The following is a 57,671-nucleotide window of genomic DNA, read 5'->3' as shown; positions in this document are numbered from 1 at the left end:
GATCGCGGAAGAGATGCCAGCCAATTCTCGCTAGCTTAATATCCACATTAGGATCACCCTGTATGGGCTGAACTAGGGAGATATCACCTAACATCTTCGCGTTTCTTGCGGTTGTTGTTTGGCTCAAAATGAGTGTTACAACAGCTAGTGCGATTGCGCTGAATTGCCTCATCAACTACATACCTTAAACTTGTCATTGATATGAATTTAGTTGCACTTTGGCGTTTTTTCCACCGACAGGAAGTTGAAAAAACGAGTTAAGTATTGCTTTGTTTAAGGCTTTGGTTGAAGAGGGAGTAATAAGGCGAATAGGAAGAAATCGATCGCCTTATGAGGAGCTAACGTATTGAAATCTGAGTTTAGTGTAGAAAAGCCAAAAACCGTTGAAACCAAGTCACCTCTCCATACGAGATCAGATCGAAAATAGTAAAGAATACGGCACAGATAACTGCCAACTTAATCAAACGCTGAACAATAAACATAAACGTCACAATTACCAATAATTTGCTTTAGTTTACTATCTCACACAGCGTTTATATATAAAAAAGTAGTCTCCTAATTAGCCTCGGCAACTTATTCATTAGGACCTATACTCAAGCATCTCTAAGTTATTTGGATATACTTGAATTAGGATTTCAAAAAGTCCCTGTGACCACACAAGGAGGACTGCATGAAACGACTATGGATATGGTTCTTACCTTTACTCTTGATGGCCAGTCAAGCACTGGCGAATACCGTTTGGATTGTTCCTGTCAAAGGCGCTATAGGGCCTGCTACTAGCGACTATTTATCTCGTGAAATAGAAGAAGCTCAACTAAACGGTGTCAGTTTAGTGATCTTAGAGATGGACACACCAGGCGGCTTAGATAGCGCAATGCGAGATATTATTCACGCGATTACCACCTCCTCGACTCCCATTGCGACTTGGGTCGGCCCATCTGGTTCTAGAGCCGCCAGTGCCGGAACATACATCTTGCTCGCTAGTCACGTAGCCGCCATGGCTGAAGCGACAAACCTCGGAGCTGCAACGCCCGTCGCGTTAGGTGGTGCGCCTCAACCTCCTTCATCGGATGATGGCAAAGATCAAAACGCGGAAGAAACGCCAGAAGGAACCAACGAAAGCTCAGAGAAAGTTCCCGCTAAAACCGCAATGGAGAAAAAGGTAATTAACGACGCCAAAGCCTACATTAAAGGCTTAGCAAAACTTCATGGACGAAATGCAGAATGGGCAGAGAAAGCAGTAAGCGAGGCGGCGAGCTTGGATGCAACAGAAGCATTAGAGTTAAACGTAATCGATTACATCGCCAATTCGCCAGAGGACTTAGTCAAAGCCATAGATGGGCAAACTGTTAAAGTAAACAATCGCACTGTGACATTGTCACTTGAAAATCCAACATGGGTTGAAAGAACGCCAGATTGGCGAGCAGAAATGTTAGCCGTTATCACCAATCCAAACGTTGCCTACATTCTAATGCTCATCGGCATCTACGGTTTACTTCTTGAATTTTACAACCCAGGAATTGGCTTACCCGGTGTGCTAGGTGGGATTTGTCTGCTTCTTGCCATGTACGCATTACAAATGATGCCCGTCAACTACGCAGGTCTTGGTCTGCTGTTACTCGGTATTGCACTAATGATAGCGGAAGCATTCAGCCCGAGCTTTGGTATTTTGGGCTTAGGCGGTGTTGTCGCCTTTGTACTCGGTTCGATATTTCTCATGGACAGTGAGTTACCAGGATTCCAGATCGCCCTTCCTTTGATTTTTGGTATTGCCATATTTTCCGTGGCTCTAATCGTGCTGACCGTCGGCCTGCTGCTCAAAATTCGTCGCCGGCGTGTAACGACGGGTTTAGAGACTTACCCTGGGAAGGTCGCCGTGGTAAGCGATGACTTTATCGATGGCGAAGGACGCGTTCAACTCAACGGTGCGTTATGGCGAGCTAAAGCCAAAGACCATCAACAATTCAAACAAGGTGATCACGTCACCATTGTTAATGTTAAAGGGCTGACCTTAACTGTGATGCCTGATGACCGCCAAAATAAATAGGAGGCGCTTTATGATGCTCTATACCGTTGCGGTGATCGTGGTGCTGCTGTTCGCACTAGCGACCCAAATGTTCAAGGTTTTGAGAGAATACGAACGTGGGGTTGTGTTCTTTCTTGGTCGATTTCAAGAAGTCAAAGGACCTGGTTTGATCATCCTTATCCCATTTATTCAGCAAATGGTGAGGGTTGATTTACGTACTGTCGTTTTGGATGTGCCGACACAAGATTTAATTACCAAAGATAACGTTTCTGTGCGCGTCAACGCGGTCGTTTATTTTCGCGTAGTCGATCCTCAAATGGCGATTAACAATATTGAAAGCTACAGCGATGCCACCAGTCAGTTAGCACAAACCACGCTACGCTCGGTATTGGGTCAGCATGAACTCGATGAATTGCTATCAGAGCGAGAACGCCTCAATAAGGATTTACAATCCATTCTCGATCAACAGACTGATGACTGGGGAATCAAGATTGCTACGGTTGAAGTCAAACATGTTGATTTAAATGACAGCATGGTCAGAGCCCTAGCCCGTCAGGCAGAAGCAGAACGTAACCGTAGGGCGAAGATCATTCACGCTACTGGTGAGTTAGAGGCTTCAAATAAATTAAAAGAAGCAGCGCAAATGCTCAACGAAGCACCGAATGCACTGCAATTACGTTACATGCAGACACTCACTGAAATCACTACAGACAAAACATCCACTATTATTTTTCCAATGCCGATCAATCTTGTCGAAGCTGTCAGTGATATCGCCGAAGCGGTGAAAAAGAATAAAGAGACACAAGATAAGTAAGATTTTGCCCCTAGGAAGTAACGACCACTCACGTTACTTCCTTATTTGGTACTCGCTTTAAGGATGTGCCCATCTTCTTTATCACATTCTTGTTTCATTACTTCTAAGCCCGTTTTAAAGCATGTTCGCCAAGCGGTTTCAACATCGGCATCGTACCCAGAATCACACTGTCGAACCGTTTCTAACAAACTCTCAAGCCAAACATCAAAATCCTGCGGCTCTATACCAATTTCGGCACTTGCATGCTTTTTCCCATACTTTTCCACCATTTTGTGCGCTTCGGTCGAGGTATCTGCCATCATAAAAAACACGATAGACCCTCTAAGCATTCTCACTTGTTGGTGCATGTCTATACCGTCAAACTTCTGTCTAAAGTTGGCGCTTTTCGACCATAAATTTTTGTAGAACAAGTCGAAAAACTCCTGATCTGAAGTACAACGTTCATAGCTATCATTAAAAACTTCAATCACGTTCATGTTGCTTTCCCCTACGCCTCAATATGAGTTTAATTTAATATCAAATAAAAGCTTCCAAATAAGGACTTTTAAGTTTCAAATCGATCAACTCACATCGATTTTCAACAAAAAGTAAAAAGTGATTTAAATAAACACCCTCTTATCAATGAAAAAATATCCATTATCATGAACCCATATTCGAGGTACGCATGGTTGTCGATGCTAGTGCATCCTCATCTGTCATCACATAAAGAGGATATAAACGTGTCCCATCAAATCATTACCGATCTAAATAACCGTTACACTGCAAAAAAATATGATGAAACCAAGCGCGTTTCTCAAGAAGACATGGCGATAATCAAAGAAGCACTGCGTTTGTCGGCGTCTTCTATCAACTCACAACCATGGAAATTCATCGTTATTGAAAGTGATGAAGCGAAGCAACGTTTCCACAATACGTTTGCAAATATGCACCAGTTTAACCAACCACACGCGAAAGCCGCATCACATACGATTCTGTTTGCTTACGATCCTAAATTTACTAAAGAGAAATTTGCGAAACGTGTGGATGCAGAAGTAACATCTGGCCACTTGCCAGCGGAGATGTACAACAACTTTATGGGTGCTTACGCTTTTGCCGATGCAAATACGGACGAAAATGGCTTCAACGGAAACTGGACAAAAGCACAAGTCTATTTGGCACTAGGCAACCTACTACACACATTGGCACGACTAGGCATTGACTCAACACCGATGGAAGGTGTCGATCCTGCTCTGATTGGAGAAGAGTTTAAAGAAGAGCTCGAGGGCCATATCTGTGAAGTTGCGCTAGCGATTGGCTACCATAAAGATGGGGAAGATTATAATCATGGTCTTCCAAAAGCGCGCCTTGCAATGGATGACGTAATTACGACTCTATAGTCGACCATTGTCTTAGCTTAGCGACTTAAATCATTGTTTAAACTAAAAAGAGCCGCACATTAATGCGGCTCTTTTTTACTTGGTTCTGCGTCAACTTTACGCAACTTGCTCTGACTTAAAATTACCAAGCAATGCATCGTAAAGCTCATTGTCGCTCAACACACCAACCAGTTTATTATCTTCAACCATAAGCAGAGGTTGATTGCTACGCTGTTTAAGTTCAATCGCTTCTCGCATACTGATTTCTGGGCTAACCTGAACCAGAGAGTTTTTATTAACTTCGTCAAGGTTCGAAGAGTCGCTCTTCCATTGAATCAACGATTTACCTTTATCCGCTAAACTTAACCCCTTGCTCTCTTGTATCACCCAAATATCTTTATCAGGGCAAATCAGAACACGCGTATCTTCGCGAACCAAATCGTCACGCATTAAGGAACGTCCCTTCAGTACATTTAATGGATTAGTGTGAGCAACAAAGTCCGCCACATAATCGTTTTCTGGAGCAAGAATGATCTGTTCTGGCTTGCCATGTTGAATCAGCTTTCCTGATTCCATAATGGCGATGTTGTTGCCGATTTTAAGCGCCTCATCCAAGTCGTGACTTACAAAAAGAATGGTTTTGTTTAGCTTTTCTTGAAGCAGAATCAATTCATCTTGAAGCTGAGCACGAATCAATGGATCAAGTGCTGAAAACGGTTCATCCATTAACAAGATATCAGTGTCCATCGCAAACGCTCGCGCTAGGCCAACACGCTGCTGCATACCACCAGAAAGCTCGTGCGGGAATTTGGTTTCCCACTCAGACAAACCGACCATTTCGAGCTGTTCACGCGCCTTTTTACGACGCTCTGCTTTACCAATGCCTTGCATCTCTAGACCAAACGCTACATTGTCTAACACCGTTAACCATGGCATCAATGCAAACTTCTGAAACACCATGGACACGCGGTGCGTACGAAGGTGGCGCAGTTTCTGTTCGTCACAGTTAGAGAGCTCAACCATATCGTCGCCATCTTTGATTTTCAGAGAGCCACGAGAAATATCGTTCAATCCGTTAACCGTTCGCAGCAAACTTGATTTACCCGAGCCTGAAAGCCCCATCAAGACACAGATCTCACCCTGTTTCACGTTCAGCGAAACATTATCAACCCCAACCACTTGGCCAGTTTCATCAATGATTTCTTGTCGAGATTTCCCTTGATCTAGTAGTGCTAGCGCCTGTGCTTGTTGCTGACCAAAAACGACATCAAGATTTTTAATAGTAATAGCGTCCATGATTATGCCTCCTTCTGGTTTGGTGCTTTACACAAGCGGTCAAGAATGATGGCAACGAGTACAATCGCTAAACCAGCTTCAAAACCTTGTGAAATGTTTACCGTATTCAGTGCACGTACGACTGGCTTACCAAGCCCATCAGCACCAACAAGCGCCGCAATGACAACCATAGAAAGAGACAACATAATGCACTGCGTAACGCCAGCCATAATACTTGGCAATGCCGCAGGCAACTCCACCTTAAACAGTAGCTTCATGCGGCTGGCACCAAATGCTTTACCCGCTTCAAGTAGCTCCTCCGGCACTTTAATAATGCCGAGGTACGTCAATCGAATTGGCGCAGCGATAGCGAAAATGATGGTCGAGATTAGACCTGGGACAATACCCAATCCAAACAGAACCAAGGTTGGAATTAGGTAAACGAATGTCGGGACGGTCTGCATTAAATCGAGTATTGGCCGCAACAAGGTGTATAACCAAGGACGGTGCGCCGCCATAATGCCCAACGGCACGCCAATTAATACGGAAATCGTTGTCGCTGCAAACACAAGGACAAAGGTTTCCAGCATTTCTTGCCAGTAACCAAGGTTGAGAATTGCGAGTAAGGCCAACACGATAAATACGACAAGAGGAATGCTGCGATGTAAGAACCAAGCAATTGCCGCCGTCATAATGATTGGCGCTGCAGGTGGCATCCATTTAAAAATGTCCACCACGAAAAGAATGATCGTTTCAAGTGTAATAGAGATTGCATCGAAAAAACCCGATGCATTGATGGTTAACCAATCGACGCCAGTTTCCATCCATTGGCCCAACGGTAGTTTGTTGTCCGTAATAAAATTCAAAATAAAACCTTTGTGTTAATGAAGCGGGCAAAACTGCCCACTTTCTTTTAAAAAAACGAGCTCAAATACTGCTTATTAAGCGTTTGTTTTTAAGTAGTTTGTAATAGCTGTTAGCGCATCTTGGCCATCCACCGTTTTCACGCCCTCTAGCCACGCTTCAATTTGCTCTTGGTTTGCATTCAACCATGCTTGCGCTGCTTTTGATGGCTTCTGTTTCTGGTTAAGAATCGCTTCCATCAGTTCATTTTCCATTTCTAGGTTAAACTCTAGATTTTTCACTAGCTGACCTACATTTGGACACTCAGCGAGGTAATTTTTACGTACGTTTGTGTAGACGTTCGCGCCGCCGTAGTTAGGACCGAAGAAGTCATCACCACCCGCTAGATATTCCATTTCAACGTTACTATTCATTGGGTGCGGCGCCCAACCTAGGTACACAATCCATTGATTGCGGCGTGCGGCACGTGATACTTGAGACACCATGCCAGCTTCACTGGACTCAACTAGGCTGAAATCTTTTAGGCCGAATGCGTTGCTATCAATCATTGACTGAATTAAGCGGTTGCCATCGTTTCCAGGTTCAATGCCGTAAATGCGGTCTTTAAATTTGTCGGCATGTTTTACTAGGTCAGCGAAGTTGGTCACGCCTGCGTCATAAACGTATTTTGGAACCGCTAGCGTGTATTTTGCGCCAACGAGGTTCGCGCGTACGGTTTCAACGGTACCTGCATCACGGTATTTCGCGATATCACCTTCCATCGTTGGCATCCAGTTACCTAAGAAAATGTCGATATCGCCATTAGCCATAGAGGAGTAAGTTACAGGCACAGACAGAAGATCAGTCTTCGTTTTGTACCCCAACCCTTTAAGTAACTCTGATGTAACGGCAGTGGTCGCTGTGATGTCAGTCCAACCTACATCTGCGAAACGAACCGTTTCACATTGGTTGGCGTAAGCGCTTGTTGCTAAAGTACTTAGTGCAATTGTTGAGAAGATTTTTGTCATCTTAGACATGTTGAATTCCTTGTAATGATTACTGACTTTTTCATTTTATGAGATCGAATCGAGATCTCTTTTTGGCGGATGCATTCGTTGCATCTCTTGCCAGTCCGGTGCAATCCAAACTGGTACGTTGTTCGACGTTTCTAGGGCGTTATCCAAAATCATATCCGCGGCGCGTTCTGCCACCATAATCGTTGGCGCATTTAAATTACCGTTCGGAATGGTTGGGAAAATAGAAGAGTCCACCACACGCAAGCCTTGAATACCGCGTACTTGGCATCGCTCATTTAAGACGGCTAATGGGTCATTATCTGCGCCCATTTTGCAGGTACAAGATGGATGGTAAGCACTCTCGACGTTTTGCTTCACCCATTCATCAATCTGTTCATCCGTTGTGATGTTCAGACCGGGTTGGATCTCGTCCCCACGAAACTCATCCATGGCTGGCTGATTGAGGATCTCGCGAGTAAGGCGAATACAATCACGCCAATCCTGCTTATCTTGTTCAGTGGAAATGTAGTTAAACTCAATCTTCGGCTTATCATTCGGATTCGCAGAGACAACTTCAACCGACCCGCGACTTTCTGGCTTGTTAGGTCCAACGTGCACTTGGAAACCATGACCATCAAAAGCAGCTTGCCCGTCATAGCGCATTGCCGCTGGCAAGAAGTGATATTGAATATTTGGCCACTTTAGTCCTTCACGAGAGCGGATAAACGCACACGATTCAAAGTGGTTAGTAGCCCCTAGGCCTTTGCGAGTTAATATCCACTCAGTGCCAATCAAGCCCTTGCTCACCAAGCCTAATTTGCTGTTGAGCGTGATAGGTTGCTTACAATGATATTGGAAGTACACTTCTAAGTGATCTTGCAGGTTTTTACCTACCCCTTCCAACGAGTGTTTCACCTCAATGCCCGCTTTTTCTAATACTGCCTTAGGGCCAATGCCTGAAAGCTGCAACAGCTGAACGGAGCCAACCGAACCCGCACTCGAAATCACTTCATTATTCGCAAAACATTGCTGAATTGAACCTGACTTTTCAAATTCAACGCCTACCGCTTTCTTACCTTCTGCACCAGTTTCTTCTAATAAAACTCGATGAACCGTCACCCTCTTCATTAGGGTGAAGTTTTTGCGTTTTTTAGCGCGGCTTAAGTATGCATTAGAGGTCGAAGCGCGTACGCCTTTGTCGACGGTCATATGCATTGGGCCAAAGCCCTCTTGCTGATAACCGTTGTAATCTTTTGTTTCTGGGTAGCCAGCTTCTTTGCCTGCATCAATAAAAGCTTGGTACAGTGGATTGAGCTTCATATCGTTGCCGTTACATGTGCCGACTGGACCGTGATCGCCCCGATATTCATCAGCACCACCAATCCAAGACTCTGCTTTACGGAAATAAGGCAAACACGACTGATAATTCCAGCCTTTCGCGCCTTCCTCTTCCCACTGGTCAAAGTCACAAGCGTGTCCGCGAACGTAAACCATGCCGTTGATAGATGAGCTACCGCCCAGAACTTTTCCGCGAGGACAATGAAGTTGGCGACCATCCAACCCTTGCTCTTCAACCGTCTCAAACTGCCACGCGTATTTTTCAGTGTTCATCGGGTAAGAAAGCGCTGTTGGCATTTGGATAAAAATACTTTTATCCGACCCACCCGCTTCGAGTAATAGGACCGAATTTTGACCACTTTCACTTAAGCGATCCGCTAACACACAGCCGGCCGAACCCGCACCGACGATGATGTAATCGTAGTGTTGTTGCATTTTTATTCTCCTAGGAGTTAATACTAATCACCCTAGATAAGTGAACGAAATTAGCGTAGGAAAAATGCTTGAGAACAAGGCGGAAATTTTGATAAGTAGTTAACCTACAATCAAAATTGACAACGTAGTTATCGAGCATTTTAACAAGCTAAAGTGGTCAGTTATCTACTATGAGTAGTATCATTTGTAAGGGCTTTCGAAGTCGCTTAGCTGAACCAGAACACTCTTCGTTTGTGTGTAATGTTTAAGGGTTTCGACTCCGTTTTCACGGCCAACACCTGATTGCTTGTAGCCGCCAACTGGCATTTCCGCAGGTGAGTCACCCCATGTGTTCACCCAACAAATACCCGCTTGAATTTGATGGATCACACGGTGCGCACGAGATAGGTTTTGAGTAAATACACCTGCCGCTAAGCCATAATCGGTGCCATTTGCACGCGCAATCACTTCCGACTCATCGCGGAATTTCAGAACTGACATTACCGGGCCAAAGATTTCTTGTTGAACGTGGCTCATGTCATCATCGCAATCGACAAATACGGTTGGAGCAACAAAGTTACCATTGGCTAGGCCATTGTCTGTTACTTTGTAGCCGCCAGTCAGTAACGTCGCGCCACTCGCTTTCGCGACTTCAATCGCTCCTAGAACTTTCGATTCATGATCTTTAGAGATTAGCGCGCCAATTTGCGTGTTCTCATCAAGCGGATCGCCGACGACTAACAGCTCGGTTCGGGCTTTAAGCTGTGCGATAAAGTCGTCATAAATACCTTCATGGACAAATACACGTGTACCGTGCGTACAAACCTCACCTTGGGTGTAGAAGTTCGCCACCATGGCCGCAGAAACGGCATCGTTTAACTTCGCATCATCAAAAATAATCAGTGGAGACTTACCACCAAGCTCCATCGTTACTTGTTTTAGTGTCTTAGCGCTGTCACTCATGACGACTTTACCGGTGCCTGACTCACCCGTGAATGACACTTTTGCGATATCAGGATGCGCCGTTAGCATCTGTCCTACTCGGTAATCCCCTTGCACGACATTAAATACGCCATCTGGCATGCCCGCTTCTGAATAAATTTCGGCGAGCTTAAGCGCCGTTAATGGTGTTTCTTCTGATGGCTTGAAGATCATTGCGTTGCCCGCAGCCAGTGCTGGCGCCGATTTCCACATCGCAATTTGAATTGGATAATTCCAAGCGCCAATACCCGCGCAAATGCCCAATGGCTCACGACGTGTATAGAAAAACTGATCGTCGCTGAGTGGCTGCTGTTCACCTTGTAGGCTTGGAGCAAGGCCAGCGTAGTACTCAAGAACATCGGCACCTGTTGTGACATCAACCGCGATAGCTTCTTGAATGGGCTTACCAGTATCTGCCACTTCCAATGCAGCCAACTCGTCATTACGCTCACGTAAAATGGCAACGGCTTTGTGTAAAATACGGCTGCGCTCAATCGCAGTCATCGCCGACCATGCAGCAAAACCTTTTTTTGCCGATTCAATCGCTGCTTGAAGATCGTCTTGGTTCGCTTGTTTAATGTTGGCCAATGGCTCACCATTCGCCGGATTGTAAGTGGTGAAGTGTTCATCTGAACACCCGTCGTACATCGCACCATTGATATAGTGTGCTTTCATTTCCATTTTGAAGACCTGTAACTTTTATATTTTTTCAGAATAAAACGTAAGTTGTTTTTCGAGATAATCGTTGATGATGATTCTCGCTTTTTCTGCATCAATGCCTTGCGGGTTGAGCGTTCCGCGCAGCCAAATTCCATCAATAAGTGATGCAATACCATGAGCAACCAATTCAGCCTGCTCTGCATTTAATAATGCTTTGAGTTCTTTTCTTAGGTGGGACAATAGACGTCGTTCGTTGACACGCTGCAAACGCTTGAGCTGCTCGTCATGCATTGAGTACGACCAAAACGCCAGCCAAGTCTTAGCAACTTGGTTTTCTGCCTGATAGCCGACAAAGTTACCATCAATGATGGCGTTAATTCTTTGGTGATGAGCATCACTTGGCAGCTCACGTAACTTCTGTGTGATAGTGGACGAAAGCTGACGCAAGATTTCTCGCATCGTTTCCTCCAGCAATCCGTGCTTACCACCGAAATAGTGGTTGATAATCCCCGTTGATACACCGGCTTCTTTGCTGATTAACGAAATACTCGCCGCGTGTAAACCGACTCTATCAATCACTGACATTGTCGCTTTCACAAGCTGCGGTTTTCTGATTTCAGGCATCCCCACCTTTGGCATTTTGCGTCCCTGTTATTTTTAATTGAACGGTTAGTTAAATATAAAATGCCTGAAAATTAATTCGAACTCAAATTATTTTTAAAGAAAATTCTTAGTAAAAAAGGATGAAAAGTTGAGGGTGTACGAAAAATTGCTCAGCAAGAACTTGTCGGGATAACTAGATTTTAGTTTAAGAAAAAACAAATAAGATAAAAAAAAATCAAATAGTTAACTATTAATCTATTTTTAAAACGATGATGAACGAGTTGATTTTTGAACAACAAAAATCTGTGCCACAAAAAATTTATATCGACCACTAATCATTTCACCTGTACATGGTTTGTTTGTGCAAAGAATAGACACACTAGTTTGTTATAGTTTTGTAGACACAAGTGGCATTCGCACTTTGAAGGTGAAGGAGGCAAAAAGAGAGGTTATATTGAACGCCATGAATATGCGATTCGATATCCTTAAGCCATTTTTAAGTAATATCGCCAAGTGACTTTAAGATTTTAGATTCAGCGTTTTATATTCGAAGCAAGGATCTCAAAGTCACTTGGCTATCAAAGTAAATGGGAGGGATAAGTTCAGATTCATCGTGCGATGAGCCTGAACTCTTGATTTCTGTTACGCTAGCGAGCGACCTTTCACGCAGTTGCGTCCGTTCGCTTTCGCTTGATAAAGCAATTTATCGGCCTGATCGCAAAGTGATTTAAAACTCATCTCATTATCTTCAGTGGTAACGACTCCAAAACTACAGGTCACTCTCACTTCTCCTTTCTGTTCCGTAACAAAGCCATGTAGGGATAAAGCGCTACGTAAACGTTCTGCAGTAATAAGGGCGTTTTCATGGTCTGTATTGGGCATAATAACAACAAACTCTTCACCACCAAAACGAGCAACAATGTCGTTCTCACGTACAGTTTCCTCCAACACTTTGGCAACGCCCGTTAGTACGGTATCTCCAAACACATGCCCATAGGTATCATTTACCTGCTTGAAATAATCCACATCGATTAACGCTAAAGTTACTGGCCCCGATTGTGGTTTATTTGGCACCATTTTCTGTTTATCGAGTTTGCTATCTACCCATTTATTTAAAGCTAGATAACCGTACTTAACTTGCTCGACTTGCTCAAAAACAAAGTGTTGTATCTTTTCTTGCTTAGATTGAGGTACCGGTTTCTCTTTTCGCTCACGCCTCACTTCTACTAGCTTAGTGAACCAGTCCTCTAAAAAACGGCGATTGAACAACCCTGTCAATGTGTCTGTCTTTGCGAGGCGACGCATTCTCAAACGCGAGCGATTGACGACGAGAAATACTACCGCCATCAAAAATAGAACACCGATGAGCGCAAGTAGCGCTTCACCCAATAAGTAAAAAGTACGACGGTTATTTTCTAGCTCCATACGCTGCAACACATTGTTCCAATTGAGATCTTCGTTTTCATATTCAAGTCGTTCCAACTCAAATAACGTCTGCTGGCGCTCAAGATTTTCAACTTCTCTTTGATTGCTAAATTGGATAAATTTATCGTGATAGTTACCGTAAGTTTCGAATGCTAGTTTAAAGTCATTGCTTCCCGCATAGGCCATAGCGGCGACTTTTAGTAGCTCCATTTGCTGTTGCTTGACGTATCGACTATCTATAATCTCCGGCAGCATTGGTGCGATCATCGCTAAAAGTATTTCAAATTGCTGCTGCTCTAACATATATTCGGCTTGTAACAACTTAAATGTTGCCAAATACGCGCTAGACGTTTCTCTGTACTGTAAATTCTCCGCCAGCTTCAAGTGGTTAACCATCTTCTTTTCTTGATTCGTCTCGCGATATAAAGCTGCAAGTTCAAGGTTAACTCGAAATCTAAAGCGTCCATCACCGATAATTTGAGCCAGCTTTAACGCTCGCTGATATGACGCTATCGCCTCTTCGTATTGGAACTGTGCTTTATGAAGTTTCGCTATCGTCAAAACGCTCAACAACTCATTGAACGACATACGCCTATCCCTAAAATAGCGATATGCTTGTTCCAAAAGCGCCTCAGATCGGTCGTAACCCTGAATTTTGACAAGTACGTCACCTAGCTCTAGTGCTGCACGTTCGACCAGCCCGTGAACACCTGAAGATTCAGCCGCATCCATGGACGACATAAGTGCAGCATAGGATTTTTTAAACTCACCTTGCTCATCGTAATAGCGTCCTTTTAGCAACAGGATTTCTGATTCAAGTTGCTTATCACCATTCTCACGCGATGTTTCCAACAAGCTATCCAACGCAGAAAGCGCGGTATCGATATCGCTCTTTCCAACCATAGTTCGCATCTGAATCAACTTAAACAGGAGATACTCATGGCTCTGTGGACGCACAAGCTCCAATCCTTTTCGAACGACACTCTGACTCTCTTCTAAGCGCCCTAGCAGCTCTAAAACCGTGGCCTTGGCAAGCCAGTAACGCACCAACAGCGCTGTTGGTTGGTTTTGTAGTAAAGACTCTTCTTCTAACGCTTCAATCAAAGCTAAAGAACTCTGAGGTAATGCGTAAATTTGATTTTCGATGCCTTCTAACGACTGTAAAAACTTACCTTCCTGTTCCACCTTTTCTGTGGATGCCTGAACAGAAAAACACAGACACCCCAATAATAGCGGCATCGTCCTAAGCGAATGAAATAGTGACATTATTGCTCTTCCCTAATGGGTAGTTACTTCAGTGTAATTGAGAATTCTGATTATTTATTATTAAGACAACTGAAGGTTATTCAGTCAGCCTCATATTCCCATGTATTTTGCGCTGAATAATAAATCACCATCTTTAGATGCCGAAATAGTTTTCGGTCACAATATAACCAATGAGAGTATTTTTTACACACCAAGAATAATGATCTCGTTAGTGAGACAAAAGATCGTCTTAGTTGTGAGTTGATACATTTACATGACAAGCAATATAGAACTAACCATTCACATTAGAAATAGAATAAATTTCTATACCGTTCGATGAGATAACAGTCGACCATGCATCCAATACATTTTTCAGATAGAAGCAATAAAAGAAAGGAGAAAGTGGAAGGAAGCGGACAATCAAACTCGCTCCCCTTTTTTATGTTGCAGAGGGGGTTACATTCGCATTCCGCCATCGACTTCGAACACTCTTCCGGTCACGAATTCGTTGGTTAACACGTATTTTATGGTCGATGAAATTTCATCCGCCAAACCTAAACGTCCAACCGGAATCATTCCGATTAAACGTTCCATCGCTTCAGGTTTTATTTGGTCTGTCATGGCAGTTTTGATGACACCCGGAGCAATCGCCACTGAGCGAATTCCGAAACGCCCTAACTCTTTCGCCCACACCGTTGCCATGGTGGCTACCGCCGCTTTAGATGCTGAATAGTTGGTTTGACCAATATTCCCGGCACGCGCAACGCTGGATATGTTGATCAGAACCCCTTTGCTATCGGTGTTCAGCATTACCTTGCTCGCTTCACGGCCACACAGGAAAGTGCCTGTTACATTCACATCTAGAACAGACTGAAATTGTTCCAGCGACATCGTGTTAACCTGACCATCTTTGACTTTAATGAACATACCATCACGCATAATACCTGCGTTATTGATAACGCCATTGAGCTGCTTGAAATCTGCCTCAATTTGCTCAAAAGCAGTGCACACCTGATGTTCGTCAGTCACGTTCGTCACATAAAAACGAGCGGTAACGCCGAGAGATTCACATTCCGCTTTCGTTTCAGCCAGTTGATCTGAATTGAGGTCGATAAGCGCAAGATGAACGCCATTTTCCGCCAGTGACAGTGCCATTTGTTTACCCAGCCCCTGCCCTGCCCCCGTGATCGCAATGACCTTATTTGCTAACTCCATAAGCGCTCCTTAGGCCTGATTTTGCTTTTGGTAGAACTCAAACAAGCTTGAAAAATCTTTTTGCCCGTTGCCCTGACCGTTGTGAAAATTAAACAGATTACGAGCCAAGCTGCCCATTGGCGTTGATGTTTGACTGGCAACCGCCGCTTCCATCGCAAGACCCAGATCTTTAGCCATTAACTGGCTCATAAAGCCGCCTTGATAACCATTGCTTGCAGGCGTATTTTCCATCACACTTGGACAAGGGTTATAAAGCTCTAGCGCCCAGTTACGTCCTGAACTTTGCAACATGATGTCGGAAAGCACTTTGGGATCGAGTCCGTTTTCCATCCCTAAATTGAGTGCTTCACAGGTGCCGCTCATCAAAATGCCCAACATCATGTTATTGCAGATCTTCGCCACCTGACCAGCTCCAGCATCGCCTGCATGGAAGATGTTTTTACCCATGTGGCTAAGCACCGCTCTGGCTTGAACAAAGTTCTCTTGTGAGCCGCCAACAATGAAAGTTAACGTACCTGCTGCTGCGCCCGCAACGCCACCAGATACTGGTGCATCAACAAAACTGATACCAAGTTGCGATGCTTTTTCGCCAACCAAACGAGCAGTCGCCGGATCGATGGTGGAAGAATCAATCAGCAAGGTACCTGATTCGACGCTATCTAAGATGCCATCTTGACCAAGATAAACGCTTTGAACGTGTTGGCTCGCTGGCAGCATAGTGACAACCACGTCAACACCTTGTACTGCCTGCTGAACGGAATCGGCACTTGAAGCGCCCAATGCGGTCAACTCCTCAACTGCGTTTGGGTTCAAATCAAATACTTCGACGTTCAAGCCCGCTTTGAGTAGATTCTTAGCCATAGGCGCACCCATGTTACCAAGGCCAATAAATGCAATTTTGTCCATATCGTATTTCTTCCTTGTACTAAAGTGCCGCTATAGCTACCGACGATGCGGTCAGTGGGTATTCTGCTGAGTCAATTGGCGAGAAGAAGCGCTCCAAAACTTGTGGCGTTACGTCAGAAACCGTGCGATGTTGCCAAGTCGGTTGATTGGTTTTATCAATAATCAGCGCACGAACCCCTTCTCTAAAATCACCTTCTAAGCCACAACGTAGTGTTAGGTTAAATTCCATATCAAAACACGCTTTCAAAGAGAGGTTTTGATACTGCGTTAACTGCTGATAAGTGATACTGAGCGACAACGGACTGCCATAGTTCAGTGCTTTTTGCGCATTGACGAACCACTTGCTATCAACGTTAGCACGGCTGATTGCATCAACAATTGACGCTAAGTCACCCGAACATAACTGCTCAATCAATTCCGCATAGGGCATCAACATCCCTTCGGTTGGCTCGTCCACGTGTACCGAACGCAGCGTAGTGGCGATTTTTTCGTTGATGTTCGCTTCACCTTTCCAACTTACCGATGCAAGCAGATCCAGCAGCACTTGCTTGTTTTCTGGCTGTGCAATCCATTGGCTTAACCCCAACGCTTTCATATCTGTTGCGTTAATTTGGCAAGCTGTCAAACTCAGGAAAAGTGCCAAATGTTTTGGCAACTGGTTTAGGAAGTACGTCGCGCCTACATCTGGGTAAAGGCCAATTTTAATCTCTGGCATTGCAAAGCGTGTGGTGGTTTCTGCTACGCGATGGCTGGCACCCATAAACAGGCCAACTCCCCCGCCCATCAAATAACCATGTCCCCACGCGATGATCGGTTTTGGATAAGTATGAATAAGATGATCACAGCGATATTCGAGGTCAAAGAAGGTTTCCATCGCTGAAAACGCAGAATCAAAATCTTGCTCTTTGTTTTCAAGTGCACGATAGATCGCTTGAATATCTCCGCCAGCACAAAACGCTTTTTCACCTTGAGCATGCAAGAATACCGCGACGACGCTGTCGTCCGTTTGCCATTCACTAAGCTGTTTGTACAACTTCTCAATCATCACGTAACTCAACGCGTTGAGAGCAGCTGGATTATCAAGCTCTAGCACACCAATAATAGAGCCATCAGCGCACTTAAGTTTTGAAACATTTACTGTACCTGTCATTTGGCCTCCGCTAGCTGTTTGTCCATTGTGGCTTGCGCTTTTGCAAGAACGCATTCACACCCTCAGTCTGATCGTGTGTATTGAACAGCTGTAAAAACAGTTCACGCTCTAAAACCAATCCAGCTGCGTGAGTTTGGCTGCGTCGACCTTGAATGAGCGTTTTGCACGCAGAAATGGATTTCGGTGATTGGCCCGCAACACGCTGCGCTAGTTCCATAGCCGCTTCGAGTGCTTGACCTTTCGCCACCACCTCTTCGACTAAACCAATTTTTTCCGCTCGCTCGGCCGTCACTCGTTCGCCACATAGAATCATACGCTTCGCCCAGCCTTCACCTACCAACGCGGTCAGGTTTTGTGTCCCACCCGCACACGGCAACAAACCTACCGATGCTTCAGGAAGTGCCATTTGTACTTGTTCTTCTGCGATACGAATGTCACACGCCATCGCCACTTCCAGACCGCCGCCCATCGCATAGCCATTAATCGCTGCGATAGAAACCCCATCGAATGCAGAAAGCGCTTCAAACGCTTCACCAAATGCGAACGCCATGTCTGCTGCTTGTGATTTATCACCCGATGCAAAGTTATTAAGATCTGCTCCAGCAGAGAAGAACTTCTCGCCTTCGCCTGTTAAAACCAACGCATAAATAGAGCGATCATTGCTAAGTTCAATCGCCAACTCTTTTAGCTGATTCAAAGACTCAAGTGTCCAAGTGTTCGCTGGCGGATTACTAATCGTGAGCTTGGCAATATGCGCTTCGCGCTCTAATTTGATTTGTGCCGTCATAATCTTTCAGTCCTTTTTAATTTCTTTAGGTAAGGCTGTGTCTCGCTGACTAAAGCAGCTCAACGCCTTCCGTTAGTAATCGTCTTGCGACGATCAGACGCATGATTTCGTTGGTACCTTCAAGAATTTGGTGAACACGAACGTCTCGGAAATGGCGCTCGACTGGATATTCTTTTATGTAGCCATAGCCACCGTGAATTTGCAGCGCCTGATCGCAGACTTTAAAGCCCACATCAGTAGCAAAGCGTTTTGCCATGGCACAGTACGCACTTTTTTCTGCGTGCTGGGCATCGAGTTTAGCGGCAGCGAGTCGCACCATTTGACGCGCAGCGACCAGCTCAGTCGCCATATCAGCAAGCTTGAACTGCAACGCTTGAAATTGCGCCAGTGAACGGCCGAACTGTTTGCGTTCGGTCATGTATTGTTTGGCTTCGTTCAGTGCTTGTTGCGCAGTACCGACGGAACAAGTGGCGATATTGATTCGGCCGCCATCCAGACCAAGCATGGCGAACTTAAAGCCTTCTCCCTCTTCACCCAACAGATAGTCAGCCGGAATGCGGACATTTTCGAAGGTAATCATGCGAGTTGGCTGGCAGTTCCAACCCATTTTGGCTTCTTTTTTACCGTAGCTAATGCCTTCGCAATCAGCAGGAACAACGAATGCAGAAACGCCACCCGCTCCTTCACCACACGAACGCGCCATCACGACCAATACATCTGTATCACCCGCGCCAGAGATAAACACTTTTGCGCCATTGAGGACAAACTCATCGCCATCACGCACTGCGCTAGTCGTTAGAGAAGCGGCGTCAGAGCCGGCATTAGGTTCGGTTAAACAGTAGGAAGCGAGCTTTTCACCCGAAATTAGATCCGCGCTAAATTGCTGCGCCACTTCGGCTTTGGCAAAGCTGGTGATCATCCACGTCGCCATGTTGTGAATGGTCATAAACGCAGTAGTCGCGGTACAACCCATAGCCAACTGCTCGAAAATGATCGCCGCATCCAAACGAGATAACCCCAAGCCACCATGCTCTGGCGGCGTATAGATGCTCAGAAAACCAAGTTCACCCGCCTGACGCAGTACATCTTTAGGGAAGTGATGGTTTTCATCCCACTCGGCCGAGTGCGGCGCTAACATTTGGTCTGCAAACTGCTTTGCTACTTCGGCAAACGCGAGTTGATCTTCGTTTAATTCAAAATCCATCTTGAAGTCCTAAGGTCTAATTCGTTGCATTTGTATCCGAGCCAAGCCCACTTAAACGATGGCGCTTGGCTAGAGGTGTCGCTAATCCAGTAATTAGCTAAGTTGAATGGTCATGTTTGGACCGCTTGGAATGTCATCTTCAAACCAACGCGCGGTGACAGTTTTCGTCTCGGTGTAGAAGCGAACCGCTTGTTTACCGTAAGCATGCAGGTCGCCGTAGAAGCTGCCTTTCCACCCAGTAAATGAGAAAAATGGCAATGGCACCGGAATCGGAACGTTGATGCCTACGTTACCTACTTCGATATTGTGTTGATACTTTCTCGCGGCAGCGCCGTTCGCCGTGAAAATAGACGTACCATTACCAAAGCGGTTTGCATTGATCAGTTCAATCGCTTCATCTAGGTCATCCACTTCCATAGTTAACAGCACAGGCCCGAAAATTTCTTCCTGATAAATCGACATGTCTGTGGTCACGTTGGTAAACAGTGTTGGCCCCACCCAGTTACCGTTCGGAAAACCAGGCACTTGGCAGTCTGTCCCGTCCAGAACACAATTCGCGCCTGACGCTTTGCCTTCATTAATCAGATTCACCACTCGCTGCTTCGCTTGAGGGCTAATCAGCGGACCATAACCAGCGGTTTCATCATCCCACGCGCCAGGCTGAACCTGAGCTAACGCCTCTTTAAGCTCTGGAATCCATTCTTTGGTTTCGCCGACAAATACGGCAACCGAAATCGCCATACAGCGTTGGCCTGCAGCACCAACTGACGCGCCAACTAGGTTATTGATGACTTGCTGTTTGTTTGCATCCGGCATGATGACCATGTGGTTCTTAGCACCTGCAAATGACTGCACGCGTTTCAGGTTGTCTGTACCTGTTTTGTAGATGTACTCACCAACGGGCACAGAGCCAACAAAAGAGATCGCACGAACGACTGGATCAGTCAGAATGCGGTCGACTTGCTCTTTGGTCCCGTGAACAACTTGCAATACGCCTTTTGGTGCACCAGCTTGTTCAAATAGCTCCGCCAATTTCATTGCAGTCAGCGGAACTTGTTCCGAAGGTTTTAGAATAAAGGTGTTGCCACAAGCGATCGCCATCGGGAACATCCACAATGGGATCATCGCAGGGAAGTTAAAGGGTGTGATGCCAGCACAAACACCGAGCGGTTGAATGTAAGAGTAACCATCAATATTGGTCGCGACGTTTTCCACCGTTTCGCCCATCATTGAGCTACAAATGTTTGCAGCTTGCTCTACCACTTCAATTCCGCGCCAAATGTCACCCTTTGCATCCGCGAGGGTTTTGCCTGTCTCACTTGAAAGCAGTATCGCCAACTCATCGTGTTGCTCTTTTAACAGATGTTGGTAGCGCAACATCAATCTAGCACGCTCCGGCGCTGCAACTTCTTTCCAGCGTTTGAACGTTTCTGTTGCGCTGGCAATCGCCGCATTCATTTCCGATTCCGTGGCACAAGGTACTTGTGCAATCACTTCGTTGGTTGCCGGGTTGGTTACATCTAGCCATTGTTTTGAATCGGAGATGGCAAATTCACCACCGATATACTGCTTTACTTGTTCTGTCATGATGACATCCTTGTATTTTTCAGCTTGTTACTGACTACTGTTATGTAAGTGAAACTTTGTTGAGAGTGATTTAGCAGATTTCAATCGCGATAGCGGTTGCCTCGCCACCACCAATACAAAGTGATGCGACACCGCGTTTGCCGCCTGCCTGTTTAAGAGCGTGAATCAAAGTGACGAGGATTCGGTTACCACTTGCACCAATTGGATGGCCTAACGCACATGCGCCGCCACGTGGATTCACTTTGCTTGCATCCAACTCAAGCGCTTTCACTGCGTACTGCGTTACAACTGCAAACGCTTCATTGATTTCCCAAAGGTCCACGTCTGATTTGTCCCAGCCCGTTTTTTCCAGCAGCGATTCAATCGCGAAGACTGGTGCGATGGTGAACTCATCAGGCTGTCTTGCATGCGTGCTGTACGCGACAATTTTGGCTAGAGGCTGAAGGTTTTCCTGACGACCAAACTCACTATCGACTAAGATCATTGCCGACGCACCATCCGAAATGGAACTAGAGTTTGCTGCGGTTACGCCGCCATCTTTGGCAAACGCAGGGCGTAAGGTAGGAATTTTAGTGACGTCGAGTTTGCTCGGTTGCTCATCATCTACAACCAGGGTTTCGCCGCGTCGACTTTTTACGTTAACAGGCACGATCTCTTCTTTGAACAAACCTTGTTCGATTGCTTGCTGCGCACGAGTCACCGACTGTTGCGCCCAGGTATCCATACTTTCACGGCTGAACTGATACTTTTGCGCCGTCTGTTCTGCAAAGACACCCATCAGCTCGCCTTGGTAGGCATCCTGCAACCCGTCATAAAACATGTGATCAAGCACTTGCTCGTGACCTAAACGGAAACCATCACGCGCTTTCTTTAATAGATAAGGAGAAGACGACATGTTTTCCATGCCACCAGCGATGACAGCATGCGCATTACCAGATTGAATAAGGTCATATGCCAGCATCACGGTTTTCATACCCGATCCACAAACTTTGTTCAGTGTCGTACAACCAATCGATTGTGGCATTTCAGCTTTAAGGCTTGCTTGTCTTGCAGGCGCTTGCCCCACACCGGCGGGTAAAACGCACCCCATCAGCACTTCGTCTATTTTGTGCACATCGAGTTGGCTTTCGGCTAGCGCCCCTTGAATGGCTTTCGCACCGAGTTCCGTGACATCTGTTGAAGCTAATGCACCTTGAAAAGAGCCGATAGGCGTTCGCTTAGCGGCAACAATCCATGTTTCATTTTTCATTCCATTAACCTTTTGTTGACGTTTACGTCATAACTATACTAACATTTACGTTAACGTCAAGTTTGAGGTTATTGTTTGTTCGAGTGATTCTTTGATTTCGAGTAAATGCGAGTGATATCAAGGCTCAAGAGTGGATGTTGTTTGTTTACTTTAACGTTAACGAATTGTATATTCATGTAAATGTTATACGAAAGTCGTAAGGTTAAGGAATGAACACATTTAAGATCAGCGAGCTCGCGAAAGAGTTCGACATTACTACTCGAAGCATTCGCTTCTACGAAGATTTAGGTCTCCTAACTCCAGAACGTAAAGGCAACACTCGAATCTACAATGGTCGCGATCGAATTCGACTAAAGCTGATTTTGCGAGGTAAGCGATTGGGCTTTTCTCTTGCAGATATCAAAGAGTTATTTGAACTCTACGATACCGATCAAAGTACTGAGCAGTTGAACTATATGATTCGGTTGATCGAAGAGAAGAAGGCAGCATTGCAACAGCAAGCAAACGACATTCAAGCGGTAATGATGGAGTTAAATGCTGCGCAGTTGCGATGCCAAAACACACTGAGATCCATGAAAGGCGAAAAAGTCACCTAACACCTCAACTCTGGGATGTAGGTGACGTAAAGGCAAGGACACGCAATGAAATCTACCTACTCTTCCCTGAACTTTGTTTATGACGAAAATACCGATTTGCTTCGCGAGCAAATCAATAGTTTTGCTGCAAGAGAAATTGCGCCGCTAGCGCAATCTATCGACCAAACTAACGACTTTCCAAACCATCTTTGGTCCAAATTAGGTGACATGGGTCTTTTAGGTGTGACCACCAGCGAAGAGTTTGGTGGTGCAGGCATGGGCTATCTCGCCCACGTTATCGCTATGGAAGAAATCAGCCGAGCATCCGCTTCGGTTGCGTTAAGTTACGGCGCTCACTCCAACCTTTGCGTCAACCAAATCCACCGTAACGGCACACAAGCGCAAAAAGAGAAACACCTACCTAAGCTCATCTCCGGTGAACATATCGGCGCCCTTGCTATGAGTGAACCCGGCGCCGGCTCTGATGTGGTCTCTATGCAGCTTAAAGCGGAACGTAAAGGCGATATTTTCCTGCTAAACGGCAACAAAATGTGGATCACAAACGGCCCTGATGCACACACCTATGTTGTCTACGCAAAAACCGACCCAAGCCAGCACTCCAAAGGCATCACGGCGTTTATTGTGGAACGCGGATTCCCTGGATTTACTCAAGCACAAAAACTCGACAAGTTGGGTATGCGCGGCTCGAATACGTGTGAGCTGGTCTTCCAAAACTGCGAAGTCCCTGCGGAAAATATTCTCGGCGAAGAAAACCAAGGCGTGAAAGTATTGATGAGCGGCCTCGACTACGAACGTGTGGTGCTTGCAGGCGGCCCACTTGGCATCATGCAGGCGTGTATGGATATCGTTGTGCCTTACATTCACGACCGTAAACAGTTCGGTAAATCCATCGGTGAATTCCAGCTAGTTCAAGCAAAAATCGCGGATATGTACACACAAATGAATGCCGCTAAAGCGTATGTTTACGCCGTCGCTGCCGCTTGTGATCGCGGTGAAACCACACGTAAAGATTCTGCTGGCGCGATCCTCTACAGCGCAGAGCTGGCAACCAAGATGGCACTGGATGCGATTCAACTACTTGGCGGTAACGGCTACATCAACGAGTTTGATACGGGCCGTTTGTTGCGAGATGCCAAGCTGTATGAAATCGGTGCGGGCACTTCAGAAATTCGCCGCATGCTTATTGGTCGCGAATTGTTTAACGAAAGCGCTTAATAGTCATACCTAGGCGTTCTAACTCGAAACAACTTCCTTATTCAATCTAAATCTTATTCAACCTAAATAAAAACGGGTGGTGACACCCGTCTACCGAATGGAGATCGGCTATTTATGGCTTGTTTGACGACCAATATTAACACCCATTCAGAGCAGTATCAGGAAAACTACCGCTCTATGGCATCGCTCGTGGATCAACTCTATACCGTGACTGCGCAAATCGAAGATGGTGGCGGCGAGAAAGCACGTGAGCATCAGCAGAAGAAAGGCAAACTTCCGGTACGTGAGCGCATTCTTGCCCTCCTCGATCCCGGTTCATCCTTCTTAGAAATTGGCCAGTTCGCGGGTTGGGATGTGTATCCAGATTACGTTCCATGTGCTGGAGTGGTTGCAGGTGTGGGTGTGATTGACGGCACTGAGTGCATGATCGTCGCGAACGACGTGACGGTAAAAGGCGGCAGTTACTACCCACTCACCGTGAAAAAGCACTTAAGAGCACAAGAAATTGCAGAAAAATGCCAACTGCCGTGTGTTTACTTAGTCGACTCTGGCGGCGCTAACCTACCCCGCCAAGATGAGGTATTCCCAGATAAAGACCATTTTGGCCGTATTTTCTACAACCAAGCCCGTATGTCGGCCAAAGGCATTCCACAAATTGCGGTGGTCATGGGGCTATGTACCGCTGGCGGCGCTTATGTTCCTGCCATGTGTGACGTATCCATCATAGTCAAAGAACAAGGCACGATTTTTTTGGCAGGTCCACCTCTTGTAAAAGCAGCGACAGGTGAAGAAGTCAGCGCGGAAGATCTTGGTGGCGCAGACGTTCACTGCCGTACCTCTGGTGTGGCGGACTATTACGCAGAAAATGATCACCACGCGTTAGAGTTGGCAAGACAAGCGGTTTCACAAATCAACCACTTGAAACCCGTTCAACTCAAGCAAAAAGCACCACAGGAACCACGCTTTCCTGCGCAAGAGCTGTACGGCATCGTCGGTACCGATCTTAAAAAGCCGTTTGATGTTAAAGAGGCCATTGCCCGAATTGTTGATGACTCACAATTTGATGAATTTAAAGCGTTATTCGGTGAAACCTTGGTCTGTGGCTTTGCCCATATTCACGGTATGCCGATTGGCATTGTCGCTAACAACGGCATTCTATTTTCGGAATCAGCACAAAAAGGCGCTCATTTTATTGAGCTGTGCGCACAACGCAAAATTCCTCTGCTTTTCTTGCAGAACATAACGGGCTTTATGGTCGGTCAGAAGTACGAAGCCGAAGGCATCGCCAAACATGGTGCGAAAATGGTAACTGCTGTTGCGTGTGCAGACGTGCCGAAGTTTACCGTAGTGATTGGTGGATCGTATGGCGCAGGAAACTACGGCATGTGTGGCCGCGCTTATGATCCAACCATGATGTGGATGTGGCCAAACGCGCGCATCTCCGTCATGGGTGGAGAGCAAGCGGCTGGCGTGATGGCGCAAGTGACCCGCGATATCAAAACTCGCAAAGGTGAAAGCTGGAACGCGGAGGAAGAAGAAGCGTTCAAACGTCCAATTGCGGAGCAATATCAGACTCAAAGCCATGCATACTACGCCAGTGCACGCCTGTGGGACGACGGCATTATTGACCCTGCGAAAACCCGTGATGTTGTCGGCATTGCTCTGTCTGCTGCGCTTAATGCGCCCATACCAGACAGTAAATTTGGCATCTTCCGTATGTAGTCGGATGCAAGGCAAACCTTAACTCCTCGCGAATACCGATGTTTAACAAGTAATGGTTAGCGAGCATTGAAATACAGACTGAAATGTCAGACAAAGGAAGTCACATGACCGGACTACTGCTTGAAAAAGACAGCAATGGCGTTGCCTGGTTGAGCCTGAATCGGCCAGAAAAACACAACGCGTTTAATGACGCATTGATTGCCTCACTAATTGAAACACTAGAACAGCTCGAAAAGGACGATTCTCTCCGTGCACTGGTGTTAACTGCACAGGGAAAACACTTTTCTGCGGGAGCAGATCTGGGCTGGATGCAGTCAATGGCCACCAAAACCGAGAGTGAAAACCTGCAAGATGCACAGCAACTAGCAAAACTTTTGCATACGCTGGATACCTTTAGCAAACCAACCATTGCTATGGTGCACGGCGCTGCATTTGGCGGCGCACTTGGGCTTATCTGCTGCTGCGATATCGCTATTGGTACACCTGAAAGCCGCTTCTGTTTGAGTGAAGTGAAGCTCGGTTTGTTACCCGCCACCATCGGACCTTACGTAATCCGAGCGATTGGACAAAGACAGAGCCGACGCTACTTTTTAACCGCGGAACTGATTGATGCCGAAACCGCGCTATCGATGAGTATTCTTCATCAGATAGACGCTCAACCACGTGAAGCCGTCAATCGCACCATTGATCACCTGCTCAACAACGGTCCACAAGCCATGCAGGCTGCAAAAGCACTTTGTTTACGCTGTGATAACCAACCTATCGATCATTCATTAATTGAATACACCAGCCAAGCTATTGCAACCGCTCGCGTGTCCAGTGAAGGACAAGAAGGACTAGCTGCATTTTTTGAAAAGCGCGCCGCCAATTGGAGGAATCATGTTTAAAAGAATACTGATCGCAAACCGCGGTGAAATTGCCTGCCGAATCATTAAAACCGCAAAAAGCATGGCTATAGAGACGGTTGCCGTCTATTCCGAAGCGGATCGCAGCAGCTTACATGTTAAACAAGCGGATTTCGCTGAATTCATTGGCCCCGCTCCTGCGAGTGAATCGTATCTCGATATCGATGCAATTATCGGCGCTGCGAAAAAATGGCAAGCCGATGCTATCCACCCTGGGTATGGTTTTCTTTCCGAGAACCCGAAACTGGCGAAAGCGTGCAGCGAAAATGGCATTGTTTTTATTGGCCCTTCCACCAGCGCAATTGAAGCAATGGGTTCGAAGTCGCAAGCCAAAGCCATCATGTCTGAGGCGAACGTGCCCTTGGTTCCCGGCTATCACGGCACAGACAACAGCGTAGAGCACTTATTAGCGGAAGCTGAAAAAATCGGTTACCCAGTGATGCTTAAAGCAACACAAGGTGGCGGCGGCAAAGGCATGCGAGTGGTCAACAGCGCAGCCGAAATGCCGCTGGCTATCGACGGAGCGCAGCGTGAAGCACTTTCAAGCTTTGGCGATAAGCAGCTTCTAATCGAAAAATGCATATTGCAGCCTCGCCACGTTGAAGTTCAGGTATTTGCTGACCAACATGGCAACTGTGTCTATCTTTCTGATCGCGATTGCTCCATTCAACGCCGTCACCAAAAAGTAGTCGAAGAAGCACCAGCTCCCGGTCTTAGTGATGAACTGCGTAAACAAATGGGTGAAGCTGCGGTTCAGGCCGCTCAAGCGATCGACTATGTTGGCGCTGGCACGGTGGAGTTCTTGCTCGATAGCCGCGGTGAGTTTTACTTCATGGAAATGAATACTCGTCTGCAAGTTGAACACCCTGTTACTGAATTGATCACCGGTGTTGATTTGGTGGAGTGGCAATTAAAAGTCGCAGCTGGCGAGCATTTACCTATTTCGCAATCTGAAATCACCCACAACGGTCATTCAATTGAGCTGCGAATTTACGCAGAAGATACAGACAATGACTTTATGCCGTCGACTGGCCGCATTGATTACTTAAAAGAACCCGTATCAGACAGTAGTGTGCGCCTAGCGTGCGTACGCGTTGATAGTGGTGTTACCCAAGGCGATAGCATCAGCGAATATTACGATCCAATGATCAGCAAACTGATCGTCTGGGGGCAAACTCGTGATATCGCTCTAAAGCAGATTAAGCAGGCGTTAACTCAATATCACGTACGTGGCGTAACGACAAACATTGGTTATCTGCACAGTATTATTTCGCAGCCAGCCTTTGCCGAGATTGAGCTCGATACAGGTTTCCTCGTAAGACATCAACAAGGCATAAATGAGCAGCAAGACGTCTCGGATTCAATCTGGCTTACATTGGCGGCGGTTGCTCGTTGGAATGATCTCATTTCAAAATCAGACAGCTCAACGTTACCCGCGCCAACCAAACGAGGTTTTAGACTGTCAGTTGACAACGTTTACCGATTTAACTTCACGGATGCCAATGCCAACCATCAGGCACGTTTGCAACAATCATCGCAAGATACAGGATCTCACTTCACTGTCCGATGCGGCGAGGATCTGCATCAGGTCATCCTGCTTGAAAGTGACAACCAGTTTATCGTCGATATTGATAATGTGCGTTACACCTTTAATGCACTTAGCGATGAACAAAGAACAACACTATTTTATCTTTGTCAGCAGCGCACGTTCGCTCATCAACCTAACTTTGACTCTGCAAAAGATGTAGATGATGAACTAAGTCCAACCGCACCACTCAACGGCATAATTTCAGCAGTTATGGTGGCTAAAGGTGACGAAGTGGCGGCGGGCGATCCGCTTTTGGTACTCGAAGCAATGAAAATGGAATACACCATTACCGCTCCGGTAGCAGCAACCGTTGATGAAGTGTTTTATCAACATGGAGACCAAGTACAGCATGGTTCCATCCTACTGCATTTAATTTCTGCACCCGATAATGTCTGTGAAGATAAGGAGCACGAATATGCTACCAGCGAAGGTTAATATCGTCGAAGTTGGCGCGCGTGATGGCTTGCAGAATGAAACGGCAGTGACGCTGGTTGATAAAATCCGTTTGATCAATCAGCTAAGCACCAGTGGCTTAAAACACATTGAAGCAGGCTCTTTTGTCTCGCCGAAATGGGTGCCTCAAATGGCCGATTCCGATCAAGTATTTTCAGGTATCACGCAAAAGCCTGACGTGGTTTATAGCGCACTCACACCAAATCTCGCAGGGTTAGAACGTGCACTGGAAAGCGGCGTAAAGCAAATCGCGGTATTTGGCTCCGCTTCAGAAGCGTTCAGCCAGAAGAACATCAACTGCAGCATTGCGGAAAGCCTCTCTCGTTTTGAGCCCGTGATCGAACTAGCAAAGCAGCACAACATACCTGTGCGCGGGTATTTGTCTTGCACCATGGTTTGCCCATACGAGGAAGAAATCAAGCCAGAGCAAACCACTGCGGTCGCCAATACGTTGTTTGATATGGGATGTTATGAAATTTCTCTGGGCGATACTGTCGGTAAGGCAACCCCAAATCGCGTCATCGCCATGCTGGATTCGCTGTTAACGCAACTGCCGAAAGACGCATTAGCAGTGCACTTCCACGACACATACGGGCAAGCACTAGCCAATATTTACCAAGCCTTATTAATGGGCATCAACACCATTGACAGCGCTGTAGCTGGTTTGGGCGGCTGCCCTTATGCAAAGGGGGCCAGTGGCAATGTTGCAACGGAAGATGTGCTTTATCTGTGTGAGCAGATCGGGATTGAAACGGGGGTTGATCTCAACATCATCAATCAAGCAGGTTGGCAAATTTGCCGTGCGTTAGGAAAGTCTCCTGCTTCTAGGGTCGCATTAGCTCTGGGCGATCCGTATAGCTTGTAAATCATCAACAACCAATCAGGTAATGTATTTCAACGGGCATGCAGACGTACGTGCCCGTTTTTTGTTGTTACTCATTAAAAACCTTAACGCTCAACGGTCTTCATCACATTAATTAGTATCTGATTTCAGCTACAATTTAGTTTCAAACCGAACATATAAAACAGGATCAGGTAAATGCTCATAACATTTCGTTGTCGAAGCCACTCAAACGTCACAATGTTTGGTGATATTGCATTAGATATGCTCAAAATGATGGGTCACAGCGGCACGGTGCCGGGATCAATTTCCGCTCAAGATGTTCCTGACGCGCTATCAAGATTAACTTCTGCTCTATCTGCGAAAAATGCAGCTGAAGAAAACCTCCCTACTGATGTAGACGAAGAGGAAGAACAAGCAGAGCCCGCGGTAAGCCTAGGACGCAGAGCGTTTCCACTGATTGAGTTGCTAAAATCAGCAATCAAAGAAGAATGCGAAGTCATGTGGGACAACCAATAACGCCTTCAAACTGGTTTCTAGCGAGGTGAATCCGTGTTGTGACCGCCTCGCTATGGTTACTCGACACCAAGATAAGAACACCAATACCGCTTATCGCCCTATCCGTTTCTCTCCCTAGACAACTTGATTTGCCCATCAATGTGCACATCTCGTTGTGGAAACGCGATTTCAATGCCGTGCTTTTCGAAAGCTTCGTAGATTTCAAAACGCATGGCACTTGCGACCGAGCGAATACCGCCCTCAACCGTTGAGTTAATCCAAAAATAAGATTCGAAGATCAAAGCATTGTCACCAAAGTCTTGAAAAAACACATCTGGCGCTGGCGAACTCAGAACTTGCGCTTGCTGCGAAGTCACTTCCGCCATTAAGGCAGCAACCTGTTTGACATCGCTCCCATACGCGACACCGACGACGACAGAGCCACGGACTAATCTGTCGCATAACGTCCAGTTGATCACCACGTTCTCAATCAACTGACTGTTGGGTATGAGCATATGAACACCATCGGTTCGTCTGATTCTCGTTGAGCGTGTATTTATTTGCTCGACAGTGCCTTTGGCGCCCTCAACCTCTAAAAAGTCCCCAATTCGGATTGGCTTTTCACCAATCAAAATCCAGCCACTTATGAAGTTGTTAATGATGTTTTGCGCACCAAAACCGAAGCCGATAGCGATGGCACCAGACAGAAAGGCAAACGCGGTAATTGGCACATTTATCATCGAAAGTGTGGTCATAAAAATAATGGCGAGAGCGATGACAAATAATATCCGTTTAACCAAATGAATCACGTTTGGGTCTTTCCCCGATGAAGACATTCTTGACGTAACGGTTTTGATCAAAATTTTCGATAACCATAAAGCGACAATGACCCATGTCGGCACCATCAATATCGCCCACAACGTGATAGGTTGTTCGTTAAAGGTAAACAGTGTTGTTTCTAAAAATGAAATGACCCGTTCGAACATAAAGTGCTCACTCTTGATTCATCGTTGCCAGCAAGCCAGTGCGCATAAGTCTTATATTTTTAGCCCAATCGATAGCGCAAGCGGCTCAATTAAGTTCTTCTTATTAACTATATAGTAATCTACGTAAAACGCTTCGAGTGGTTTCCCACTTTGGCTTCAACCGATTAAGCCATTTAGGGAGTACGTCTTTGTGAACTAAACGAGCCAATCAACCAACTTGAGACGCAAGGCAAATCAGTGATAACTTTCTGATTTTTAAGCATCAAATTTTCACTTCGAATCACTCTCACTTATTATGCACCTTGTTGCAAATAACATTGATGGAATGATTGTCATGTCAGAACTGACTCGGATGCGCTCTGGAGAAACCTATAATTGTCTGGATGAAGAACTAAAGCTAATGCGCGCCAAAACCGCTCAGCTTGTCTTCCAATTTAACCAAGAGCCAAACCCAGATATCCGTAGACAACTATTGGCGGAAATGGGCGTCCAATTAAAAAACAGCGCCTGTATAGAGTCACCGCTACAACTTACCTACGGTTGTCACTTGTCCATCGGGGAAAACTCCTACATCAACTGGGATGCCATTATTCTGGACAATGGGCAGGTTGAGGTTGGCGCGAACGTCATGATTGGGCCTAGAGTGCAAATTTACACAGCCGCTCATTCACTCGATACACAAAGACGCTTAGCCGGAGATGAGATCGCCAAACCGGTAAAAATTGGCAATAACGTTTGGATTGGTGGGGGCGCAATCATACTGCCAGGCGTGACCATTGGCGATGAGGCCGTCGTCGGCGCTGGCTCTGTTGTAACCAAAGACGTTGCGCCGGGCGATCGAGTTGTTGGAAATCCGGCGCGCTCCATTAAACCAAAAAACTGAAAAAAGTCGCTATTTCGCCAAATGATCGCGAATAATATTAGCAAGCAGATTGAGAGCATGAACATATTTGTCATTGAGCTCAAAAGAAGCGTTAAGACGAATACAGTGATCGTATTGTTCTGTCAGGCTGAACATCTTACCCGGTGCGATGCTGATATTATCTTTTAGCGCTTCTCGATATATCTGCAAGGCGTCAATATGCTCGGGAAGCTCTAACCAAATAAAGTACCCGCCGCTTTGGCTTAACACTTTGACTGCTTCAGGTAACAGCTCACTAAGCAGAACCGTCATCTTACTTTTACGTTCAAACAGCTTTTTCCGTAACTGCTTCAAATGCGATTCATAATTGCGGCTTGTTAAATAATGCACCAATGTCATTTGCACTGGTGCACTCGTCGCTAATGTACTCATTAGCTGTAACTTTTGTACCTCTAGCGCCCGCTTTCCCGCCGCAACCCAACCAATACGTAGCCCTGCGATTAATGATTTTGAAAACGAGGAGCACAACATGGTATTGCCCGTGTCATCAAACATTCTTAGTGGATAAACCGAGTCATTCCCTGCATGCAGTTCGCTGTACACGTCATCTTCAATCACTGGCACGTTATATCGCTGTGTCAGTTCAATCAGCTTTTGTTTTTTCTCGTTAGAAAGCGTAAAACCCAGAGGATTCTGGAAGTTCGACATCAGCCAGCACGCTTTCACATCGTGTGTTTGCAGCGCTCGTTCCAATGAGTCTAGGTCAATGCCCGTGACTGGGTCTGTTCTTACTGAGAGCGCTTTCAAACCTAACCGCTCTAAGGATTGCAATGCACCATAAAATGCAGGCGACTCCACAACCACCCAATCTCCCGGTCTTGTGCAGGCTTGCAAACTGAGCGTTAACGCCTCCAGCGCGCCTGCCGTAATGACAATTTCATCGGGTGAAATTTCAATGCCTTTCGCAGCATAACGCTTCGCGATGATGGTGCGTAATTGCTCGTTTCCCGGCGGTAAGTTATCAAAGGTGGTGGAAATCGGCATATTGCGAGCGGCTGCGCTCATCGCCCGATTCACGTGATATCGTGGGTACAAACTTGGGTCTGGATAGGCAAAGCCAAAATTGATCATGGATGGATTTTTACTCGCCTGCAGAACATCAAAGATAAACTCATTGATGTCTACCTGCTCAGTCCACGAAACCGCGGCTGGCGCTTGGGGTTCATTTGAGCTCTTAATATTGGGCGCGACTCGATAACCAGATCGCGGCTGTGACGTGACCCAGCCTTGAGATTCCAGAATTTGATACGCGTGCAACACCGTCATCAAGCTCAAACCCGAGTGTTCAGATTGGCGACGCAGCGAAGGCAGCTTGTCACCCGGATGCCATATCCCCGATTTTATCTGCCTTTTAAGCTGTTCCACTAACTCTTGATACTTCGCCAAACGCAAATCCCCTTCCATAAAGCCGAATTCAAAATAATAACACTTCAATATTTAATCTGTTATAGGTTTATAGTCACTGTCTGTACCTACTTCCCTCATTCCGCTCCTTTTAAAATAGCTCTCTCATAAAACTTAAAAGATCAAAGGAAGTTTAATGTTTGGCCTCGACGCATTTATGCTTGCACGGATACAGTTCGCCTTTACGGTATCCTTTCATATTATTTTCCCCGCTATCACCATAGGTTTGGCCACCTATCTCGCCGTGCTGGAAGGCTTATGGCTAAAAACACGTAATCCCGATTACCAAAAGCTCTATCACTTCTGGTCGAAAATTTTTGCGGTTAACTTTGGAATGGGTGTTGTATCTGGTCTTGTCATGGCCTATCAATTCGGCACCAACTGGAGTGGTTTCTCCGACTTCGCTGGTTCTATCACAGGCCCATTACTGACTTATGAAGTGTTAACGGCTTTCTTTCTCGAAGCCGGATTTCTTGGCGTAATGCTGTTTGGGTGGCGTCGCGTCGGCGAAAAGCTGCACTTTTTTGCAACCTCGATGGTGGCGTTAGGAACGATCATTTCGACGTTCTGGATTCTCGCCTCCAACAGTTGGATGCAAACGCCACAAGGCTATGAAATTGTCGACGGACGTGTGGTGCCAACCGACTGGTTTGCTATCGTTTTCAATCCTTCATTTCCTTATCGTTTGGCGCACATGAGCGTCGCGGCTTTCGTCAGTTCAGCACTCTTTGTAGGCGCGTCAGCCGCTTGGCATTTATTGAGAGGCAATCAATCGACTGCGGTAAAAACCATGTTTTCGATGTCGCTCGGGATCTTAGTGTTCCTTGCGCCACTCCAAGCCGTGATTGGCGATGTGCACGGGCTAAACACTCTGGAACACCAGCCCGCCAAAATCGCTGCCATCGAAGGACATTGGGATAACAGCGATGGCAAGCCAACCCCATTGATATTGTTCGGCATGCCAAACATGGAACAAGAACGCACAGACTATGCCTTAGAAATTCCTGTTTTAGGAAGTTTGATCCTACGCCACAGTTTAACTGAGCCAATCCCGGCGCTGAAAGACTTCCCGAAAGAGGAACGACCGAACTCACCTATCGTCTTTTGGTCATTTCGAATCATGGTCGGGCTAGGACTTCTGATGATTTTTCAAAGCTTCTACAGCATATGGTTACGAAAAAAGAACACGCTTTATACTTCGCGTTGGTTCCTCAAGTTTTCATTGTTTATGGGGCCATCTGGTCTTATCGCAATACTCGCTGGCTGGTTTACGACAGAGGTTGGTCGGCAACCTTGGGTCGTGTATGGCGTACAAAAAACGCGTGACGCGGTTTCTGCACACGGAGACCTACAAATGAGCATCAGCCTGCTGTGTTTCCTTGTTGTGTACAGCTTGGTGTTTGGTTTTGGGTATTACTACATGATCCACCAAATCAAGAAAGGCCCCGATGCAATCGAACACGATGAGCACGACATGACGACCGTTTCAGGCCGCATCTAGAATTTGTCACAAAGTTAAGGTAAAGAATATGCATTTTGATTTATCCGTGATTTGGTTCGCGATCATCGTTTTTGCCACTTTGATGTACATCATCATGGATGGCTTCGATTTGGGTATTGGAATACTGATGCCCTTCATCAAGGATGAAAAACAAAAAGACGTCATGGTCAACAGTGTCGCGCCAGTTTGGGACGGTAACGAAACTTGGATTGTGCTTGGAGGCGCATCTCTATTTGGCGCTTTTCCGATGGCTTACGCGGTAATTATTGAAGCGCTAACCATCCCTTTGACGTTGATGTTGATTGCTTTGATCTTTCGTGGCGTAGCGTTTGAGTTTCGCTTTAAAGCATTGGAAAACCACTTAAAGTTCTGGGATCGCTCTTTTATGGTCGGCTCGATTTTAACCACGTTTTTCCAAGGCATCGTTGTTGGCGCGGTAATTCAAGGCTTTGCGGTGGAAAACCGCGTCTTCGTAGGTAGCCAACTAGACTGGCTTACCCCTTTTCCCATCTTTTGCGGTTTGGGTTTAGTCGCAACGTACGCGCTGCTCGGTAGCACATGGCTCATCATGAAGACGGAAGGTGCACTGCAAAACACGATGTACCGCTTCACTAATAAAACACTACTGGCGATGATCTCCGCATTAGTCATTGTGAGCGCTTGGACTCCACTTGCTTACCCTACCATTGCGGAAAGATGGTTTTCTCTGCCGAATTTGTTCTACTTACTGCCCGTACCAGTCATTACTGGACTGGTATGTTTGAAGATTGCTGACTCCGTTAAAAAGCGTAAAGAGCGCAGCCCTTTCGTGATGGCGCTAGTGATCGTGATTCTCGGGTTCGCAGGGCTTGGCATCAGTATCTGGCCAAATATCATTCCTCCTAGCATATCAATATGGGAAGCAGCGGCTCCTGCAAGCAGTCAGCGCTTTATGCTCGTTGGAGCAGTGATCATCATCCCGATCATTCTGGCTTACACCTTTTGGAGTTACTACGTCTTCTCCGGAAAAGTAAAAGAAGGCGAAGCGTACCATTAACGAGTTGATAAGGAGTGAGTATGAAAATCAAAAATTGGTGCCGCCAATGGGCTTGGATGATTGGAATATGGGTCGTTAGCGTCGCTGCATTAGGGTTAGTGTCTATGTTATTTCGCGTCATGATGACCGCTGCAGGGTTAAAATCTTAGCTCGGCACTTTTAAGTCAATAAAAAATGGGGACCTCTAGCTCTTGCGTTAGGAGCTAGAGGCGTTTACATTCAAGTCCGACTTTTCACGTGTGCAGACAATACGATCGTAGATTCTGAACCACGAGCCACTTCAAAATAACCACCAGCACGAGATAGCTGACGAGCCGTCAATTTTTCTTTGCCCAGCTTTTCAAACCAATAAGGCGCTAATGAGCACTGAGCCGAGCCTGTGGCAAGATCTTCTGAAATACCGATTTTAGGTGCAAAGTAACGCAGCACATAGCCACTATCAGAGCTTTGAGCCGTCACGATGACCGCATGAAACTCATCAATTTTAATCAGCTCATCAAAGTTAGGTTGATAGCGAACAACATCATCTTCGGATTCGAGAACAACAACCAAATCACGCGTTGTAAAAGCATCTACGGGGTCATTGGAAAAGCCTGAAATACCCAAGGGGATGGCATGAGGTTTGGCTTGCCAACTTGGCATCACGATCCTGTACATTCCATCCAGTCCAGTAACGGTAATATGGCCATACTGGCTTTTTAGAATGATCTCATTCTGATGATAGTTGGAAATGATTGCAGCGCCTGCGCCCAAACTTCCGTGTCCACATAGGTTGATCTCTCCTTCTAGGCTAAACCAGCGAATGTGGTAGTCACTGCCAGACTGAACCATAAATGATGTGACAGGTTGAGCGACCTGATGAGTGATTTGAAGTAATTCAGAATCACTCAGCCAGTGATTTAGTTCGACAACGCCACAAGGGTTACCTTTAGCCAATTCATCACAAAATACATCATATATTTGCGCTTTAATCATCCATCATCCTTGCTGTTTAACGCCGCATTAAGTTGTAAACAACGCTATCACTAACCCGAAACCACTACACTGCAAAAACGAAACCTAAAAATGACAAGCCTCGGGAGTTCCTCTTAAATGCTTTGTTAGTCTTTTTATGCATCTATCTTGGCTAGTTCAACCGTAAAACCCATGTTTTGTAACCGTCTACTGTGATGACGCAGGTTTACTTTTGAAAAAAAATGGCAAGTGCACTTCACCTTTCTTCTTGTTTCTTAGGGTTGATTATATCGGCCTCTTCGTAGCCTTCTTTGATCAAATATGCAACGACATTAAGCTTCATTTCATCCCTCACCACTCCTACACATAAGCAACTAACATCTCATCAAAGCTCTCTATATGGTATGACATCTGTCATAAATATTACTAATCGTAATGAATAGCTTTATCCTATTAAATCCACTAAATGGCTTTCATTAAACTCTGATAGCTTTTGCAGCTTTAGACTGGCTTCATTAAACTCTTGGTAGAACTTATCAGGTTGAGGTATCACGACTGTTTTTATGTTTGCTCGTGTTGCCGCAAGCATGCCCGAATAAGAGTCTTCAAAGGCAATACAGTTACTTGAATCTACACCTAGTTTATTGATTGTTGAAAGGTAGACATCTGGCTCTGGCTTACCCTGCTCTACATCGTCTGACGATGATATCGCGTCAAAGTAACTGGCAATACCGAGTTTGTTCAAAATGATGGGAATGAGTTGATAAGGTGAATTAGTAGACAACCCTATCTTAAGCCCTTTTTCCTTAAGCAATTTGAGTGTTTCTGTAACACCCTCTAATTCGCATCCTTTTTCAATTATTAATGCCTCCACTTTATCCACAACAGCATTCTCTACTTCCTCTAGGCTCTTTTCTTGCCAAGGATTACGTTCATACCAAAACCTTGTTACTTCACCTGTCGTCATAGTTGCAGTCTGCTTTGACAGCACTTCGGTCACTTGGACACCAACTGATGAAAACACCAGCTTTTCCGCTTCCTTCCACAAAGGTTCTGAATCCATCAGCAACCCGTCCATATCAAAGACCGCAGCGTATATCATTGGTACATCCTCAGTAAGTTCTATTCGTGGAGTAAGATTTGTCTATTCAACCAAAGCATAGCTTTGCATATAACGAGTGAGAGTATCACATTTGCCTGTGGCTATCAGAGCCAGTTCGATGACTCATCTTTAAGCCTCAACATGACCGATGTTCGTGGCTACTTTTAACGCTTGTTTATTGAGATTAGACGCCTCCCAAGCAACGACAACACGACTGGTTAGGGGGATATCATCAATCTCGGCGACTGTCGCGGAATCATCGAGATGTTCAGCCAGTGAGCGCGGAACGAGAGCGATACCTAACCCAGCCTGCGCCATGGCAATCGTCGTACGAAGTTGCGGTGCTGCGAACTGTGGTTCGAGCCTTACTCCTGCGTCGGCAAAAAGTGTGCTCATGCCATCAAACAATGCGGGGCCCGTCTCTCGTGGAAACAGTAAAATTTTATGGCCTCTCAACTGTTTCATCTGGATACAGGGATATTTTGCCAGTTCGTGCCCCGCCGGAATCACCGCGACAAACGGGTCGTTAAACAACACCTTGTGCTCAAAAGGCTCACTGGCGTAACAGGGTAGCCGCATGATTGCGAGATCAAGTTGTTTGCTTTTTAACTGAGTGGCAAGCTCTGGCATTGATAGTTCCGCCGTCTGTAAATGAACCCCATTCTCTTGAATACGCCCAATCCTCTCCAATACCTTAATGCAGGTTGATGTTGACGTCGCGAACCCAATTTTAACCTGCGTATTTTCACCACGGGCAATCTGTCGGGCTTTTGCTTTAGCGCGTTCCACATCAGCAAGAATATTTACCGCATCCGTATAAAAGACTTGCCCTGCATGGGTCAGTTCTACTCCTCTAGACAAGCGCTTAAATAAGTCCACGCCAAGCTCGTGCTCTAGCTTTTTGATTTGTTGACTCAAAGGAGGTTGCGCAATCCCTAACTGTTCAGCTGCTCGGGTAAAGTGACGAGTCTCGGCGACCGCAACAAAATACTTCAGGTAGCGAAATTCCATATATTTTCCATATCAAAATAAATCTTTTTTATATTGGATTTAGCACCGTGTAGAAGTCAATCTAAATATACTCTTCATTGCATAACTGGTCTTACTCATGCGTGGATTTTATAACCCTCTATGTGCTTGTTCGCTTGAAGTAGCGAAAGAATTTTCTGAATACCATCACGTTACCGGAGATGGTGAGATTTATCAGACTTCGTTAATGAGTGCTTTGATCGCTGGTGTTTACGAAGGCTCAACAACCATAGAAGAACTGCTGAAACATGGGGATTTTGGTTTAGGTACGTTCAATGAATTGGATGGTGAGTTGATTGCGTTTGATAAGGAAGTTTTTCAACTCAAGTCGGATGGCTCCGCAAACCCGGCAGACCTGGCGCAAAAAACGCCCTTTGCTGTCATGACTTTTTTTAAGCCTGATATCGAGCTGCCACTGACATCGCGCATGTCACGTCATGAAGTCCATAGCATCATAGACGAGATGGTTCCAAGCGATAACCTATTTTGCGCAGTGCGCATTGATGGCGTTTTCGATTCAGTTCGTACTCGCACCGTACCTAAACAAACACGCCCTTATCGGCCAATGCTTGAAGTGGTCAAAGAACAACCAACGTTCCGCTTCACGCATAAGCAAGGCGTGGTCGCCGGCTTTCGCAGTCCTAAATATACGACTGGCATCAATGTGCCCGGCTATCACGAACACTTTATTACCGATGACCGCCAAGGAGGTGGTCATATTCAGGATTACAGCATTTCGTCAGGGTTCCTCCAGATTGGCAAAGTCTCGCGGCTAGTGATTGATACCCCGGTATCGACAGACTTCCTCAACGCCAATTTGGCTCCGGAAGATATAAATACCGCCATAGAAAAGGCGGAAAAGTAACAAAGTCAGGCAAATAATAAGGACAACAAATGCAATCCAAACCTTCAAATAAAAATGGATCTCAGTTGATCGCTCAACAGCTAGAGTCTCTCGGCATTAAGTACATTTTCGGTATTCCCGGTGCAAAAATCGATCGACTGTTCGATGCGATTGAAGACACTAACATCCAAATGATTCCGGTACGCCACGAAGCTAACGGCGCATTTATGGCGGGCGTTATGGGAAGACTAACCGGCAAAGCAGGCGTCACCATGGTTACGTCAGGCCCTGGCTGTGGAAATCTAGTTACGGGAGTGGCAACAGCAAACTCCGAAGGCGATCCGCTGATTGCTATCGGTGGTGCGGTGAAACGAACTGACCAGCAAAAACAAACACACCAGAGCATGGATACCGTCAGTATTTTTCGCTCTATAACTAAGTTCAGTGCTGAAGTGCAGCATGTGGACGCCGCAAGCGAGATCATGGCGAACGCATTTCGTATCGCAGAGTCAGGTCGTCCTGGGGCTTGCTTTTTGAGTCTCCCCCAAGATGTTTTATCCGAGCAAACCCAAACGGACATTATTGTCCCCTCGCCTTACACACAGCCTGGTTGCGCAGACATCGCAGCAATCGAAGAAGCGGTCAGTCGAATCAGTAAAGCAAAGCGCTGTGTGGTTTTACTTGGCCTTCACGCGAGCCGCAGTCAAAACGCTGCTGCTATCGCCCGATTTCTTCAAAATACGCAGCTACCCGTTATCGGCACTTACCAAGCCGCCGGCACGGTAGACATCAATTACTATCATCACTTTGCTGGGCGTGTCGGTTTGTTTAATAACCAACCTGGCGATGTTTTACTGCGGGACGCCGATTTAATTCTCACCATCGGCTTTAGCCCAATAGAGTATGACCCTGAGCTTTGGAACAGCCACCGCAACCCAGTGATTCACCTCGATATTGAACCGGCAGAATACCAACTTAATTATCAGCCTTGTGTTGAAATCGTCGGAAACATTGCGCAGTCATTAGACAAGATGGGCAGCTATATCTCTGAATATGCCCGCCTTTCCCCAACGGCACTTTCAGTACTGGAAGAGGTAGCACTGCAACGGCAAGTGATCAAAACCTATCCCAATGTCTATCACAAGCAAGGATTTCATCCACTGGCACTGATTAAAGCCATGCAATCTATCATCACACCAGATACCACGCTATGTCTTGATATGGGGAGCTTCCACATCTGGATCGCTCGTTACTTAAGTTGTTTTCGAGCTCGCCAAATGCTGGTGTCTAACGGCCAACAAACAATGGGCGTTGCACTACCATGGGCCATTGGTGCCAGCCTACTAAAACCTGGTAGCAAAGTGGTATCGATATCAGGAGACGGCGGTTTTATGCAATCGAGCATGGAGTTAGAAACCGCGGTTAGACTGAACTGTAATATCGTCCATATTGTGTGGGTTGATAACGCCTACAACATGGTAGAAATGCAAGAGATCAACAAATATCAGCGCTGCTCTGGTGTGAAATTTGGACCAATTGATTTCAAGGCGTACGCCGAATCATTTGGCGCGAAAGGCTTCGCAGTGACTAGTCAACACGAATTGCTACCGACATTGAATAAAGCCATGGACGTTGAAGGACCAGCAGTGGTGGCTATCCCCGTAGATTACAGCGACAACGACAAACTGATGTTGCCGCGCACAGAGAAAAATCAAGATCCCGTTTTTGTAAGTTTCGAAGGAGAAATCGCATGAGAGGATTAAAAAATAAAGTCGCACTCGTCACTGGTTCTGCCAATGGTATTGGTTTGGCCATCGCAAAACGTTTGTATGAAGAAGGCGCAAACGTCGCTCTTGCCGATTGGAATGAAGAGCAATTGGCAAACGCCGTTGAGGGCTTTGATAAACAGCGTGTGTCTGCGCATTCTATTGATGTTTCTGACCCAGAAAAAGTCGCAGCACTGATTTCTGATGTTGTTACCCGTTTCGGTAAACTGGATATTTTAGTAAACAATGCTGGCGTACATGTCCCTGGTTCCGTGATTGAAGGTAGTGTGGAAGACTGGAAGAAGATCTCTGGTGTAAACATTGATGGTGTTGTTTATTGCGCGAAGTTTGCTTTGCCTGAACTCTTAAAAACGAAAGGTTGTATGGTAAATACCGCGTCCGTTTCGGGTTTGGGTGGTGACTGGGGTGCCGCATTCTATTGCGCGAGTAAAGGCGCAGTGGTGAACCTTACCCGAGCGATGGCATTGGACCATGGTGCGGATGGGGTAAGAATTAACGCCGTATGCCCAAGTTTAGTAAAAACCAACATGACAAACGGCTGGCCGCAGGACATCCGCGATAAATTCAATGAGCGCATTGCGCTTGGCCGAGCAGCCGAACCTGAAGAAATTGCGTCTGTCGTGACTTTCTTGGCAAGTGATGACGCATCTTTCATTAATGGCGTAAACCTACCTGTAGACGGCGGTGCCACCGCATCAGATGGTCAACCTAAAATAGTATAAGCATGAAATAGACAGATCAGTGAGAGACGTTCTACTACCTTTCGGATCGATGCTGATCTGTCGCTTTACGCTCTGAGCACACAACCCGTGCCGGCAATAAACTCAACCACTCGACCGCTGTTAGAGATATCTCAACAACTTAAACCAGCAACGAGAAATTAATGTTTCACACAAACCGACAAACTATGTGAGCATTCCATCAGGCATAGAGTGAAGACTTATGTATCAGCGATTCACAAAGAACCAGACAGTTTCCGCGAATACTTTCTAAAGAAGTCTCAGTGACGACTAACGTTTCTGCCACACCATCCATTGCTCTCTGCCTTTAAAAACCTCAACACTGTTTGCCACCACTGAGGACTTCACAAGTTCAAACGTGGGCTCTAGAAAAGATGCCAACTCCCCACTTCGCAAACAAAATGGAGGAAAGCGTGATAGGTAATTATCATCAATGACGAAAAAACCAATTAGAAAACCTCCGCTTGGCAATAATTTATCCACCATCGAAAAGTATTCTGACCACATATCTCTCGGTAGTGCTGCGAGAAAGGCCTGCTCGTAAATGACATCAAACGAGTGAGAAAAATCGGCATTAAATACATCACCCAATACGACTTTATCTTTGTAGTTACCTAACGTTGATTGCGCCATTTTTACCGCTTCTTGGCTGTAATCCATCGCGATCACGTCATGCCCATATTGAATAAAAGTGCTCAGTTCATAAGCGGCACCACACCCAGGAATAAACACTGACTGGCCTACATGAAGTGAATTGTCGAGATAGTCCTTGAGTTCTTGAGGTGTCGATTGGGCATCCCAAGGCATAGTGCCTCGGATAAACAAATCATCCCAGAATTGTGTGTTAATCATTGGTGCCTGTTTCATTTACCCGCTCCCTGATTGCGGTAGTAAAAAATAAAGGGATACGCAGCGCAATGTGGTATCCCTTTTCTAGCCTTTTGTCTGACGTTGTTAGTTTTTTATGACAACCACTTTCTACTGCACTTATGCCACCAATGAGTTAACTGCGAAGATCATTGATTAACGGCTGCTCCGCTTGGTTCGGTACAAACTGGACATTGCCTTTCAGTTTAGTGACAGACTGGAGTGTTGCTTGAATGTCCTCTGCTGATACATGCACATCATGACAACAGAAAGTAATGGCATCGTTGAAGCCATCGCGCTCAATTTTCAAGGAGCCTTTAATATCGTGGCGACGACAGACTTCTTGGATCTGATGCGGATAAACAAACAGCCCTTTGACTTTCACCGCGGAGTCTGCTCGTCCCATCCAGCCCTTAATTCGTGCATTCGTGCGTGAAGAATCAGAACTTGTCTCTAGGTATGCCGATAAATCTCCCGTTGCGTAGCGAATCAGCGGGAACTTCTCATCGAGCGACGTTACAACGACTTCACCGACTTCTCCCGGTTGTACAGGAACACCATCAGGATCAACGATTTCAACAATAATATCTTCGGCAATCACTAATCCTTGTTCACCAGACACTTGATAAGCAATCAAACCAAGCTCTGCACTTGCGTAGGCTTGAAAGACTGCAATGCCTTTTTCCTCAAACATCTGTTGCATGTCTGCTGTAACCGCTTCACCAGAGACCAGAGCTTTCTCAAAGCTAGGCAGCTCATTGTATTTCTCTTGGTACTTTTGTAGCAACGTCAGCAAATAAGAAGGTGTGCCAGTGTAACCATTAGGTTGAAGCTGTTTAATTGCCTCTATTTGCGCTTCGGTATTGCCTACTCCAGCCGGAAATACCGCACAGCCACAAGCCCTTGCGCCACCATCCATAATAAATCCGCCAGGAGAGAAATGGTAAGAGAGCGTGTTATGCACTAAATCACCCGCACAGAACCCAGCAGCGTGAAACGCGCGCCCCATACGCCAGAAATCGGCCTCATCCGTTTGAGCCTCATATAACGGCCCAGGAGATTGGAATACGCGCGCCATTTGACCAATGGCAACGCTATTTAAGCCACCAAACGGCGGTTTAAGTTGCTGCTGATTAGGTACATTGAACTTACGTGTAATCGGGAACTGAGCAAGCCCTTCACGATTGTTTGCCAATGTAGGATCTAACTCAGAAAAATGCGCTGCGTAATGTTCGCTATTGGCTTTCGAATTTTCAATCAGCGCTGGCAAACGTTGAAACAGCGACTCTTCTCGCGCCTGTAGAGACAACGATTCTTTCGCATCAAATAGTTCGTTCATCCTTGCTCCTTACAACCAACGCTTACGACGTTTGTAAGATTTCAGATTCTTAAAGCTCTTGCGATCTTCATCGCCGCCGCCAAGGTAGAATTCTTTTACGTCTTCATTGTTTAGCAATTCGTGCTTGCTGCCATCTAGTACGATTTTGCCTGATTCCATGATGTAACCGTAATCGGCCGCTTGAAGAGCGAAGTTGGCATTCTGTTCAACCAAAAGCATGGTAATGCCTTGCTCTTTGTTGATCTTGTTAATAATGCTGAATACTTCTTTAACTAGCAGCGGAGAAAGCCCCATAGACGGTTCGTCCAACAAAATCATCTTCGGTCGAGCCATTAACGCTCGGCCAATCGCTAACATTTGTTGCTCACCGCCAGACAAATAGCCCGCCAGGCCAGTGCGCTCTTTGAGTCGCGGGAAATAGTCAAACACCATTTCGATGTCTTGTTCAACTTCGTTGTCAGAGCGTGTATAAGCGCCTAAGCGAAGATTTTCTATTACCGTCATATCTTCAACAATTCGGCGCCCTTCCATAACTTGGAAGATGCCCGAACGGACGATCTCTTCCGGGCTTTTGTTGTCTATACGCTCGCCCATGAAGTTGATTTCGCCGCGCGTCACTTCACCATCTTCGGTTTTCAATAAACCAGAAATGGCTTTCAACGTTGTGGATTTACCCGCACCGTTGGCGCCCAGTAAGGTCACAATCTGCCCTTTTGGAACTTCTAAACTCACACCGCGAAGTACTAGTATTACTTCGTCGTAGACGACTTCAATGTTGTTCACTGAAAGCAGTATTTCTGCCGGTTCGATATTCGTTGCTAATTCAGCCATCAAGCTACTCCTTGCTAGGGTGAGAGTGTTCTCTCACCCATCCTTATTTTCAGTAAGCTTTGTTATTAATAAGTCGTAGATTAGTAACCTAGCCAATCGTCACGACGTGACAATGTCACCTGAGATACTTTCTTAATATCAACTGCGCCGCCATCGTTGTTGCCCATAAAGACGTTCACGGTTGTTGTGCCTCGGTGATCTTCCGGTTTCCAGTTCGCAGGGACACAAACACCTTCTAAGCCTTGTGGTACCCAGTTGTCATGGACATACATGCCCTTCTTGATGTTTTCACCTGTGATACCACCGTTGTCTTTCGCCCACTCCATTGCTTCTTTCATATAGAACGCAGAACAAATACCGCGAATGTAATGGTGAGTTCTGAATTCGCCCGGCTCTGATTCAGACTGCTTAGAAATCTCACGGACCAGTTTCATGCCTTCATTATCATCTCCCCAAAACGCTGTCATACCTGGGAAAACGTAATCTTTAAGGCCATCGCCTGCTGCTTCAAGCACTGGCTTATCGCCGCCCCAAATGTTTGCCATGTACTGGAACTCTGTCCCAACCGTGTTACAAGACTTCACTAGTGAGATAACCGAGCTACCGATATTAGCAATGTAACCGTAGTTGGTGCCTGACTCTTTCAGCGACAAACATTGCGCTTTGAAGTCCCCTGGTTTTAGTGACACAACGACTGGGTTTTGCACATCAAAACCAAGTTCTTTGGCGTACTCTGCACACGCTTCTTTTGGCGCATTCGGGAATGGATGGTTATCGCCAATGTGCGTAAATTTCGGCGCACCTTGATTGCCCTTAGATTCCCAATCTTCTTTCGCCCACTTAACTAGCGCACGGCACGCATCTGAGTACGACGCACCATAAAAGAAATTATAAGGCGCTGGTTTCGCGGTTTTTGGGTTTTTGCCAGTTGGGTCAGTTAAGTGACCAGAGTAAGAAGCAGAGAACACCGGCACTTTGTCTTTGGTAACAAACGAAATAAGTGCTTCGGTATCTGCCGTGCCCCAACCTTGTAGCGCAACCATGTCTTTACGCGCCACCCAACGTTTGTAGTTGGAAATCGCTACTGGCACTTTATACGCCATGTCTACTGTTTCAAATTCGAGCTCGGTACCGTTAATGCCACCGTTTTGGTTAATCCAACGCAATGCGTCTCGTACGCCAGAACCATAGGGCTTGCTCACATAGGCTGTTGGTCCAGAAAAGTCGACTAATTGCCCGACAAATACAGAGTCTTTTGCCCAAGTGGCGGTAGTAAACAGTGCCGAAGATAGCACCAACGTTGTCGCTAAATGTCCTTTGTTCATAACTCGTTGTCCTTGTTATTGAGGTATATTCCACTTAATTCCACGTTAATATGAGAACGGATAGTGTTTCCAATATGCTCGAATCTGTTGCCAGCGATGCGATAATCCTTGAGGTTCGAAAATGAGGAACAGCATGATGACTAAACCAATCGCCATCTCTTTGAAGTAAGCCAGACCATCAGTGAAAGCGGTGGTATCACCAAACGCTGAAAGCCCCGTTACGCCAAACTCCAAAACTTCAGGCAGCAATACGATAAATATCGTCCCCATCAATGTGCCTTTGACTGAACCCAAGCCACCAATGATGATCATTGCCAAGAACTGGATAGACATCATGATGGTGAAGCCTTCTGCTGATACAAACCCTAGATAGTGTCCGTAGAGTGCCCCCCCGATGCCTGCATAGAATGCACACACTCCAAATGAGAGCAGACGATACTTGGTTAGGTTGATACCCATGATCTCTGCTGACAAATAGTGATCTCGTACTGAGACAAACGCGCGACCGTCACGAGAACGGATTAAGTTTGATGCCCACATATACATGAAGATCAGCGCAAACAGAGCGATGTAGAAGAAGCTTTCGTCAGTCGTAAACTCAAAGCCAAACAAATTAATTGGGTTCGCGCTTGCACCGTATGAGCCGCCACTGAACCAATCTGCGCGAGCAAAGAAGTCCTCTAAAATAAACTGCGCCGCCAACGTTGCGATGGCTAGATATAAACCTTTAATTCGAGCCGCTGGCAGACCAAACAGCATCCCCACAATCATGGTTAAGTAACCCGCAAGCGGAATCGCAAACACGACTGGAATGTTAAACTGGTTATTTAGCCAAGCCGATGCAAAGGCGCCAAAGCCAAAGAACGCACCGTGACCTAGCGAGATTTGTCCGGTAAAACCAACCAAAATGTTTAAGCCCAATGCCGCGATACCGAGGTATGCAATCTGAATAAACAGGTTTAGGAAGTAAATATCCAAGACCAGCGGTGCTGCCAGCATGGCGATGACACCAGCAATCGCAAGGCTTCTGATGGTTTTGGTTTCAAAAATTGGCGTATCGCTTTTGTATGTGGTTCGAAAATCACCACATGGGCGCATGCTAAGTTGAGCCATGTTATTTCTCCTTAAATACGCTCAATATCTTTGGTACCAAACAGGCCATATGGCTTGAAGGCAAGAATGATTAACAGCACATAGAATGGTGCGATGTTGTATAAGTTACCCACTTGCAGGTATTGGCTATCAAAAAACTCAGCCAAGTTTTCTAGCACCCCGATGGTAATACCACCGACAATTGCGCCGACTACCGAATCTAAGCCACCTAAAATAACGGCTGGGAAAACTTTGATACCAATAATGGATAGCGCGTCAGATACGCCGTTAACGATACCGATAACAATCCCTGCTGTTGCAGATACCATTGCCGAAATGGCCCAACTGATGGCGAACACTTTCTTGATGGAAATGCCAAGACTCTGGGCTACTTGCTGGTTGAATGCCGTTGCGCGCATTGCCAGACCCATTTTGCTGAATTTGAAGAACCAGTAGAACGCGCCCATGATGAGCATTGAGAAGATCAAGCTCAGAATGTAAGCAAACTCAACATTCAAACCTCCGATATTCACCACGTTGGTTTCGAACACTTGCGGGTACGACACAGCCGAGACACCGAATATCCACTTCATCAGCGCTTGGAAAAACATCGATAGACCAATGGTCACCATGATCACAGAGATAATCGGTTCACCAATCAACGGTCTGAGCACAATGGTTTGCACGGCGATACCAAAAATCATCATGAACGCGAGCGTGAGTAAAAAGCCTATAAAAAACGGTAACTGTAGGTGTACCAATGCCGCCCAACATACCCATGCGCCAATCAACAAGAACTCACCCTGAGCAAAGTTGACCACCTGGGTCGATTTGTAAATCAATACAAAGCACATGGCGACAACGCCATACAACATGCCAACGATCACGCCATTAATGACGAGTTGCAGTAATAAATCCGTATTCACTATGCGATCCTCCGTTGTTCGCTATCCACTAGTGTTGGCTCATGCTCAATAAGCGTTTCAATAACTAGCGACGTTTGAATGCGTGTTTTAGTGCCATCTTGATAAGTGATCACTGTATCGACATCGACTTTTGGATCGTCGCTGTAGATGGTTTCGATGATGTCTCCGTATTTCTCTGCAACCACACCACGGCGTACTTTACGTGTGCGAGTTAGCTCTCCATCGTCGGCATCCAACTCTTTGTAAAGTAGAATGAATTTGCTGATCTTCTGTGCATCCGGTAGGGATTCGTTCACTTTTTGAACTTCTTCACGAATCGCTTGGTACACTTCTGGTTGAGCAGATAAGTTGGTGTAGTTGGTAAATGCCAAGCCGCGTTGCTCTGCCCACTTCGCGACGATCGCATAGCGAATACAGATGATGGCAGACAGCCAAGGTCGACCTTTACCTACCACCACGGCTTCTGCAATAAACGGCGAGAACTTGAGTTTGTTTTCGATAAACTGTGGCGAATAACGGTCGCCATGGCTGGTTTCCGACATATCTTTCAGACGATCAATCACCACCAAGTGACCGGAATCTTTAAAATAGCCCGCATCACCTGTGTGCATCCAACCATCTTGAACATCTTCATCATATGCTGCTTGGTTGTTTAAGTAGCCAGTAAACATGCCTGTACTTTTCGCGATGATTTCACCAACGCCATTGCTGTCCGGGTTGATGACTTTCACATCTGCATTATCAAACGCAACACCAACGGAATCGTAATCCACATCATCCGCTTGGTGCACGGTGTATGCGCCACACATTTCGGTCTGACCATAAAGCTGCTTAAGTGGCACACCAATAGCTTGTAGGTAACGGAAAGTGTCAGGCCCCATCGCCGCGCCGCCCGTTGCAGCAGATGTTAGGTTCGAAAAGCCTAAACGGTCTCGCAAAGCACGCAAAAGAATCCATTCGGCGAGTTTAGAACGTTTGCCCTGCTCTAACGCTTTGTTGGCTAAGCTCATGCCCAGTTTGTACATCTTTTGCTTAAACGGTGTCGAATCCATCATTCGTGCAGACACGTCTGCCACAATGTTTTCCCACACACGTGGCGCTAACAGCACAAAGTTTGGACCGATTTCACGCAAGTCGGACATCATGGTTTCTTGTTCTTCCACAAAGTTAACGATTTGACGAGAAATCAACGCCTGACCAACCACGTAAACCTGCTCCATAATCCAAGGCAAAGGCAGAACAGAAACGTAGTTGTCGCCTGGGGAACGAGGGTCTGCACGCAAGTAAGCCGCACAGTGATCCAAGAACGTGCCACTGTGTAGCTGAGCCAATTTTGGTTTAGAAGTCGTACCCGACGTTGTACAAAGAATTGAAAGATCGCTGCCTTTGGTTTCAACAACCATATTGAGATATTTGTCTGGGTCCGCTTTATCAATCAGCTGACCTTTTTTGTAGACCTGTTCAACATCAATTAATCTTGGATCATCGTATTTACGCATTCCACGAGGATCGCAGTAAATAATGTATTCAACGCTAGGAATTTCATCACCAAGCTCAAGCAGCTTGTCGCATTGCTCTTCATCTTCGGCAATCACGACTTTTGCTTTTGCATAGTTGATAAGGTACGCCACCTCTTCGTGCATAGAATCTTGATAGATGCCCAGCGAGAAACCTTTGATCGCATGTGCCGCTAACTCGCCCCATACCCATTCAGGGCGGTTATCACCTAGCAAACCAACGACATCTTGCTCACCAATACCCAAATCTCGTAGTGCCAGTGCCATCCACTTGACGCGGTTTTCATAATCCTTCCAAGTGAACTCTCGCCATATACCAAACTCCTTTTCACGCATTGCGACTTGTTCGGGCCAGTTCTTGGCATTGTGTTGCAACACTTTTGGAAAGGTATCTAAGCGGGTTATATCTGCCCAATCATTATGTTGCTGTGCCATTATGCACTCTCCTCTAATGTCGGTAACTCTTCGCCTAAGTACGCTTGTTTCACATGTGGGTTGGCCATCACTTCTTCAGGCTCACCCGTAGCAATGTGTTTACCGAAATCCAAAACCAAAACGCGATTAGAGATGTCCATGACCACGCCCATGTCGTGCTCAATCATGATGATCGTGATATCTAATTCTTCATTCAGATCCATGATGTAACGTGCCATGTCTTCCTTTTCTTCCAAGTTCATACCTGCCATTGGTTCATCAAGCAGCAGTAACTTAGGTTTTAAGGCAATGGCACGAGCAAGCTCTACACGCTTACGTAAGCCGTAAGATAGCGTGCCTGCAGTCGCTTTTCGGATGTGCTGGATTTCTAGAAAATCGATCACGTCTTCCACATATTTGCGGTGCGCCATCTCTTCTTTCTGCGCATTGGAGAACCAATAGAGTGGCCCCGTGACGAAGTTATTTTTCAGTAGGTGGTGTCGGCCAACCATGATGTTGTCCAGTACCGACATATGAGAAAAGAGCGCTAAGTTTTGGAAGGTTCTTCCCAGCCCTAACTCAGCTCGTTGGCTTGGTGTACGTTTAGTTACGTCATCTCCAGCGAAGATTACAGAGCCTTTGTTTGGTGTGTATCGACCAGAGATGCAATTGAGCATTGAGGTTTTACCTGCACCGTTTGGACCAATGATTGAAAAAATTTCCTTTTCATTCACATGGAAGCTCACGTCAGTTAAAGCTTTCACCCCACCAAAAGCCAATGAAATATCGTTTACCTGCAACAGAGGCGATTCCGATACCATAGTTGATCTCCCTTTCGTTATTTTAAGTGCGTTCCATTGAGCACTATTTGATCAAACCTAACTTTGATACTGGTAACCGCTTTTACACCTATGCATCAACTTTGTATTCAGTTTACGTAAACGTCAATTTAAAATCAGAATAGTGCCTGAAAGATTAAGTTGCAATCGAGTTCATCGAGAAAGATTTGAACTAACGCAAACTTTAAGTAAATAAATTGTTAATAAAAATTATTCTCAAACGCTTACATATTTGGATAGTTCGGACCACCACCACCTTCTGGCGGAGTCCAGGTAATATTTTGACTTGGATCTTTGATGTCGCAGGTCTTACAGTGGATACAGTTGGCCGCATTTATTTGCAGCTCTGGCTGCTGCTCCCCCTGTACGATTTCATACACGCCAGCCGGACAATAGCGCTGTGCTGGCTCTGCATATAATTCAAGGTTCTGCTCAATAGGGATCCGCTGGTTCTCCAGTCGTAAGTGGCATGGTTGATCTTCCTCATGGAAGATATTGGATAGATAAACAGAAGAGAGGCGATCGAAACTTAACACGCCATCAGGCTTCGGATAGACAATTTCATTGCTGTTTTCCGCCAATAACAGAGACTGATGATCAGGCTTATCACAGCGGATATGCCACTTAGCTTTACCTTTTAACACGTTATGTTCCAGCAGCGCTAAACCACCGCCCAGCCACGATCCAAAGCGGTGGATTCCACTTGAGAAGTTACGTGCTTGATAAAGCTCTTCATACAGCCAAGACTGTTTGAAATGCTTTTGATAATCAGCAGTAACTGACTGACTCTCAAGGGCTTCACATACTGCTTCAGCGGCAAGCATTCCAGATTTTATTGCGGTGTGTGTGCCTTTGATTTTAGCGCCGTTAAGTGTTCCTGCATCACAGCCAATTAACAAGCCACCAGCAAACTGCTGCGTGGGAAGCGAATGAAAGCCGCCCTTGGTAATCGCTCTCGCGCCATAGCTAATACGCTTCCCATTTTTGAGGTATTGCTCAATCAACGGGTGGTGTTTAAAACGTTGAAACTCATCAAATGGACTCAAGTGCGGATTCTTATAATTCAAGTCAACAATCAACCCGACGGCAACTTGGTTTCCCTCTAAATGGTAGAGATAACTGCCACCTGTAGCTTCATTTGATAACGGCCAACCTAATCCGTGCACTACTAAACCTTGCTGATGCTGCTCTGATGGGATTTCCCACAGCTCTTTAAAACCGATAGCGTAGTGTTGAGGCGTTTTCTCTTCAGCAAGATTAAATCGGTTAATCAACTGCTTACCAATATGCCCCCGTGCGCCTTCAGCAAATAAAGTAAACTTCGCTCGCAGTTCAATACCAGGTTCGAAATTTCCTTTTTGTTCACCATTTTTATCTAATCCCATATCGCCCGTGATCACGCCACAAACACGACTATCTTCATCGATGATCGCTTGACTGGCGGTAAAACCTGGGTAGATCTCCACCCCCAAGTTCTCAGCCTGCAACGCCATCCATCGGCATAGACTGCCCAAACTTATGATGTAATTACCTTTGTTATGTAACGTATTAGGCACCGCCCAAGACGGCAGTTCATGACCATTGATGTCATTACCTAGATAGTAGGTTTTATCTTGGTTTACTTTGGTATTGAGCGGAGCGCCTTTCTCTTCCCAGTCGGGAAAAAGCTCATCCAAACTCCGCGTTTCAAACACCGCACCCGATAAAATATGCGCTCCAACTTCAGAACCTTTTTCTACCACGCAAACAGAGAGGTCTTGTTTTTTTTCTGCTGCTAATTGTTTGATTCGGCATGCCGCAGACAAACCTGCGGGACCAGCGCCTACAATCAGAACATCAAATTCCATGCAGTCTCTTTCCATGATTGCATTCCTTTTTCTTTGCATGTTGCCAACTTGTTAATCAACAATATATTTAAAGTTGACGCAAACGTAAAGGTAAATTAACATCATTTTAAAGACGTCATCACATCGTCTTCACTGTTAACACATAGTCTTCACTGTAAAAGGAATCTAACGTGAAAATACTAGTGCCAATCAAAAGGGTCATTGATCCCTACGTTAAAGTTCGCGTGAAAGCGGACCATAGCGATGTTGAAACCAATAACGTCAAGATGACGATTAATCCATTTTGCGAAATAGCCGTTGAAGAAGCCGTACGACTAAAGGAGCAAGGTATTGCAGATGAAGTCATCGTTGTCAGTGCCGGCGGTAGCCAGTGTCAGGAGCAACTACGTACCGCGCTTGCATTAGGCGCCGATCGCGCTATTCATGTCGATACTGAAGACAAAATAGAGCCATTGGTCGTCGCTAAGCTGCTCAAAGCTCTAGTTGAGCAAGAACAAGCACAGCTTGTGATTACGGGTAAACAATCCATTGATACTGACAACAACCAAGTGGCTCAGATGCTGGCCGCCCTACTTGACTGGCCTCAAGCAACTTTCGCTTCCGACGTGAAGATTGAAGATCAAAAAGTTCAGGTCGTGAGAGAAGTGGACGGCGGCTTGATGACGGTCGCGATGAACTTACCTGCGGTGATCAGTACTGACTTACGCCTGAATGAACCGCGTTTTGCCTCTTTGCCTAATATCATGAAAGCTAAGCGCAAGCCGTTAGATACCATCACACCTGACAGTCTGGGTGTTGAAGTGGTATTTAGCCAAACCATTCAAGAAGTCACACCGCCAGCGCAAAGAAAAGGTGGCATCAAGGTTGAATCTGTCTCAGAGCTTCTCGATAAGCTGCGTAACGAAGCGAAGGTGATTTCATGAAGAACTTAATCATAGCAGAGCATGACAATAACCAATTGCATGCGGACACACTCAAAGTGGTTAATGCAGCAAAACAAGTCAGCCAAGACAATGTTTTGATCGTAGTGGGCCACCAGTGTGAAGAAGTCGCTCAGCAAGCTTGTCGCGTTGATGGTATATCAAACGTAATTTGTGTCGATGATGAGCAACTTAAGCATCAATTTGCCGAGAGTATCGCACCTACTGTAGTGAGTATTGCTGAAGGTTTTGACGCAATCTGGGCTAGCTCATCATCAAAAGGGAAAGATCTTGCACCGCGAGTAGCAGCGAAGTTCGGCGTTGGGCAAATTTCCGATATTGTCCAAGTTATCGATGAAAACACTTTTATCCGCCCTATTTACGCAGGAAACGCATTTGCCAAAGTGACCACCAGCGACAAGGTTCGCGTCATCACCGTGCGCGCGTCTGCGTTTGAGCCGGTTACTTGTCACAACCAAGCTGATATTAAGCATCAGCAGGTCACTATCTCAGCTCCAATGATTGAATTGGTTTCTGTCGATAAAACCGTGTCAGAACGTCCTGAATTAAGCGCGGCAGAGGTGGTTGTGTCAGGTGGACGCGGGGTCGGTAGCAAAGAGAACTTCGCGTTGATCGAACAAGTTGCCGATAAACTAGGTGCTGCCATTGGCGCTTCTCGCGCGGCGGTTGATGCCGGGTTTGTTGCCAACGACTTACAAGTGGGTCAAACCGGTAAAATCGTTGCACCTAAGCTTTATATAGCGGTTGGGATTTCCGGTGCCATCCAGCATCTTGCAGGAATGAAGGAATCCAAAGTGATTGTCGCGATCAACAAAGATCCAGAATCTCCTATCTTTGAAGTTGCCGACTATGGATTGGTTGGTGATTTATTCGAGGTACTACCTCAGCTTGCCGAACAACTTTAAACGATCAGATAAGGGGCGAACACTGCTATGTTCGCCCCTTTATTTTGTTTTGGTCATATTCAAAAGAATTGAAATTAGAGGGACCTATGCCAAAATCTGCACCTATTTGGTCACCATCTGCTGAGCGCGTCAGCAATAGCAACTTATTACGGTTCATCGAAAAGGTTAATAAAGACAAAGCCGAAGGTACCGTAATCAACAATTACACGTCTCTACACCAGTGGTCCATTGAGCACAATGATGAATTTTGGCGACATACTTGGCAGTTTTGCAACGTAATCGGAGATATGGGTTCGCAAATCAAGAGCCTTGGCAGTCCCAAATGGACACAAACAGGTTCTAATCATCACCATGTAAATAGAGACACAGTATGGTTTGCTGACGCCACGCTGAACTACGCAGAGAACCTCCTATCTCAGGCTGAACAATCACCAGAGCGTGAGTTTATTGTTTTTAGCAATGAAAGCGGTGAACACCGACAACTCACCGGTAAACAGTTGCTTGAACAAGTTTCCGCCATTCAACAATGGCTACTCAATTGTGGTGTCGGTAAAGGCGATGTCGTTGCGGGTTATTTGCCCTACCTTCCTGAAACCGTTATTGCCATGCTGGCCACCACCAGTCTTGGTGCCATTTGGACTTCAACCTCTCCTGATTTTGGTATCGATAGCGTCGTAGAGCGTTTTGGTCAGGTCAAGCCGAAAGTTCTTTTTTGCTGTGATGGCTACCAGTTCGGAGGCAAAGCTTTCGATATGACGGACAAGAACACCACTCTTAGTAGTAAGTTAAGCAGTGCCTCCGAAGAGACTACTATTAGCGTATGCCAAATCGAATATTTACAAAACGCTGAGAGTGCTAGCACTTCTGAGTTTGTTTCTTGGTCCGATATTACTCACCACTTTTCTCCACAATCAATTCAATATCAACCAACGCTGTTTAATGACCCGTTATTCATTTTGTATTCTTCTGGTACAACAGGTCAACCTAAGTGTATTGTCCATTCCGCAGGCGGTACCTTGCTCAATCACCTCAAAGAACATCAACTGCATTGCGACATCAAATCGCAAGACAAGGTTTTCTACTACACAACATGTGGTTGGATGATGTGGAACTGGCATGTTTCCGCTCTTGCGAGTGGTGCAGCCTTAGTGATTTACGACGGTAGTCCGGTTTACCCTGGTCACTCCGTCTTATGGCGATTAGCTGAAGAACATAACGTGTCGCTGTTTGGTACTTCAGCGAAATACTTAGAGGCACTGGAGCAGGCAAACTGCTCTCCAAAACTAGAACATAACCTGAAGTCACTCAAAACTCTGTGCTCAACTGGTTCGGTGCTTTACCCAGAACAATTTAATTATGTCTATCAGCACATCAAGCAGGACTTGCATCTCGCTTCTATCGCTGGCGGCACAGATATTTGCGGATGCTTTGTACTTGGAAACCCTATTTCACCAGTTTACAAAGGTGAATGCCAAGGCGCAGGGCTAGGAATCGACGCACGTGTTCTAGAGGATGGTGGACATACTATTACGCAAAAACGCGGCGAACTGACTTGTAATAACTCGCTACCTAACTTCCCTATTGGCTTCTGGAACGACAACGGCGAACGTTATCACAACGCTTATTGGAGCAAGTTTACCGATATCTGGCACCATGGCGACGATGTGATGCAAACCGAACATGGCGGCTTTATTTTTTATGGCCGTAGTGACGCAACCTTAAATCCAGGCGGCGTACGAATCGGTACCGCTGAAATCTACCAACAAGTGAACGCGTTACCCGAGGTTGAAGACTCCATCGCTGTCGGCAAGTTAAACCAGCAGTCTGAAGAAATCTGGTTATTAGTAAAACTCGCTCACAACGTCGAGTTAACCCAACAACTCACCGATTCAATTCGCCAAACATTGAAAACAAAATGTTCACCGCGCCATGTCCCACGACAAATTTTTGCTATCAGTGATATTCCTAAAACGCGCTCAGGCAAATTGGTTGAGCTAGCAGTGAAACAATTGGTAAACGGACAAGTTGTAAAAAACATTGGTGCTATTGCTAACCCAGAAGTGCTGGAAGAAATTAAAACGCTTTTCAACATAGAAGGCGCCACAGTCACTTAGAGACCCAACAAGTCTTCCCACAATACAGACGGGTATAACCTAACTATATTTTAGCTCGCTCGATAACTCCTCCCCACTTTCGTGGAAACTGAGCGAAATATGCTTCATGTACACAAAAAAGGTGAGATAATTATATCTCACCTTTGAGCCATATGAGCTGGAGCATTAGTTTGGGGGTTAAGCTTTTATCAGTTGGCTCATATCTTCGCGAACTTGTGGCACCGTTAAACCAACGATGATTTGAAGGCTCTCTTGATTTCTAACAATATTCACCGCTCCGTGCTGTGTGAAAAATGCGTTCTCCTTTACCAGAGAGACATCTTTAACTTTAACACGCAGACGCGTCGCGCAATTAGTTAACAAGTCAATGTTTTCTTTTCCACCCAAACCTTCAATAAAGGCACTAGCTTGTGACGGACTTGCGCTACTGTTATGGACCTCTTTCGCTTCTTTGTAGTCAGCTTTGGAATACAACTTACTATCTGCACCTTCACGTCC

52 protein-coding genes (2 of these 52 cut by a window edge) are annotated in these 57,671 nt (G+C 45.9%); 20 read left to right on the top strand and 32 right to left on the bottom strand.

Annotated elements, in window-relative coordinates; translation table 11 throughout:
• Positions 1 to 172 carry the start of a cytochrome-c peroxidase gene (locus UQW94_RS00475; protein WP_017820324.1) on the bottom strand. The gene continues 797 nt to the left of window position 1, outside the view, so only the first 172 of its 969 coding nucleotides appear in the window; its start codon is at positions 170 to 172; its stop codon lies off the left edge, out of view.
• A 498-nt stretch (positions 173 to 670) separates the two neighbouring features.
• On the opposite strand from UQW94_RS00475, the gene UQW94_RS00470 reads away from it, so the two are divergent.
• The gene (locus UQW94_RS00470; RefSeq protein WP_047101372.1) at positions 671 to 2,047 is read left to right on the top strand and encodes an NfeD family protein; all 1,377 of its coding nucleotides are present in this window, start codon (positions 671 to 673) and stop codon (positions 2,045 to 2,047) included.
• A 10-nt stretch (positions 2,048 to 2,057) separates the two neighbouring features.
• A complete protein-coding gene (locus tag UQW94_RS00465; RefSeq protein WP_005373196.1) occupies positions 2,058 to 2,840 on the top strand; it encodes a slipin family protein in 783 nt (260 codons plus the stop codon).
• A 41-nt stretch (positions 2,841 to 2,881) separates the two neighbouring features.
• Here the strand turns inward: UQW94_RS00465 and UQW94_RS00460 are convergent, their stop codons facing one another.
• The gene (locus tag UQW94_RS00460) at positions 2,882 to 3,316 is read right to left on the bottom strand and encodes a globin (RefSeq protein ID WP_031780773.1); all 435 of its coding nucleotides are present in this window, start codon (positions 3,314 to 3,316) and stop codon (positions 2,882 to 2,884) included.
• 243 nt (positions 3,317 to 3,559) lie between these two features.
• Here UQW94_RS00460 and UQW94_RS00455 point away from each other — a divergent pair, with 243 nt between their 5' ends.
• On the top strand, positions 3,560 to 4,216 hold the full coding sequence (locus tag UQW94_RS00455; RefSeq protein ID WP_042523604.1) for an NAD(P)H-dependent oxidoreductase: 657 nt from the start codon (positions 3,560 to 3,562) through the stop codon (positions 4,214 to 4,216).
• Positions 4,217 to 4,312: 96 nt separating this feature from the next.
• Here UQW94_RS00455 and choV read toward each other — a convergent pair whose 3' ends face one another.
• The 14 genes from choV to UQW94_RS00385 all read right to left on the bottom strand — a co-directional run bounded on the left by choV (position 4,313) and on the right by UQW94_RS00385 (position 22,093).
• Positions 4,313 to 5,491, bottom strand: a complete 1,179-nt coding sequence (choV, locus tag UQW94_RS00450; RefSeq protein WP_213972714.1) for a choline ABC transporter ATP-binding protein — start codon at positions 5,489 to 5,491, stop codon at positions 4,313 to 4,315.
• A gap of 2 nt (positions 5,492 to 5,493) precedes the next feature.
• Positions 5,494 to 6,336, bottom strand: coding sequence for a choline ABC transporter permease subunit (gene choW, locus UQW94_RS00445; RefSeq protein WP_005392552.1), 843 nt, complete (start codon positions 6,334 to 6,336; stop codon positions 5,494 to 5,496).
• Positions 6,337 to 6,411: 75 nt separating this feature from the next.
• Positions 6,412 to 7,350: a choline ABC transporter substrate-binding protein gene (locus UQW94_RS00440; protein WP_213911899.1), complete on the bottom strand. Its 939-nt coding sequence runs from the start codon at positions 7,348 to 7,350 to the stop codon at positions 6,412 to 6,414.
• A 36-nt stretch (positions 7,351 to 7,386) separates the two neighbouring features.
• Complete coding sequence (betA, locus tag UQW94_RS00435) at positions 7,387 to 9,102, bottom strand: choline dehydrogenase (protein ID WP_005373209.1); 1,716 nt, start codon at positions 9,100 to 9,102, stop codon at positions 7,387 to 7,389.
• Positions 9,103 to 9,282: 180 nt separating this feature from the next.
• The gene (betB, locus tag UQW94_RS00430; RefSeq protein WP_213965460.1) at positions 9,283 to 10,743 is read right to left on the bottom strand and encodes a betaine-aldehyde dehydrogenase; all 1,461 of its coding nucleotides are present in this window, start codon (positions 10,741 to 10,743) and stop codon (positions 9,283 to 9,285) included.
• 18 nt (positions 10,744 to 10,761) lie between these two features.
• Positions 10,762 to 11,361 carry a transcriptional regulator BetI gene (betI, locus tag UQW94_RS00425; protein WP_262640848.1) on the bottom strand — a complete coding sequence of 200 codons (600 nt, stop codon included), beginning with the start codon at positions 11,359 to 11,361 and terminating at the stop codon, positions 10,762 to 10,764.
• Between the two features lie 606 nt (positions 11,362 to 11,967).
• The gene (locus UQW94_RS00420; RefSeq protein ID WP_416153099.1) at positions 11,968 to 13,989 is read right to left on the bottom strand and encodes a diguanylate cyclase; all 2,022 of its coding nucleotides are present in this window, start codon (positions 13,987 to 13,989) and stop codon (positions 11,968 to 11,970) included.
• Between the two features lie 462 nt (positions 13,990 to 14,451).
• Positions 14,452 to 15,210: an SDR family oxidoreductase gene (locus tag UQW94_RS00415; protein WP_322141902.1), complete on the bottom strand. Its 759-nt coding sequence runs from the start codon at positions 15,208 to 15,210 to the stop codon at positions 14,452 to 14,454.
• 9 nt (positions 15,211 to 15,219) lie between these two features.
• A complete protein-coding gene (mmsB, locus tag UQW94_RS00410; protein ID WP_017633668.1) occupies positions 15,220 to 16,116 on the bottom strand; it encodes a 3-hydroxyisobutyrate dehydrogenase in 897 nt (298 codons plus the stop codon).
• A gap of 19 nt (positions 16,117 to 16,135) precedes the next feature.
• Complete coding sequence (locus UQW94_RS00405; protein ID WP_213893478.1) at positions 16,136 to 17,266, bottom strand: enoyl-CoA hydratase/isomerase family protein; 1,131 nt, start codon at positions 17,264 to 17,266, stop codon at positions 16,136 to 16,138.
• A gap of 10 nt (positions 17,267 to 17,276) precedes the next feature.
• Positions 17,277 to 18,053, bottom strand: a complete 777-nt coding sequence (locus UQW94_RS00400; RefSeq protein ID WP_017820334.1) for an enoyl-CoA hydratase — start codon at positions 18,051 to 18,053, stop codon at positions 17,277 to 17,279.
• Between the two features lie 49 nt (positions 18,054 to 18,102).
• Positions 18,103 to 19,257: an acyl-CoA dehydrogenase family protein gene (locus UQW94_RS00395; protein ID WP_213893479.1), complete on the bottom strand. Its 1,155-nt coding sequence runs from the start codon at positions 19,255 to 19,257 to the stop codon at positions 18,103 to 18,105.
• 93 nt (positions 19,258 to 19,350) lie between these two features.
• Positions 19,351 to 20,844 (bottom strand): CoA-acylating methylmalonate-semialdehyde dehydrogenase, encoded by a 1,494-nt coding sequence (locus UQW94_RS00390; RefSeq protein WP_005382664.1) that lies wholly within the window; start codon positions 20,842 to 20,844, stop codon positions 19,351 to 19,353.
• Between the two features lie 70 nt (positions 20,845 to 20,914).
• Positions 20,915 to 22,093, bottom strand: a complete 1,179-nt coding sequence (locus tag UQW94_RS00385; RefSeq protein WP_322141901.1) for a thiolase family protein — start codon at positions 22,091 to 22,093, stop codon at positions 20,915 to 20,917.
• A 209-nt stretch (positions 22,094 to 22,302) separates the two neighbouring features.
• On the opposite strand from UQW94_RS00385, the gene UQW94_RS00380 reads away from it, so the two are divergent.
• From UQW94_RS00380 to UQW94_RS00350, 7 genes are all read left to right on the top strand, one after another.
• Entirely contained in the window at positions 22,303 to 22,689 is a 387-nt protein-coding gene (locus UQW94_RS00380; RefSeq protein WP_005373242.1) for a MerR family transcriptional regulator, read from the top strand.
• Between the two features lie 45 nt (positions 22,690 to 22,734).
• The gene (locus UQW94_RS00375; RefSeq protein WP_020480277.1) at positions 22,735 to 23,904 is read left to right on the top strand and encodes an isovaleryl-CoA dehydrogenase; all 1,170 of its coding nucleotides are present in this window, start codon (positions 22,735 to 22,737) and stop codon (positions 23,902 to 23,904) included.
• Positions 23,905 to 24,018: 114 nt separating this feature from the next.
• Positions 24,019 to 25,626 carry a carboxyl transferase domain-containing protein gene (locus tag UQW94_RS00370; RefSeq protein WP_322141900.1) on the top strand — a complete coding sequence of 536 codons (1,608 nt, stop codon included), beginning with the start codon at positions 24,019 to 24,021 and terminating at the stop codon, positions 25,624 to 25,626.
• Between the two features lie 104 nt (positions 25,627 to 25,730).
• Positions 25,731 to 26,513, top strand: coding sequence for an enoyl-CoA hydratase-related protein (locus tag UQW94_RS00365; RefSeq protein WP_213969772.1), 783 nt, complete (start codon positions 25,731 to 25,733; stop codon positions 26,511 to 26,513).
• The gene (locus UQW94_RS00360; RefSeq protein ID WP_322141899.1) at positions 26,506 to 28,554 is read left to right on the top strand and encodes an acetyl/propionyl/methylcrotonyl-CoA carboxylase subunit alpha; all 2,049 of its coding nucleotides are present in this window, start codon (positions 26,506 to 26,508) and stop codon (positions 28,552 to 28,554) included. Before UQW94_RS00365 ends, UQW94_RS00360 begins: the two co-directional genes overlap by 8 nt.
• Positions 28,535 to 29,437, top strand: a complete 903-nt coding sequence (locus UQW94_RS00355) for a hydroxymethylglutaryl-CoA lyase (protein ID WP_262634420.1) — start codon at positions 28,535 to 28,537, stop codon at positions 29,435 to 29,437. The genes UQW94_RS00360 and UQW94_RS00355 overlap by 20 nt, the downstream gene beginning before the upstream one ends.
• Before the next feature lie 174 nt (positions 29,438 to 29,611).
• On the top strand, positions 29,612 to 29,932 hold the full coding sequence (locus tag UQW94_RS00350) for a DUF1840 domain-containing protein (RefSeq protein WP_005373256.1): 321 nt from the start codon (positions 29,612 to 29,614) through the stop codon (positions 29,930 to 29,932).
• A 98-nt stretch (positions 29,933 to 30,030) separates the two neighbouring features.
• On the opposite strand, the gene UQW94_RS00345 is transcribed toward UQW94_RS00350, so the two are convergent.
• A complete protein-coding gene (locus UQW94_RS00345; RefSeq protein ID WP_005373258.1) occupies positions 30,031 to 30,897 on the bottom strand; it encodes a mechanosensitive ion channel family protein in 867 nt (288 codons plus the stop codon).
• Positions 30,898 to 31,231: 334 nt separating this feature from the next.
• On the opposite strand from UQW94_RS00345, the gene UQW94_RS00340 reads away from it, so the two are divergent.
• Positions 31,232 to 31,780: a sugar O-acetyltransferase gene (locus UQW94_RS00340; protein WP_322141898.1), complete on the top strand. Its 549-nt coding sequence runs from the start codon at positions 31,232 to 31,234 to the stop codon at positions 31,778 to 31,780.
• Positions 31,781 to 31,789: 9 nt separating this feature from the next.
• On the opposite strand, the gene UQW94_RS00335 is transcribed toward UQW94_RS00340, so the two are convergent.
• The gene (locus tag UQW94_RS00335) at positions 31,790 to 33,223 is read right to left on the bottom strand and encodes a PLP-dependent aminotransferase family protein (protein ID WP_322142176.1); all 1,434 of its coding nucleotides are present in this window, start codon (positions 33,221 to 33,223) and stop codon (positions 31,790 to 31,792) included.
• A gap of 136 nt (positions 33,224 to 33,359) precedes the next feature.
• Here UQW94_RS00335 and UQW94_RS00330 point away from each other — a divergent pair, with 136 nt between their 5' ends.
• The 3 genes from UQW94_RS00330 to UQW94_RS00320 are packed head-to-tail and all read left to right on the top strand — an operon-like array spanning position 33,360 to position 35,909.
• On the top strand, positions 33,360 to 34,724 hold the full coding sequence (locus UQW94_RS00330) for a cytochrome ubiquinol oxidase subunit I (protein WP_005373264.1): 1,365 nt from the start codon (positions 33,360 to 33,362) through the stop codon (positions 34,722 to 34,724).
• Positions 34,725 to 34,752: 28 nt separating this feature from the next.
• On the top strand, positions 34,753 to 35,760 hold the full coding sequence (gene cydB, locus UQW94_RS00325) for a cytochrome d ubiquinol oxidase subunit II (RefSeq protein ID WP_213893482.1): 1,008 nt from the start codon (positions 34,753 to 34,755) through the stop codon (positions 35,758 to 35,760).
• A gap of 20 nt (positions 35,761 to 35,780) precedes the next feature.
• Entirely contained in the window at positions 35,781 to 35,909 is a 129-nt protein-coding gene (locus UQW94_RS00320; RefSeq protein ID WP_074190543.1) for a DUF2474 domain-containing protein, read from the top strand.
• Between the two features lie 70 nt (positions 35,910 to 35,979).
• Here the strand turns inward: UQW94_RS00320 and UQW94_RS00315 are convergent, their stop codons facing one another.
• From UQW94_RS00315 to UQW94_RS00300, 4 genes are all read right to left on the bottom strand, one after another.
• Positions 35,980 to 36,735, bottom strand: coding sequence for a PhzF family phenazine biosynthesis protein (locus UQW94_RS00315; protein ID WP_005382695.1), 756 nt, complete (start codon positions 36,733 to 36,735; stop codon positions 35,980 to 35,982).
• A gap of 134 nt (positions 36,736 to 36,869) precedes the next feature.
• Positions 36,870 to 36,974: a DUF6119 family protein gene (locus tag UQW94_RS00310; protein WP_309474410.1), complete on the bottom strand. Its 105-nt coding sequence runs from the start codon at positions 36,972 to 36,974 to the stop codon at positions 36,870 to 36,872.
• A 185-nt stretch (positions 36,975 to 37,159) separates the two neighbouring features.
• The gene (gene hxpB / locus UQW94_RS00305) at positions 37,160 to 37,816 is read right to left on the bottom strand and encodes a hexitol phosphatase HxpB (RefSeq protein WP_322141897.1); all 657 of its coding nucleotides are present in this window, start codon (positions 37,814 to 37,816) and stop codon (positions 37,160 to 37,162) included.
• A 129-nt stretch (positions 37,817 to 37,945) separates the two neighbouring features.
• Positions 37,946 to 38,827, bottom strand: coding sequence for a LysR family transcriptional regulator (locus UQW94_RS00300; RefSeq protein WP_213869871.1), 882 nt, complete (start codon positions 38,825 to 38,827; stop codon positions 37,946 to 37,948).
• Between the two features lie 97 nt (positions 38,828 to 38,924).
• On the opposite strand from UQW94_RS00300, the gene budA reads away from it, so the two are divergent.
• From budA to UQW94_RS00285, 3 genes are read left to right on the top strand one after another with little or no spacing between them, the layout of a single operon-like run.
• The gene (gene budA / locus UQW94_RS00295) at positions 38,925 to 39,710 is read left to right on the top strand and encodes an acetolactate decarboxylase (protein ID WP_017633685.1); all 786 of its coding nucleotides are present in this window, start codon (positions 38,925 to 38,927) and stop codon (positions 39,708 to 39,710) included.
• Between the two features lie 29 nt (positions 39,711 to 39,739).
• Entirely contained in the window at positions 39,740 to 41,443 is a 1,704-nt protein-coding gene (gene alsS / locus UQW94_RS00290) for an acetolactate synthase AlsS (RefSeq protein ID WP_322141896.1), read from the top strand.
• A complete protein-coding gene (locus tag UQW94_RS00285; RefSeq protein WP_017820351.1) occupies positions 41,440 to 42,198 on the top strand; it encodes an SDR family NAD(P)-dependent oxidoreductase in 759 nt (252 codons plus the stop codon). The genes alsS and UQW94_RS00285 overlap by 4 nt, the downstream gene beginning before the upstream one ends.
• Positions 42,199 to 42,486: 288 nt before the next feature.
• On the opposite strand, the gene UQW94_RS00280 is transcribed toward UQW94_RS00285, so the two are convergent.
• The 9 genes from UQW94_RS00280 to UQW94_RS00240 all read right to left on the bottom strand — a co-directional run bounded on the left by UQW94_RS00280 (position 42,487) and on the right by UQW94_RS00240 (position 53,228).
• The gene (locus UQW94_RS00280; RefSeq protein WP_322141895.1) at positions 42,487 to 43,083 is read right to left on the bottom strand and encodes a methyltransferase domain-containing protein; all 597 of its coding nucleotides are present in this window, start codon (positions 43,081 to 43,083) and stop codon (positions 42,487 to 42,489) included.
• Positions 43,084 to 43,219: 136 nt separating this feature from the next.
• Positions 43,220 to 44,422, bottom strand: coding sequence for a phenylacetate--CoA ligase family protein (locus UQW94_RS00275; protein ID WP_318057926.1), 1,203 nt, complete (start codon positions 44,420 to 44,422; stop codon positions 43,220 to 43,222).
• Between the two features lie 9 nt (positions 44,423 to 44,431).
• Entirely contained in the window at positions 44,432 to 45,253 is an 822-nt protein-coding gene (locus tag UQW94_RS00270) for an ABC transporter ATP-binding protein (RefSeq protein ID WP_017633695.1), read from the bottom strand.
• 80 nt (positions 45,254 to 45,333) lie between these two features.
• On the bottom strand, positions 45,334 to 46,578 hold the full coding sequence (locus UQW94_RS00265) for an ABC transporter substrate-binding protein (protein ID WP_005373285.1): 1,245 nt from the start codon (positions 46,576 to 46,578) through the stop codon (positions 45,334 to 45,336).
• Positions 46,579 to 46,623: 45 nt separating this feature from the next.
• On the bottom strand, positions 46,624 to 47,691 hold the full coding sequence (locus tag UQW94_RS00260) for a branched-chain amino acid ABC transporter permease (protein WP_005382737.1): 1,068 nt from the start codon (positions 47,689 to 47,691) through the stop codon (positions 46,624 to 46,626).
• An 11-nt stretch (positions 47,692 to 47,702) separates the two neighbouring features.
• On the bottom strand, positions 47,703 to 48,596 hold the full coding sequence (locus UQW94_RS00255) for a branched-chain amino acid ABC transporter permease (protein WP_005373295.1): 894 nt from the start codon (positions 48,594 to 48,596) through the stop codon (positions 47,703 to 47,705).
• Positions 48,596 to 50,548: a long-chain fatty acid--CoA ligase gene (locus tag UQW94_RS00250; protein WP_154204278.1), complete on the bottom strand. Its 1,953-nt coding sequence runs from the start codon at positions 50,546 to 50,548 to the stop codon at positions 48,596 to 48,598. The genes UQW94_RS00255 and UQW94_RS00250 overlap by 1 nt, the downstream gene beginning before the upstream one ends.
• Complete coding sequence (locus tag UQW94_RS00245) at positions 50,548 to 51,348, bottom strand: ABC transporter ATP-binding protein (protein WP_005373297.1); 801 nt, start codon at positions 51,346 to 51,348, stop codon at positions 50,548 to 50,550. The genes UQW94_RS00250 and UQW94_RS00245 overlap by 1 nt, the downstream gene beginning before the upstream one ends.
• A 242-nt stretch (positions 51,349 to 51,590) precedes the next feature.
• A complete protein-coding gene (locus tag UQW94_RS00240; protein WP_154204277.1) occupies positions 51,591 to 53,228 on the bottom strand; it encodes an electron transfer flavoprotein-ubiquinone oxidoreductase in 1,638 nt (545 codons plus the stop codon).
• Positions 53,229 to 53,383: 155 nt separating this feature from the next.
• Here UQW94_RS00240 and UQW94_RS00235 point away from each other — a divergent pair, with 155 nt between their 5' ends.
• The 3 genes from UQW94_RS00235 (at position 53,384) to UQW94_RS00225 (ending at position 57,173) form a co-directional block, all read left to right on the top strand.
• Positions 53,384 to 54,136, top strand: coding sequence for an electron transfer flavoprotein subunit beta/FixA family protein (locus UQW94_RS00235; RefSeq protein ID WP_005386149.1), 753 nt, complete (start codon positions 53,384 to 53,386; stop codon positions 54,134 to 54,136).
• Entirely contained in the window at positions 54,133 to 55,059 is a 927-nt protein-coding gene (locus UQW94_RS00230; RefSeq protein WP_137282726.1) for an electron transfer flavoprotein subunit alpha/FixB family protein, read from the top strand. The genes UQW94_RS00235 and UQW94_RS00230 overlap by 4 nt, the downstream gene beginning before the upstream one ends.
• An 86-nt stretch (positions 55,060 to 55,145) precedes the next feature.
• Positions 55,146 to 57,173: an acetoacetate--CoA ligase gene (locus UQW94_RS00225; RefSeq protein ID WP_322141894.1), complete on the top strand. Its 2,028-nt coding sequence runs from the start codon at positions 55,146 to 55,148 to the stop codon at positions 57,171 to 57,173.
• A 177-nt stretch (positions 57,174 to 57,350) separates the two neighbouring features.
• On the opposite strand, the gene UQW94_RS00220 is transcribed toward UQW94_RS00225, so the two are convergent.
• Positions 57,351 to 57,671, bottom strand: the 3' portion of a protein-coding gene (locus UQW94_RS00220; RefSeq protein ID WP_171344905.1) for an alpha-glucoside-specific PTS transporter subunit IIBC. The gene runs 1,230 nt beyond the window's last position; only the last 321 of its 1,551 coding nucleotides appear in the window; the start codon falls outside the window, past its right edge; its stop codon occupies positions 57,351 to 57,353.

It is taken from the genome of Vibrio sp. PBL-C16 (assembly GCF_034321865.1).
Lineage (GTDB): Bacteria > Pseudomonadota > Gammaproteobacteria > Enterobacterales > Vibrionaceae > Vibrio > Vibrio alginolyticus.
The sequence above is the reverse complement of the archived record's forward strand: the minus strand, read 5'-3'. Positions and strand labels throughout refer to the sequence as shown.

Coding starts and splice junctions, on each gene's coding strand:
- UQW94_RS00470 (WP_047101372.1), top strand. CDS start 671: ATGAAACGACTATGGATATGGTTCTTACCTTTACTCTTGATGGCCAGT.
- UQW94_RS00465 (WP_005373196.1), top strand. CDS start 2,058: ATGATGCTCTATACCGTTGCGGTGATCGTGGTGCTGCTGTTCGCACTA.
- UQW94_RS00460 (WP_031780773.1), bottom strand. CDS start 3,316: ATGAACGTGATTGAAGTTTTTAATGATAGCTATGAACGTTGTACTTCA.
- choV (WP_213972714.1), bottom strand. CDS start 5,491: ATGGACGCTATTACTATTAAAAATCTTGATGTCGTTTTTGGTCAGCAA.
- UQW94_RS00440 (WP_213911899.1), bottom strand. CDS start 7,350: ATGTCTAAGATGACAAAAATCTTCTCAACAATTGCACTAAGTACTTTA.
- betA (WP_005373209.1), bottom strand. CDS start 9,102: ATGCAACAACACTACGATTACATCATCGTCGGTGCGGGTTCGGCCGGC.
- betB (WP_213965460.1), bottom strand. CDS start 10,743: ATGGAAATGAAAGCACACTATATCAATGGTGCGATGTACGACGGGTGT.
- betI (WP_262640848.1), bottom strand. CDS start 11,361: ATGCCAAAGGTGGGGATGCCTGAAATCAGAAAACCGCAGCTTGTGAAA.
- UQW94_RS00420 (WP_416153099.1), bottom strand. CDS start 13,989: ATGCCGCTATTATTGGGGTGTCTGTGTTTTTCTGTTCAGGCATCCACA.
- UQW94_RS00415 (WP_322141902.1), bottom strand. CDS start 15,210: ATGGAGTTAGCAAATAAGGTCATTGCGATCACGGGGGCAGGGCAGGGG.
- mmsB (WP_017633668.1), bottom strand. CDS start 16,116: ATGGACAAAATTGCATTTATTGGCCTTGGTAACATGGGTGCGCCTATG.
- UQW94_RS00405 (WP_213893478.1), bottom strand. CDS start 17,266: ATGACAGGTACAGTAAATGTTTCAAAACTTAAGTGCGCTGATGGCTCT.
- UQW94_RS00400 (WP_017820334.1), bottom strand. CDS start 18,053: ATGACGGCACAAATCAAATTAGAGCGCGAAGCGCATATTGCCAAGCTC.
- UQW94_RS00395 (WP_213893479.1), bottom strand. CDS start 19,257: ATGGATTTTGAATTAAACGAAGATCAACTCGCGTTTGCCGAAGTAGCA.
- UQW94_RS00390 (WP_005382664.1), bottom strand. CDS start 20,844: ATGACAGAACAAGTAAAGCAGTATATCGGTGGTGAATTTGCCATCTCC.
- UQW94_RS00385 (WP_322141901.1), bottom strand. CDS start 22,093: ATGAAAAATGAAACATGGATTGTTGCCGCTAAGCGAACGCCTATCGGC.
- UQW94_RS00380 (WP_005373242.1), top strand. CDS start 22,303: ATGAACACATTTAAGATCAGCGAGCTCGCGAAAGAGTTCGACATTACT.
- UQW94_RS00375 (WP_020480277.1), top strand. CDS start 22,735: ATGAAATCTACCTACTCTTCCCTGAACTTTGTTTATGACGAAAATACC.
- UQW94_RS00370 (WP_322141900.1), top strand. CDS start 24,019: ATGGCTTGTTTGACGACCAATATTAACACCCATTCAGAGCAGTATCAG.
- UQW94_RS00365 (WP_213969772.1), top strand. CDS start 25,731: ATGACCGGACTACTGCTTGAAAAAGACAGCAATGGCGTTGCCTGGTTG.
- UQW94_RS00360 (WP_322141899.1), top strand. CDS start 26,506: ATGTTTAAAAGAATACTGATCGCAAACCGCGGTGAAATTGCCTGCCGA.
- UQW94_RS00355 (WP_262634420.1), top strand. CDS start 28,535: ATGCTACCAGCGAAGGTTAATATCGTCGAAGTTGGCGCGCGTGATGGC.
- UQW94_RS00350 (WP_005373256.1), top strand. CDS start 29,612: ATGCTCATAACATTTCGTTGTCGAAGCCACTCAAACGTCACAATGTTT.
- UQW94_RS00345 (WP_005373258.1), bottom strand. CDS start 30,897: ATGTTCGAACGGGTCATTTCATTTTTAGAAACAACACTGTTTACCTTT.
- UQW94_RS00340 (WP_322141898.1), top strand. CDS start 31,232: ATGTCAGAACTGACTCGGATGCGCTCTGGAGAAACCTATAATTGTCTG.
- UQW94_RS00335 (WP_322142176.1), bottom strand. CDS start 33,223: ATGGAAGGGGATTTGCGTTTGGCGAAGTATCAAGAGTTAGTGGAACAG.
- UQW94_RS00330 (WP_005373264.1), top strand. CDS start 33,360: ATGTTTGGCCTCGACGCATTTATGCTTGCACGGATACAGTTCGCCTTT.
- cydB (WP_213893482.1), top strand. CDS start 34,753: ATGCATTTTGATTTATCCGTGATTTGGTTCGCGATCATCGTTTTTGCC.
- UQW94_RS00320 (WP_074190543.1), top strand. CDS start 35,781: ATGAAAATCAAAAATTGGTGCCGCCAATGGGCTTGGATGATTGGAATA.
- UQW94_RS00315 (WP_005382695.1), bottom strand. CDS start 36,735: ATGATTAAAGCGCAAATATATGATGTATTTTGTGATGAATTGGCTAAA.
- hxpB (WP_322141897.1), bottom strand. CDS start 37,816: ATGATATACGCTGCGGTCTTTGATATGGACGGGTTGCTGATGGATTCA.
- UQW94_RS00300 (WP_213869871.1), bottom strand. CDS start 38,827: ATGGAATTTCGCTACCTGAAGTATTTTGTTGCGGTCGCCGAGACTCGT.
- budA (WP_017633685.1), top strand. CDS start 38,925: ATGCGTGGATTTTATAACCCTCTATGTGCTTGTTCGCTTGAAGTAGCG.
- alsS (WP_322141896.1), top strand. CDS start 39,740: ATGCAATCCAAACCTTCAAATAAAAATGGATCTCAGTTGATCGCTCAA.
- UQW94_RS00285 (WP_017820351.1), top strand. CDS start 41,440: ATGAGAGGATTAAAAAATAAAGTCGCACTCGTCACTGGTTCTGCCAAT.
- UQW94_RS00280 (WP_322141895.1), bottom strand. CDS start 43,083: ATGAAACAGGCACCAATGATTAACACACAATTCTGGGATGATTTGTTT.
- UQW94_RS00275 (WP_318057926.1), bottom strand. CDS start 44,422: ATGAACGAACTATTTGATGCGAAAGAATCGTTGTCTCTACAGGCGCGA.
- UQW94_RS00270 (WP_017633695.1), bottom strand. CDS start 45,253: ATGGCTGAATTAGCAACGAATATCGAACCGGCAGAAATACTGCTTTCA.
- UQW94_RS00265 (WP_005373285.1), bottom strand. CDS start 46,578: ATGAACAAAGGACATTTAGCGACAACGTTGGTGCTATCTTCGGCACTG.
- UQW94_RS00260 (WP_005382737.1), bottom strand. CDS start 47,691: ATGGCTCAACTTAGCATGCGCCCATGTGGTGATTTTCGAACCACATAC.
- UQW94_RS00250 (WP_154204278.1), bottom strand. CDS start 50,548: ATGGCACAGCAACATAATGATTGGGCAGATATAACCCGCTTAGATACC.
- UQW94_RS00245 (WP_005373297.1), bottom strand. CDS start 51,348: ATGGTATCGGAATCGCCTCTGTTGCAGGTAAACGATATTTCATTGGCT.
- UQW94_RS00240 (WP_154204277.1), bottom strand. CDS start 53,228: ATGGAAAGAGACTGCATGGAATTTGATGTTCTGATTGTAGGCGCTGGT.
- UQW94_RS00230 (WP_137282726.1), top strand. CDS start 54,133: ATGAAGAACTTAATCATAGCAGAGCATGACAATAACCAATTGCATGCG.
- UQW94_RS00225 (WP_322141894.1), top strand. CDS start 55,146: ATGCCAAAATCTGCACCTATTTGGTCACCATCTGCTGAGCGCGTCAGC.